The sequence below is a fragment of the Xanthobacter agilis genome, assembly GCF_021730435.1.
Lineage (GTDB): Bacteria > Pseudomonadota > Alphaproteobacteria > Rhizobiales > Xanthobacteraceae > Xanthobacter > Xanthobacter agilis.
On sequence record NZ_JABWGX010000018.1, the window covers coordinates 7,501 to 65,171 of the forward strand.

Here is a 57,671-nt window from a genome sequence, read left to right on the forward strand (position 1 = left end):
TCCGCGATCGGTCATCGCCGATCTCATCCGCGTCTATTCATTCGACGCGGACTTCCAGCGCCGCGTGCGCCCCGGCGACAATTTTGAAGTGCTGTACTCCGATGACCCCTCGGGCAACGACGAGGTGCTGTTCGCCACCCTCACCGTTGGCAATGAGATCAAGCGTTACTATCGTTTCCAGACCTCAGACGATGGTGTCGTCGATTATTATGACGAGGACGGCAAGAGCGCGAAAAAGTTCCTGGTGCGAAAGCCCATCAGCGGCGGCGTCATGCGCTCGCCGTTCGGCTATCGGCGCCACCCCATCCTCGGGTACTCGAAGCTGCACACAGGCGTGGACTGGGCCGGTCCGATCGGCACCCCCATCTATGCGGCCGGCAATGGCACGATCACCTACGCGAACTGGAAATCCGGTTACGGAAAGCACACCGAGATCCAGCACGCCAATGGCTATGTGACCACCTATTCCCACCAATCGGGCTTTGCGCGCGGCATCCGCGAAGGGATGACGGTGCGCCAGGGCCAACTGATCGGCTATCTCGGCTCCACGGGTCTGTCGACCGGCCCCCATGTGCACTACGAAGTGAAGATCAACGGCAACTTCGTGGACCCCATGCGCATCAAGCTGCCGCGCGGCCGCGCCCTCGCCGGCCGGTTCCTCTCGGATTTCAACAAGGAACGCGAGCGGATCGACGCGCTCATCAACCACGGCCCGGTGCCGCCGAAGGTGGCCACCTCCGCCCCGTCGAACAGCAAGCCGACCCGCGCCGCCAACAACTGACGCCGGCGCAACCGCCCGAGGCGCGGCGGCAGGCCGCGCCTCGGTTCAATCCCCAGAGGACCCGGGCCCTTAACTCTTTTCCCGGAGCGGCAATCACAATGCGCGGCTCCCCCTCTCTGATCCGAGCGCCCATGACCCGCATCGATCACCGCCTGCTCCGCGCCGCCGTGCTCGCCGCCGCCCTTCCGGCCGCGGCCGCGGCGGCCCCCGTGGATGATTACATGGCCTCCCGCGACAAGGCGGTCACCGCCGCTGTGGCCGCCGCCAAGGCGGGCAAGGCCGGCGACGACGCCGAGATCAAGGCGGAGGAAGTCGCGCGCAAGGACCTCGCCAAGCGCATGTCCGCGCTGGTCGGCCCGCTCAAGTTCAAGGGGCTCGGCACGCCGTCCTTCACCCTCGACATGTTCGTCTATGGCGACGACCTGCCGGCCACCCGACTCGACGGCATGGCCTTCGCCAACGCCGACGAAACCACGCGCGTGGTGGCGACCCCGGAAGCGGTGTTCCAGGCCTGGCTTGCCGCCCGCGCCAAGGACAAGGACGTGCCTGAGGCGGCGGCGGTGCGCGAAGGCGGGAGGGCCGCCGTGGACACCGGCTATCTGGTCAACAACGCCCTCGTCAACGTGGGCGGGGGGGTCGTGCCCTACACGGCATTGCCGGTGACGGCCGCGCCCGGCGAGACGGTTTATGCCAACCTCGGCCTCTTCACCGACGAGGCCCCCGCAAATGCCCTGCCGAACACCATCGTGCTACTGCGCGTGGCCGATGGACGGGCGGTGATGGGCATGACCGCCGTGGCGCTCAACATGAAGCCGGTGCTGGCCTGCGATCAGGCGTGGAAACCCTACAACACCAAGGTCCAGGCGTTGCTGAAGGCGACCGAGACGGTCAGCGACCTGGAAGACCCGCGCTGGGCCGAGCTCGCGAAGGTGGAGGAGGAGGGGTCCAACGTGTTCCGCACCTGCCTTGCCAAGGCGCCGGAAAGCCAGGCCGCCTTCGCCACCGCGACCAAGCGCGCCGAAGCCTTCCTGCAGACCCTGCGCGGCAATTGAGGCGCTGACGCATCCGCCCGAAAGGGTGCGGGCTTTTCAGGCTGATGCCAGCAGACCCAACGAGCGCGAGCAAAAGCCCGTCGTCGTTTCCCTTTCATCCCGACAGGGCCACAATGAGCGACAGCACGAAGCGATCGCCGGCCGCGCGCCAGCGGTTCCCGCGTGCGCCATGCCGGGGGACTTCGCCATGACCCAGTTCGCGCAACGCCACACGACCCGCCGCACCGGAAGCCGCATCGCCAGCCTTCTTCTGGCCGCGAGCCTCTCCGGCCTGTCCCTGGTGGCACTGGGCCTGCCCCTCGCCGTGAGCTTCCCCAGCACCGCCTGGTCCGCACCGATCGACGACTACATCGCCGCCCGCGACAGGCTGGCGGCGGAGGTCGCCGCGGCGGTGAAGGCCGGCGAGAAAGAGGATGCGGTGGACAAGCGCAATGCGAGCGCCATCAAGGATCTTCAAGCCCGCATGGCGGCACTGGTCGGACCCGTGCGGTTCCAGGGCACGCAGCCGGCGCCCATCTTCATGCCCACCACCCTCATTTCGGAATATCTGGAATCGAAGGAGCCGGACGGCCTTCTGTTCTCCAGCAGCGACTATCTCACCCGCTTCTTCATCTCGCCCGAGCCGGTGTTCCTCAACTGGCTGTCCGGCCGCGCCGCAGCAGCCGATGCGCCGCCTGTTTTTCGCGCGGGACTGGCGGCGGCGGCGGGATCGGCCCCGCTTTACAACGCGGTGCTCGGCACCGACGCCGCCTTCATCAAATACATGGACCTGCCCGTGCGCGAAGGCGCCGGCCCGACGGTGAACGCCGCCTTCGGCCTCTTCACCCAGACCGGCGCCCGCAACGATGTGCCGAACAGCATCGTGGTGACCCGCGTGGCCGATGGCCGCGTGGTGATCGGAGCAGCGGACGTGAAAGTGGAGATCCCGCCCCTACCAGCCTGCGACCAGATCTGGAGCGGCTACGAGGCGAAGGCCAAGGCCCTGATCGCCGCGGCCGAAAAGGCGAAGAACGACCAGGACCCGCGCTGGGATGAATCCGCGAAGGTGGAAGAAGAGGGCGCAGCCGCCTACCGGGCCTGCTTCGTGAAGGCGGCCCCCGCCCTGCCGTTCTACGCCGCCGCCACCAAGCAGGCGGAAGCCCTGCTCGCCGCCGCCCGCGGCGAGTGAGCCTCCCAGAGCCTCGCCTCACACGGCCCAAAAGCCCGCCGCCCCCTCCGGCAATGCGCCCAGAAGGCGGTCGAACGCCGCCTCATCCACGTGGCGGCGCAAGGACGCCGCCACGTCGCGGATGGCCGAGGCCGGAGCGAAATTGTGGTGTCGGCGCAAGCCCTGCGCCTCACAGGTCATCGTCGCCACATCGGTGAAGGGGCGGCGCGCCTCCTCCGGATCCCAATCGGACACGAAGATCGCCCGCACGACGGGCGGCAGCACGCCGGCAAAGCGGATGGCGTCTTCCAGCGACAAGCGCCGACGGAACGTCCGCAGCACGCCCTCCACCATGGTGAAGGCCTGGTTGCGGGTGGCAAGGCCGGCGGTGTCCCGCGCGTCGGCAAGGAAGCGTTCAAAATCCTCGGAAGCGTGCTGAAGGTCCATCGGGATCGGCATCGTCCGCTCCGCATTCGGCCCGGGCGAGCGTGGTCCCGGGAGCGATAAAAAAGGCCCTCCCACCGGGAGGGCCTGTTCGTTTTCAGCCTTGCGTCCGCGGAGCCGGCATCAAGCCGCCTCCTCCACCGGGGCGGCGGTGGACTGGAAGACAAGGTGGCCGCCCTCCAAGCCGATCTTGACCGTGGCGCCGTCCAGGATGTCCCCGGCAAGGATCTTCTCGGCGAGCGGATCCTGCACCAGCTTCTGGATGGTCCGCTTCAGCGGACGCGCGCCATAGGCCGGATCGTAGCCCTTCTCGGCCAGGAAGTGCCGCGCCTCCGGCGACAGCTCCAAGGTCACCTTGCGGTCTTCCAGGAGCTTCTTCAGGCGGCCCATCTGGATATCGACGATGGTATCCATCTGCTCCCGCTTGAGGCGATGGAACATCACGATCTCGTCGATCCGGTTGATGAACTCCGGGCGGAAGTGACGCCGCACCGCACCCATCACCAGATCATAGGCTTCCTCGTCGGACACCACCTTCTCGCCGTCATGGCTCGGCACCTTGAAGCCGATGGGCTGGCGCGGATCGGCCAGGAATTCGGCCCCGAGGTTGGAGGTCATGACGATGAGCACGTTGCGGAAGTCCACCGTGCGCCCCTGCCCGTCCGTCAGCCGCCCGTCGTCGAGCACCTGGAGCAGGACGTTGAAGACGTCCGGATGGGCCTTCTCCACCTCGTCGAACAGCACCACCTGATAGGGCCGGCGCCGCACGGCTTCGGTCAGCGCTCCACCCTCGTCATAACCCACATAGCCGGGAGGGGCGCCGATGAGCCGGCTCACGGAATGCTTCTCCATGTATTCCGACATGTCGATGCGCACCATCGCCGTCTCGTCGTCGAACAGGAACTCCGCCAAGGCCTTGGTCAGCTCGGTCTTGCCGACGCCGGTGGGGCCGAGGAACAGGAACGAGCCGATGGGCCGGTTCGGATCCTGAAGCCCGGCGCGGGCCCGGCGCACGGCGGTCGAGACGGCGGCTACCGCCTCCGACTGGCCGACCACGCGCTTGGCCAGTTCCAGCTCCATGCGCAAGAGCTTCTCGCGCTCGCCTTCCAGCATCTTGTCCACCGGCACGCCGGTCCAGCGGGAGACGACGCCGGCAATGTGGTTGGGCGTCACCGCCTCTTCCACCATGCCGCCGGCGGCGCCCGCCTTCTCCATCTCGGCTAAGCGCTTCTCAAGGTCCGGGATCACCGAATAGGTGAGCTCGCCGGCCTTTTGATATTCGCCCTGGCGCTGCGCGGTCTGAAGATCGGCACGGGCCTGATCCAGCTTGGCCTTGACCGTGGTGGCCTCGCCCAGCTTTTCCTTGTCGCTCTTCCACTTGGAGGTGAGGACGGATGCCTTCTCCTCCAGCTCCGCCAGCTCCCTTTCGAGCTTCTTGAGCCGGTCCTTGGAGGCGGTGTCGGTTTCCTTCTTCAAGGCCTCCTGCTCGATGCGCAGGCGCAGGATCTCGCGGTCGAGATTGTCCAGCTCCTCGGGCTTCGAATCCACCTGCATCCGCAGCCGCGACGCCGCCTCGTCCATGAGGTCGATGGCCTTGTCCGGAAGGAAGCGGTCGGTGATGTAACGGTTGGAGAGCACCGCCGCCGACACCAGGGCCGAGTCGGTGATGCGCACGCCGTGGTGCAGTTCGTACTTCTCCTTCAGGCCGCGCAGGATGGACACGGTGTCCTCCACCGTGGGCTCGGAAACGAAGACGGGCTGGAACCGGCGGGCAAGGGCGGCGTCCTTCTCCACATGCTTGCGGTACTCGTCGAGCGTGGTCGCGCCGACGCAGTGCAATTCGCCGCGAGCGAGGGCCGGCTTCAGCAGGTTGGAGGCGTCCATGGCGCCGTCGGTCTTGCCGGCGCCGACCAGGGTATGCATCTCGTCGATGAACAGGATGATGCCCCCTTCCGCCGACTGCACCTCGTTGAGCACGCTCTTGAGACGCTCCTCGAACTCGCCACGATATTTCGCGCCGGCGATGAGCGAGCCCATGTCAAGCGCGAGCAAGCTCTTGTTCTTCAGGCTCTCGGGCACGTCGCCATCGACGATGCGGCGGGCGAGGCCCTCCACGATCGCGGTCTTGCCGACGCCCGGCTCGCCGATGAGCACGGGATTGTTCTTGGTGCGGCGCGCCAGCACCTGGATGGTGCGGCGGATTTCCTCGTCGCGGCCAATGACCGGGTCAAGCTTGCCATCCCGCACCGCCTGGGTCAGGTCGCGGGCATATTTCTTGAGCGCGTCATAAGCGTTCTCGGCGGTGGCGGTGTCCGCGGTGCGGCCCTTGCGCAGCGCCTCGATGGCGGCGTTGAGGCTCTGCGGAGTCAGCCCGGCCTTGGCCAGGATCTTGCCCGCGTCGGTATCCTTCTCGACAGCGAGGGCGAGCAGCATCCGCTCCACGGTCACATAGCCGTCGCCGGCCTTCTTGGCGGCCTGCTCGGCCGCGTCGAACACCCGCGCGATGGGCTGGGAGAGGTACACCTGTCCCGATCCGCCCGACACCTTGGGCAGCTTGTTCAGCGCCGATTCCACATCGGCGCGCACCAGGGTGGGATTGCCGCCCGCACGCTGGATCAGGCCCGAACACAGGCCCTCGGGATCATCCATCAGGACCTTGAGCAGGTGCTCCGGCAGGAACTGCTGATGGCCTTCCCGCACCGCCAGCGACTGGGCGGACTGGACAAAGCCACGCGCGCGCTCGGTGTAGATATCGAAATTCATGGATCTCCTCCTTCTCGCGCCCGACACCTTCTGGCGAAGCATGCGGGGCGCGCTGGGGCACGGCCCCGGTATCCCCGGCGACCGCGGCGCGAGGGTCTGCCTGCGCCGAAGCTCATGTGGGTGTGACTTCGCGGCAACGGAAGAGGGTCCGACGACGAAAAAGAGCATAGGCCCCAAGGCCGCGCCCTGGCGTTGATCGAAGCCAAAGTCGAGCGCCATACCGGCCGGCGGCTTGACGACCGCGCCGGGGAATGAGACCCGCGCAGGCGCGCTTCCGCCCCGAGGCCCCACATGCCCAAGTCCAACATGCCCAAGTCCAACATGCCCAAGTCCACGATCGCAAAGCCAGCTCTCAGCGCTGCCGCCGCCCCCTCGGCGGTGGCATTCCCGTCGGCCACCGTCACCGCCATCTATCGCCATCCGGTCAAGGGCCTCTCGGCCGAGCCGATGGAGCAGGTCCGGCTTGAGGCCGGCGCCTTCTTCCCCGGCGACCGCCTCTACGCGGTGGAGAACGGCCCCAGCGGCTTCGACCCCGCCGCCCCCGCCTACCGGCAGAAAACCAGCTTCCTGATGCTGATGCGTGACGCCCGCCTCGCCGCCCTCAGGAGCTGCTATGAGGATGAAACCAGCCTCCTGACCCTCACCCTCGACGGCGTGGAGGTCGTGCAAGGCGACCTCTCGACCCCCGAGGGGCGGGCCGAAATCGTGGCCTTTCTCACCTTCTATATGGGCGAGGAGGCCCATGGCCCGCTCCAAGTGCTGACGGCGCCGGACGGATTCCGCTTCACCGACTCGCTGCGATCGGGCTTTATCTCGCTGCTGAATCTGGCAAGCGTGCGCGACCTGTCCCAGCACATGGGCGCGGATGTGGACCCGCTGCGGTTCCGCATGAACCTGCATCTCGACGGCTGGGACGCCGGCTCCGAGCTCACCCTGAGCGGGCGCGAGATCGAGATCGGCGGTGCGCGGCTCGCCATCCTGAAGCGCACCGAGCGCTGCGCGGCCGTGAACGTGAACCCGGCCGACGCCAGCCGCGACCTCAATGTGGTGAAGGCGCTGGTGAGGGTCTACGGCCATGCCGATTGCGGCGTCTATGCCAAGGTGGTGCGGGCGGGCGATGTCCGCCGCGGCGACCGCGTGACACTGCTGTCATGAACCTCGGCGACTGACACAAATACGTTGAATGTCGCCGCTATATGGAGCGAATGGGCGGTTTGCGCCGGTTGGGGCCAGACGGTCGAAACCCTGCCGGCGCACCGGAAACGTGGGGGAAGCAATGCCGGACACGGCAGCAGCAGGGCATATCTACAACGTTCTTTTCCTGTGCACCCGGAATGCCGCGCGCTCCATCATGGCGGAGGCCATCCTGAACAAGGACGGGGCCGGCCGGTTCCGTGCCTTTTCGGCCGGGACCCAACCCGGAAATGGGGTCCACCCCCTGGCCATCCTGACCCTGCACCGGTTCGGCTACCCCACCCAGGGCGTGCGGCCCAAGAGCTGGAACGAGTTTTCCGCTCCCGGCGCGCCGCACATGGATTTCATCATCACCGTCTGCGACGATGCCGCGGGGGAAGAATGCCCGCAGTGGCCGGGCCATCCCATCACCGCGCATTGGGGCATCGAGAACCCGGCCCTGGTGGAGGGTTCCAGCGTGGACAAGGAAGCCGCCTTCAATCGCGCCTTCCATTACCTGAAAACGCGCATTTCCGTATTCGACGCTCTGCCGGTGACGACCCTGGACCGCATGGCGCTGCAGAACCAGCTGGCCGAAATCGGGCATATGGACGGCGCGAGCGGTGGGGTGCCGACCCGCTGAACCAAGGCACGGTCGGGGCGCGGGCCGACCCGAGGCTTGACGTTCCGGCCCGTGCGGCGCACTAGGGGGCATGGAACCGGCAAGCCTCGCCCTTTTCGCAGCGGTGCTCACGCTGGGTGCCGCCAGCCCCGGTCCGGCGGTGGTGGCCCTGGTGGCGCGCACACTCGCGCGCGGGCGCGCCGGTTCGTTCGCCTTCATCCTCGGCCTCGCCACCGGCGACATCGCCTGGCTCGCGGCCGCGGCCCTCGGCCTAGCCGCGCTCGCGGCGGCCCTCGGCAGCCTGTTTGTCATCGTCCGCCTCGCGGGGGCCGGCTACCTAGCCTATATGGCCTACCGCCTGTGGACCGCACCGGCGGCGGCGCCCGAGGCCACCGCCCCGCCGGCGCGGCAATCGGCGTTCGGCCTCTATGGCGCCGGGCTGGCCCTGACCTTGAGCAACCCCAAGACCATGGCGTTCTACCTCGCCCTGCTGCCCACCCTGATGGACCTGGACACCCTGTCCATGGTGGGCTTTGGCGAGATGAGCGGCATCATCCTGGTGGTTCTGCCCCTCGTTTTCGCGGCTTATGTGCAGCTGGCGGACCGCGCGCGGCGCTTCATCGCCTCGCGCCGCGCCATGCGGGCCCTGAACCGCGTGTGTGGCGTGGCCTTGGCCGGGGCGGCGGTGAGCGTCGCCACCAAATAACCGCGTCCTTGCGCTAGATTCGCAAGTTGCCGCCAACCGATTCGAGACCCGAGATCGAGATCCCCATGGCCGAACCCGTGCCCGCCGCATCCCCCGACGACTACAGCGCCCAGTCGATCCAAGTGTTGAAGGGCCTGGACGCGGTGCGCAAGCGTCCGGGCATGTACATTGGCGACACGGACGACGGCTCCGGCCTGCACCACATGGTCTATGAGGTGGTGGACAACGCCATCGACGAGGCACTCGCCGGCTGGGCCAAGGAAGTCACGGTCACGCTCAACGCCGACGGATCGGTGACCGTCACCGACGACGGGCGCGGCATCCCCACCGATCTGCACCCGGAAGAGGGGGTCTCGGCGGCCGAGGTCATCATGACCCAGCTGCACGCGGGCGGTAAGTTCAACCAGAATTCCTACAAGGTTTCCGGCGGCCTGCACGGGGTGGGTGTCTCGGTGGTGAACGCATTGTCCACCACCCTCGACCTCACCATCTGGCGCGATGGCAAGGAGCACTACATGCGCTTCCGCCATGGCGACGCGGAAGCGCCGCTGAAGGTGGTGGGCGAGGTGCCGGCCGGCAAGCGCGGGACCAAGGTGACCTTCCTGCCCAGCCCCGAGACCTTCACCCACATCGCCTTCGACTACGCCACCCTGGAACACCGCCTGCGCGAGCTGGCCTTTCTCAATTCCGGCGTGCTGATCGTGCTCACCGACGCGCGCGGCCCCGAGCCGAAGCGCGAGGAGCTGCACTATGAGGGCGGCGTCGAGGCGTTCGTGAAATATCTCGACCGCTCCAAGACCGCGCTGATCCCCAAGCCCATCGTGATCCGCGCCGAGCGCGACGGCATCAGCGTGGAGGCCGCGCTGTCGTGGAATGACGGTTATCACGAAAATATTTTGTGTTTTACCAACAACATCCCGCAGCGCGATCGCGGCACCCATTTCACCGGTTTCGCGGCGGCCCTGACGCGGCAGGTGATCGGCTATGCCCAGGCCTCGGGCATCGCCAAGAAGGAAAAGGTGGACCCCACCGGCGAGGACTGCCGCGAAGGCCTCACCTGCGTGCTCTCGGTGAAGGTGCCGGACCCGAAATTTTCCTCCCAGACCAAGGACAAGCTGGTGTCCTCCGAGGTCCGCCCGGTGGTCGAGGCGCTGGTGGGCGACGCGCTCAGCAACTGGTTCGAGGAAACCCCCGCCGAAGCCAAGGCGGTCATCGGCAAGGTGGTGGAAGCGGCCGCCGCCCGCGAGGCCGCCCGCAAGGCGCGCGACCTGACCCGCCGCAAGAGCCCGCTCGACATCGCCTCCCTGCCTGGCAAGCTCGCCGACTGCCAGGAGCGCGACCCGGCCAAGTCCGAGCTGTTCCTGGTCGAGGGTGACTCGGCCGGCGGCTCCGCCAAGCAGGGACGCGACCGCGCCTTCCAGGCGGTGCTGCCGCTGCGCGGCAAGATCCTCAATGTGGAGCGCGCCCGCTTCGACAAAATGCTCTCCTCCGAGCAGATCGGCACGCTCATCACCGCGCTCGGCACCGGCATCGGCCGCGACGACTTCGACTTGTCGAAGCTGCGCTATCACAAGATCATCATCATGACCGACGCGGACGTGGACGGCGCCCACATCCGGACCCTGCTGCTCACTTTCTTCTTCCGCCAGATGCCGCAGGTGGTGGAGGCCGGGCACCTCTTCATCGCCCAGCCCCCCCTTTACAAGGTCACGCGCGGCAAGTCCGAGACCTATCTCAAGGATGAGAAGGCGCTTGAGGATTATCTGATTACGGCGGGCCTGGACGAAGCCTCCCTGCGCCTGTCCAGCGGGGAAGTCCGCACCGGGGCCGACCTCGCCCAAGTGGTGGAGGTGGCCCGCCACTTCCGTGGCACGCTCCACGCCCTGCATCCGCGCTACAATCGCGCGGTGGTCGAGCAGGCGGCGCTGGCCGGCGCCCTTTCGGCGGCGGTGGCCACGGACCTGGAACACGCGGGCCGCGCGGCGGCACAGGTGGCGCTGCGGCTCGACGCCCTGGCGGAGGAGACCGAGCGCGGCTGGATCGGCAGCGCCGACGAAACCGGCCTCACCTTCTCGCGCACGGTGCGCGGCGTGCAAGAGGTGGCGCGGCTGGACACCGCCTTCATCACCTCGCCCGAGGCGCGCCGGCTCGACACCCTGTCGCGGGAGCTCGAAGGCGTGTTCACGGAGGCGGCCGGCCTGAAGCGCAAGGGCGACGAGGAATTGCTGTACGGCGCCGTGGACCTGTTCGACGCGGTCACCGATGCCGGCCGCAAGGGCTTGGCGCTCCAGCGCTACAAAGGCCTCGGCGAGATGAACCCCGAGCAGCTCTGGGAAACCACCCTCGACCGGAACGCCCGCTCCCTGCTCCAGGTGAGGGTGAAGGAAGTGGACGCCGCCGACGACCTTTTCAACCGCCTGATGGGCGACGTGGTGGAACCGCGCCGCGAGTTCATCCAGGAAAACGCCCTGCGCGCCAGCGTGGACGTGTGAGGCATCCGCATCCGCGCCAGCCCACGGCTGCGGATGCGACCACGCCTTCCCATCAGCCGGCCGGGTCCAGGCCGAACACTTCGGGAATCCAGATGGCGGCGGTCTCGTCGCCAAAAGGGCGGGCCCGCCCTTCCAGCACTTCGATGCCGACCCACGCGCAGACCACCGCGTCGAGCCGGTCTTCATAAGTCTTCAGCGCCGCCCCCCGCTGTCCGGCATCCGGCAGCGGCATGGCCCGCGCCACCCCCTCGATCCGCGCGTCCAACGCCCCGACGATCCGGCTCCAAACCACCATCAGCCGGCTGCGCCGCTCCGCCGCCGACACGTCGGGCCAATAGCTGCGGATCTTGCCCACTTTGTAGGGCACGCGCTCCGGCGCCCCGGTCAAGGTCAGCAAGGCGGGGTGGGGATACACCTCGATCACGCACGGCGGACGAGCGGACAGCGTGCCCAGCTCGTACCCGTCCCGCGCCAGATCGTCCTGAAGCCGCCGGCCGACGCCGCCCGGCCGGACCGCGCTCGGAGTATGGGTGCCGCATTTGCGTGCGCCGAAGGCCCGCGACACCGCATTATCCGCCACCCGCCGCGCGGTAATCGGCAGACGGGACATCGGCATGTCCACCGCGACCACCGCCGGCTTGAGACCGGCAAGCCGCTCCGCCGCGCCGGTGAGGCCACGCTCTTGCCCCCGATCGAGAAAGGCTTGGTAGGAGCCGGCGACCTCGAGCAGACGCCATGCCCCGCGAAACCGCCCCACCAGCGCCACCCCGCTGGGATTCGCCTCGGTCCATGCCGCATCGATCCCCAGCACCGCCGCCTCGGCCTTTTTCAATGCTTGTCCCCTTCCGATGCGCGCCATCGCCGACCCCGGCAGAAGACCCCATGCGGCGCACGCGCCGAACATGCCGCCGCGCACCGCCGGCTTCGCTCCGGCTGTTGCCCGGCTCCCTCGGCTTTGCCAGAAAGGGGCGCCAGAGGGAACACCATGACCCAGCCCACGCTTTCGCTCCGCATCCTCGCCGTCGAGGACCTTTCCCCCGATCAGGCCGCCCGCGAGCACACCGCGCTCGCCGTGGAGATCGCCGGCCACGACGCGGCGTATTACCGTGAGGATGCGCCCCTCATTTCCGATGCGGACTATGACGCCCTGCGCCGCCGCTACGAGGCGATCGAGGCGCGCTTCCCCGGCCTGGTCGGCGCCGACAGCCTCTCGAAGACCGTGGGCGCGGCGCCGGTGGAAAAATTCGGCAAGGTCACCCACCAGGTGCCCATGCTGTCCCTGGCCAATGCCTTCACCGACACCGAGGTGGAAGAGTTCGTGGCGCGGGTGAAGCGCTTCCTGGGCCTCGACGAACAAGATGAGGTGGCCTTCACCTCCGAACCCAAGATCGACGGCCTGTCCTGCTCCCTGCGCTATGTGAACGGTCGCCTCACGGTCGCCGCCACCCGCGGTGACGGCAGCGAGGGCGAGGATGTGACCGCCAATGTGCGCACCATCGCCGAGATCCCCGACCTGATCACCGGCCCCGACGTGCCCGAGATCATCGACGTGCGCGGCGAGGTCTACATGGCGGTGGCCGACTTCGAGGCCCTCAACGCCCGCCAGGAGGCGGCGGGGGAAAAGGTGTTCGCCAATCCGCGCAACGCCGCCGCCGGCTCCCTGCGCCAGCTCGATTCCGCCGTCACCGCCGCCCGCCCCCTGAAATTCTTCGCTTATGCCTGGGGCGAGGCCACGACCCTGCCCGCCGACACGCAGATGGGCATGGTGGAGACGTTCGCGCGCTGGGGCTTTCCCACCAATCCCCTGACAGTGGTGGTGAGCTCCGCCCGCGCGCTGGTGGCTCATTACCATGGCATCGAGGCATGCCGGGCGACCCTCGGCTATGACATCGACGGCGTGGTCTACAAGGTGAACGCGCTCGATCTGCAGCGGCGGCTCGGCTTCGTGTCGCGCTCGCCGCGCTGGGCCATCGCCCACAAATTCCCGGCCCAGCAGGCCATGACCCTGCTGGAGGAGATCGAGATCCAGGTGGGCCGCACCGGAGCACTGACCCCGGTGGCGAAGCTCGCGCCCATCACGGTGGGCGGGGTGGTGGTGTCCTCGGCCACGCTCCACAACGAGGACGAGATCGCCCGCAAGGACATCCGCATCGGCGACACGGTGGTGGTCCAGCGCGCCGGCGACGTGATCCCCCAGGTGGTGCGGGTGGTGGAGGAGCGCCGGCCGGCGGGGGCCGTGCCCTATGTCTTCCCCACCCTGTGCCCGGCCTGCGGTTCCCACGCGGTGCGCGAGGTGGACACCAAGACCGGCAAGATGGACGCCGTGCGCCGCTGCACCGGCGGCCTCATCTGCCCGGCCCAGATGGTGGAGCGGCTGCGCCACTTCGTCTCCCGCAACGCCTTCGACATCGAGGGCCTGGGCGAAAAGCAGGTGCATGCGCTTTACGAATGGGGGCTCATCAAGTCCCCCGCCGACATCTTCACCCTGGAAGCGCGCAACGCCGCCTCGCTGCAGCGGCTGGAGAATCGCGACGGCTGGGGCAAGACCTCGGTCGCCAACCTGTTCACCGCCATCGAAGGGCGGCGCCGGGTGGCGGTGGACCGGTTCGTGTTCGCCCTCGGCATCCGCCATGTGGGCGAGACCAACGCCAAGCGGCTGATGCGCCATTTCGGCACCACCGCGGCGCTGGAGCAGGTCGCCCTGGCCGCGCAGGTGCCCGGCGAGGCGCATCCCAAGGGCAACGCCGCCTGGCAGGAACTGATCGCCATCGACGGCATCGGCGACGTGGTGGCGGAAGCGGTCATCGAATTCTTCGCCGAGCCGAACAATCGCGAGGTGGTCACCGCCCTGCTCACCCATGTGACGCCACAGCCCATGGAAACGGTCGCCGCCGCAAGCCCGGTCTCGGGCAAGACCGTGGTGTTCACCGGCGCGCTGGAGAAGATGACCCGCGACGAAGCCAAGGCCATGGCCGAGCGGCTGGGGGCGAAGGTGGCGGGCTCGGTCTCGGCCAAGACCGATCTGGTGGTGGCCGGGCCCGGTGCCGGCTCCAAGCTGGAGAAGGCGCAGAGCCTGGGCGTGAAGGTCATCACCGAGGACGAATGGTTCGAACTGGTCGGGTAGAGCATTTTCGGTGAACTCCGGTTCACCGAAAATGCTCTAAGTCCTTATTTTATCGCAATTTCAGACGCAAAACCGCTGCACACTTTTGCTGAAATTGCTCTGGAACCGCGCCCCGCCCGCCCGCATTCCACCCCGACGGGGGAAGTGATATAGGATCGTTCCAATGTGAGCGCTTGGCGCGTCCCGTCCGGACGCGCCTTCGCCCATAGCGGCCCTGCCGGGGCCGTCCGCGCGGCCGGGTGCCACGCTGCGACGGCTTCGGTTCCGAACTGACCGCCACCGCGCGAAGCCCTGTCCGCTTCGCCGGGGCGCCCGAGCGCCGAGCTGCCATGACCTCATCTTCAGCGCCCTCATCTTCCCCGTCCCATCGCCCGCCCCGGGTGGGCCTGTTCTGCACCTGCCTGGTGGACACCATCCGCCCCTCGGTGGGGTTCGCGGCGGCCAAGCTCCTGGCGGAGGCCGGCTGCGAGGTGGACGTGCCGCGCCAGACCTGTTGTGGCCAGCCGGCTTTCAATTCCGGCGACCGCGCCACCGCCCGCGTCTTTGCGGAGCAGACCATCGCCGCGTTCGAGAGCTTCGACTATGTGGTGGCGCCCTCCGGCTCCTGCGCCGGCATGATGAAGGCCCATTATCCGGAGCTGTTCGCCGGCGAGCCGGACGCCATGATCCGCGCCGAGCGGTTTTGCGCCAAGGTGTTCGAGCTGGTGTCGTTCCTGGTGGACGTGCTGGGCGTGACCCGGGTTTGCGCGCGCTACGACGGCGTCGTCACCTATCACGACAGTTGCTCGGGCCTGCGCGAGCTCAAGGTGAGGGATCAGCCGCGCGCGCTGCTCGCCTCGGTGGAGGGGCTTACCCTCAACGAGATGGCGGATGCCGACACCTGCTGCGGCTTCGGTGGCACCTTCTGCGTGAAGTATCCGGCCATTTCCGATGCCATCGTCGGCAAGAAGGCCTCCAACATCGCCGCCTCCGGCGCCGACACGCTGGTGGCGGGCGATCTCGGCTGCCTCATGAACATGGCGGGCAAGCTCCAGCGCGAGGGGCAGGACATCGCCGTGCGCCATGTGGCGGAAGTGCTGGCCGGCATGGGCGACCAGCCGGCCATCGGCGTCGCCAGGAAAGGCTGAAGGATCGGGCCATGACGGTTGCCATCACCTCGCCGCACCTGAAGGAAAACGCCGCCGAAGCGCTGAAGGACGCCCAGCTTCAGGAAGCGCTCGCCAAGGTGGGTCCCGGCTTCATCGGCAAGCGTCGCGCCGCCGCCGACAAGATGCCCGAATTCGAGGCCCTGCGCGACAGCGCGCGGGACATCAAGACCCACACCCTGGCCCATCTCGACCTCTATCTGGAGCAGTTCGAGGAGAAGGTGCGCGCAGCCGGGGGCCACGTCCACTTCGCGGTCGACGCGGCGGACGCCCGCGCCATCATCACCGACATCTGCAAGCGCCTCGGCGCGCGCACGGTGACCAAGGGCAAGAGCATGATCTCGGAAGAGATCGGCCTCAATGACCATCTGGAGGCGCAGGGCATCCTGCCGGTGGAGACCGACCTCGGCGAGTATCTCATCCAAATCCGGCACGAGACGCCGTCCCACATCATCGCCCCCGCCATCCACCTCAACAAACGGCAGGTGGAGGCGGACTTCCGCCGGGTGCACACCGACCTCCCGGCCGACCGCGACCTCACCGAGCCCACCGCGCTGCTGGCCGAGGCCCGCGGTGAACTGCGCCAGAAGTTCCTGATGGCGGATGTCGGCATCACCGGCGCCAATTTCCTGATCGCGGAAACCGGCACCTCGGTGCTGGTCACCAATGAGGGCAACGGCGACCTGACCCAGACCCTGCCGAAGGCGCACATCGTGCTTGCCTCCCTGGAAAAGCTGGTGCCGACGCTGGAGGACGCCACCCAGCTCCTGCGCGTGCTCGCCCGCTCGGCCACCGGCCAGGACATGAGCGTCTACACCTCGTTTTCCACCGGCCCGCGCCGCGCCGACGATCCGGACGGACCGGGCGAATATCATGTGGTGCTGCTGGACAACGGCCGCTCGGCCATGCTCCAGGGCGACCTGCGCGAGATGCTGCGGTGCATCCGCTGCGGCGCCTGCATGAACCATTGCCCGGTCTACCATGCCATCGGCGGCCACGCTTACGGCTGGGTCTATCCCGGCCCCATGGGCGCGGTGCTGACGCCCTCCCTCATCGGTGTGGAGAAGGGCGCCAATCTGCCCAATGCCTCCACCTTCTGCGGCCGGTGCGAGGAGGTGTGCCCGGTGCGCATTCCCCTGCCCAAGCTCATGCGCCACTGGCGGGAGAAGGAGTTCGAGCGGCACCTCACCCCGGCGCCCCAGCGCTACGGATTGAAGGTGTGGGGCTTCCTCGCCACCCGCGGCTGGCTCTACCGGCCGGCGACGCGGCTTGCCATGAAAGCCCTCGCCCTGCTCGGCGGCACCAGGGGACGCTTCTCCAGCCTGCCACTCGCGGGGGGCTGGACCAGGTATCGCGATTTCCCCGCCCCCGAGGGCGACACGTTCCAGGCCCAGTGGCGCGCCCGCAAGGCCTCCAACCGGAGCACCGCAGCATGACCGGCTCACGCGAGACCGTCCTCGCCTCCGTGCGCCGCGCCCTCGGCGTGACCTCGAGGGAAGCACCGCGCCGCCAGGAGGTGGCCGACCGCCTGAAGGGCCATCCCGCCGGCGTGATCCCCGCCCGTGGCCAGCTTCCGCCGTCCGAACGCATCGCCTTGTTCAAGGACATGGTGCTGGCGGCGGCGGCCAGCCTCGACCACCTGCCGTCCATGGACGAGGTGCCGGGCGCCATCGCCGCCTACCTGCGCGCCCGCAACCTGCCCTCCTCGCTGCTGCGCGGCACCGATCCGCGCCTGGCGGACCTGCCGTGGCACAAGGAACCTCAGCTCGACGTGTGGATCGGCGCCTCGGACGGGCACCAGCTGGTGGGCCTCTCCCACGCCTTCGCCGGCATCGCCGAATCGGGAACGGTGGTGCTGTTGTCCGGGCAGGACAATCCCACCACCCTCAACTTCCTGCCCGACCATCACCTGGTGGTGGTGGACGCGCGCGAGGTGGACGGGGACTACGAAACGGTCTGGACCCGCATCCGCGCCCGATTCGGCGAAGGGGCGCTGCCGCGCGCGGTGAACTGGGTCACCGGCCCCTCGCGCTCCGCCGACATCGAGCAAACGCTCCTGCTCGGCGCCCATGGCCCCCGCAGCCTGCATATCCTGCTGGTGGGCACCGCGGACTAAGGGCCGCCCGCACTCCCCTTAAGCCCCTGGGATGATGCCTCCACGCCACGGCCCCTGCGCAAAATGTCGCTCTCGCCGGACTGTTGCCGGCGTTAACCAAACTTGGGTTGCCGCCGGGCCAAATTGGCGGCAGAACTCGACCGTCACGATCCATGGTGTCCAAATGAAGTTGAGCTTGCGCTTCGCCATGGCGCTGTTTGCAGCGCTGTTCCTGATTGCCACCGGACGCCCGGCCGCCGCGCAAGGCACACCGCATGTCTATCTCATGCGCGGCCTCGCCAACGTCTTCTCCTATGGCATGGACGACCTGGCCGCCAAGCTCAACGCCCGGGGCATTCCCGCGACCGTCTATGAATACGGCCAGTGGGAGCAGGTGGCGGCCCAGGCCTCGGCCGTCAGCCGGGCCGACCGCAACTCCCCCATCATCATCATCGGACACTCCCTCGGCGCCGACGCCGCCGTCGAGGCGGGAGAGCGGCTGACCGCCCTCGGCACCCCGGCCAAGCTCGTGGTGACCTTCGACCCGGTGGGCGTCACCACCGTGGGAAGGGCGTCCGGCAGGTTCGTCAACTATTACCAGTCGAACAACGGCTACGGAAAGCGCCTCGCCAGCGGTCCGGGCTTCCGCGGCACGCTGGTCAACCGCAACCTGGACGCAGTGACCGCTCTCGACCACTTCAACATCGAGAAGTCGCCCATGCTGCACGCCGAGGTCGTGGCTTCCGTGCAGGCGCTGAAGGCGCGGCCGAAGCCCAAGCCGGCGCCCGCCGCGCCCGCCGTCACGCCCGCCTCCCAGGCCGGCGCCCCGGTCGCCGCGCCCACCCCCGCCGCCGGCGAGCGCGCGGCGACCAACACCAGCCAGAAGGCCATGTGAAGAAGGGCATGTGAAGACGGCCATGTGATCCGGGCGGAGTCGTTTCCGCCGGGAATGACAGCGGCGAGCGACAGAACGGAAAGACCAAGGGCCGCGGCCTCCCGACGGAGGCCGCGGCCCTTGGTCTTTGTCGGGGGTCTGAAGGCCGCGCCCGCCGTGTCCCACCGACAGCCTCACAGCCGCCCCCAGGTGCCGATTGCGGCGTCCGCTCAGGGCAGGAAGGCGCGGGTGGCGGCCGCCGCCGCCATGGCCGCAGCCACCGGAATGAGGTCGTTGCGCACCAGCTTGGCGGCCACCACGGCGGCGACGAGGCCGGCCATCATGCCCTTGTCGCCGTGCACCGCGCCCGGGGCCAGGAGCGCCACCAGCACCGCGCCGGGCAGGCAATCCAGCACCTTGCGCACCCGTGGCGTCACCGGAATGAGGCGCATCAGGAAGAAACCGGCGGTGCGGTTGAACACCGTCGCAAGGGCCATCACGCAGATGGCGAGGAGGGTGCCGGCATCAACGCTCATCGGTGAAGCCCCCGGCCACCGCCCCCGCCAGGGCGCCGATGACGATGAACCACCAGCCCGCCAGCACGAATGACGTGACAATGGCGACCGTGGCCGCCACGCCCCACCCCACCGCCTCGCGGCGCCCGCGCCAATTGGGCAGCAGCATGGCGATGAAGAAGGCCGGCACCACCAGATCCACCCCCACCGCCTTGGGATCGGGAATGCCGCCGCCCACCACATGCCCGGCCAAGGTGCCGATGACCCAGATCACCCAGGTGATGAACCCGGCGCCGATGAAATAGCCCGCGTCCCGGCCGCCCTGGGTGTGGTAGCGCATGGCCAGCGCCCAGTTGTTGTCGGCCAGCAGCACCAGCGCCGAATAGGACTGCCACGCCGGCAGCGGCGCGAACCAGGGCCGCAGCGCCGCCGCCATCAGCACATGGCGCATGTTCACGGTCATGGTGAGGAAACCCAGCGCCAGCAGCGAGGCGGCGGTCCAATGGGTGGACCAGCCTTCCAGCGCCACCATCTGGGCGAGCCCGGCGAAGACGAGGCCGCTGAACAGGCCGGCCTCGGTCAGGCTCAGCCCCTTCTGGGCCGCCGCCGCGCCGAACGCCATGGCGAACACGACCAGGCCGGGCATGAGTGGAAAGATGGTGCGCGCGCCGTCGAAAAAACCCGCGAGCGTGAGCGTGGTGGGGGGATGATCGGAGTGGGGCATGGGGACACGGTGAAATGGGAAGGCCTACTTATGGACCGGCCGCCCCGCCGGGCCAACCCGATTTCACACGCCCGCGCCGTCCGACGCAGGCCCCGCCGCAAGCAGATCCTCCAAGCCCTCGTCCCAGGACGGCACCGGGCCATAGAGCGCCGCGAGGTGGTCGATGAACAGGCGCACCTTGCGCGGCAGGAAGCGGCGCGAGGGATAGACCGCATACACCCCCACCCGGTGCGATGCGCGCCACTGGGGCAGCACCACCTTCAGCGCGCCGGACCGCAGCTCCGGCCCCACATCCCAGGTGGAGCGCAAGGCGATGCCCACCGAGGCGAGCACCGCCGCCCGCACCACCTCGTTGGAATTGGTGCGCAGCGGGGCGGCGATGCGCAGGGTCACCGGCCCCTCCGGTCCCTCCAGCCGCCAGGGGTCCTGGCTGTGGGTGGCGAGCAGCACATGGTTTGAAAGGTCGTCGATGGACCGGGGCTCGCCGGCGCCAGCGAGATAGTCCGGCGTCGCGCACAGCACCCGATGCACCGGCGCGAGGCGCCGCGCCACCAGGCTCGAATCGTCGAGATCGGCGATGCGGATGGCGAGGTCGAACCCCTCCCCCACGATATCCACGAACCCGTCGGTCAACTCGATATCGACGGTGAGGTCGCGATTGGCCTTCAGCAGCGGCCCCATGTGGGGAGCGATGTGCATGCGCCCGAACGATGTGGGCGCCGAGACCCGCAGCAGGCCGCGCGCCTCGGCCGAGCCGTGGGCGAGCTGGTTCTCGGCCTCCTCCACCGCCGCGAGAATGGCCACCACCCGCTCATAGAGTCCCTCCCCGGCCTCGGTGAGGGTCACCTTGCGGGTGGTGCGCTGGAACAGCCGGGTGCCCAGCCGTTCCTCCAGCCGCTGCACCCGCTTCGACACCACCGGCGGCGACAGCCCCAGCTCGCGCCCGGCGGCGGACAGGCTGCCGGCGGTGACGATGCGGGCGAAGATTTCAAGGTCGGCCAGATTGTCGATCATCGGCAGGCGCGGGCGGTGATTGTTCCGGTTGTCGCGCTCACTTTATCCGTAACGGCAACAATCAGCGACGGCTTTTTCCGCCGGACCGATTATAGTTGGTCCAAACAGACGGAAGAGGACGCGTCATCATGGGAGCAACGGCCCCCGTGCCGCCGGAGGCCCCCCGCCTCGCCATGCCTGAGCCCGACGCGCGGGTCCTTGCCGGCCGCGCCGGGATCGTCGCGGACCTGCGCCGCCTGGTCGGCGCGGGGGCGGTGATCGACCACCCGCGGGCCATGCGCCCCTATGAATCCGACGCCCTCACCGCCCATCGCCAATTGCCATTGGTCGTGGTGCTGCCCGCGACCACCGCGGACGTGGCGGCCGTGCTGAAATACTGCCACGCGCGCCGCATCCGCGTGGTGCCGCGCGGCGCCGGCACCTCCCTTTCCGGCGGGGCGCTGCCGCTGGCCGACGGGGTGCTCCTGGGGCTCGGCAAGTTCACGCGCATCCGCGAGATCGACATCGCCAACCGCTGCGCGGTGGTGGAACCGGGGGTGACCAACCTTGGCATCACCAAGGCGGTGGAACCGCACGGCTTCTATTACGCGCCCGATCCCTCCTCGCAGATCGCCTGCACCATCGGCGGCAATGTGGCGGAGAATTCCGGCGGCGTGCACTGCCTGAAATACGGGCTCACCACCCATAATGTGCTCGGGGCCGAGCTGGTGCTCATGACCGGCGAGATCGTGCGCCTCGGCGGCAAGCATCTCGACGCGGGCGGGCTCGACCTGCTGTCGGTGGTGATCGGCTCGGAAGGCCTGCTCGGGGTGGTAACGGAAGTCACCGTGCGGCTGTTGAAGAAGCCGCAGACCGCCCGCGCGGTGCTGGTGGGCTTCCCCTCCTCCGAAAGCGCGGGCGATTGCGTGGCCAGGATCATCGCCGCCGGCATCATCCCGGCCGGCATCGAGATGATGGACAAGGATGCCATCGCCGCCGCCGAGGCGTTCGTGAACGTCGGCTACCCGCTGGATGTGGAGGCCCTGCTCATCGTCGAGCTGGACGGGCCGGAGGCCGAATGCGCCCATCTGCTCGGCGCGGTGGAGGCGCTGGCGCGCGATTGCGGCGCCACCACCCTGCGCGTCTCGCAGAACGAAGAAGAACGGCTGGGCTTCTGGGCCGGACGCAAGGCGGCATTTCCAGCGGTGGGGCGCATCTCGCCCGATTACCTGTGCATGGACGGCACCATTCCCCGCCGCCAGCTACCGTTCGTCCTCGCCCGCATGCGGGAGCTGTCGCTGCGGTATGGCCTGCGGGTGGCCAATGTGTTCCATGCCGGCGACGGCAATCTGCACCCGCTCATCCTCTACAACGCCAACGCCCCCGGCGAGCTGGAAGCGGCGGAAGCCTTCGGCGCCGACATCCTGCGCCTGTGCGTGGCGGTGGGCGGCGTGCTCACCGGCGAGCACGGGGTGGGCATCGAGAAGCGGGACCTGATGCCCGAGATGTTCAACGCCACGGACCTCGCCCAGCAGCAACGCCTCAAGTGCGCCTTCGACGGCGAGAGCCTGCTGAACCCCGGCAAGGTGTTCCCCACCCTCCACCGCTGCGCCGAGATGGGCGCGATGCATGTGAGCGGCGGCGCCCTGCCCTTCCCCGATCTGCCGCGCTTCTGAGCCGCCGATGGACGTTATGCGCGAAACCCTTCTCCCCCGCGACGAGCAGGACGTGGCCGAAGCCGTCGCCACCGCCTTTGCCCGCCACCAGACCCTCGAAGTGATCGGTGCGGGCTCTAAACGCGCCTTCGGCCGGGCGACGGCGGCGGATGCAGTGCTGGATGTCTCGGCCCTCACCGGCGTGACCCTTTATGAGCCCGAGGAACTGGTGTTGTCCGCCCGCTGCGGCACGCCGGTCCGGGAGATCGAGGACCTGCTGGCGGCCAGGGGCCAGATGCTGGCGTTCGAGCCCATGGACCTTGGTCCCGTGCTCGGCGGCGCCCCCCGCGCCGGCACCCTCGGCGGACTTTTTGCCGTGAACATCGCCGGCCCGCGCCGCATCAGCGCCGGCGGCGTGCGCGACCATGCATTGGGACTGCGGGCGGTGTCGGGGCGGGGCGAACTGTTCAAGGCCGGCGGCCGGGTGGTGAAGAACGTCACCGGCTACGACCTGCCGCGCCTGTTCGCCGGCGCCTTCGGTACCCTGGGGGTGGCCACCGAAATCACCCTCAAGGTGCTGCCCCGGCCGGAAACGGAATGCACACTGCTGGTGCCGCACCTTTCGCCGCACCGCGCGGCCGAAGCGATGAGCGCGGCCATGGGCTCCCCCTGCGAGGTGTCCGGGGCCGCCTTTGCGCCGGCCGGCGTGGCAGGGCGCATGCCCGGCCTCAACGCGCGGGACACGGTGGCGTTGCGCCTGGAGGGCGTCGCCCCCTCGGTTCAGGCGCGGCGGGACCTGCTACGGCGGGTGCTCGCGCCCTTCGGCGGAGCCGAGATCCTGGACGCCGACGCCTCGGCCGCCCTGTGGCGGAGCGTGCGGGACGCGGCTCCGTTCGCGGCGCAGGATACGGGTGGGGACACGGGGGCGTTCACTGGAGCATTCATTGGGGCGCTGTGGCGCCTGTCCACGGCGCCCACGGCCGGACCGCCCCTCGCCGCCCGGCTCGCGGACACGCTCGGCGCCGAGACCTATTGCGACTGGGCCGGCGGCCTCGTCTGGCTGGCGCTGCCCGACGCGGACGCGGCGGCGGATCAGGTGCGGGCGGCGCTCGCCCCCCATGGTGGACACGCCACCCTGGTCCGCGCCACCGCCGCCGAACGGGCGCGGGTGGCGGTGTTCCAACCCCTCGACGGCGCCCTGGCCGCGCTGACGGAACGGGTGAAGGCCAGCTTCGACCCGGCCGGCGTGCTCAATCCCGGCCGGATGCATGACGGATGGTGACATGACCGCGCCATGCCCAGCCCCCCGCCCCAATCATCGGCACGGTCCTTCCACCGATCCTTCTCCCGATCCTGGGCCGCTGGGTCCCACATCCGGCCGCACCGCAGCCCCGCCACCGGCGCGGCCATGGAACCGGCTTCGACGTACCACCTTCCGCCCCGATCCACCCGCAGGCCGCTGATGCAGACCCATTTTTCCTCCGCCCAGCGCGCCGATCCCGCCATCGCCGAGGCCGATGCGATCCTGAGGACGTGCGTGCACTGCGGCTTCTGCACCGCCACCTGTCCCACCTACACGCTGCTGGGTGACGAGCGCGACAGCCCGCGCGGCCGCATCTACCTCATCAAGGACATGCTGGAGAGCGGCCGGCCCGCCACCACGGAGGAGGTGGAGCCCATCGACCGCTGCCTCTCCTGCCTGTCCTGCATGACCACCTGCCCTTCGGGCGTGCATTACATGCACCTGGTGGACCATGCCCGCGCCCATATCGAGACGACCTACACCCGCCCCCTGGCCGACCGGCTCATCCGCGCCGTCCTCGCCCGCGTGCTGCCCCACCCGGCTCGCTTCCGGCTGGCGCTGAAGGCCGCCGCGCTGGGGCGCCCGTTCGCGGGCCTGTTCGCGCGCGGGCCGCTGAAGCCCCTCGCCGCCATGCTGCGGCTCGCGCCACGCACGGTGGCGCCTGCCGCGAACGCCGCTCGCGTGAGCCCCGCCCAGGGGCCGCGGCGGGCGCGGGTGGCGCTGCTCGAGGGCTGCGCCCAGCAGGTGCTTCAGCCTGGGATCGACGTCGCCGCCATCCGCCTGCTGAACCGGCTGGGAGTGGAGGTGGTGCGCGTGACCGATCAGGGCTGCTGCGGCGCGCTGGTTCACCATATGGGCCGCGCCGCGGACGCCCAGGCCTTCGCTCGCGCCAATGTGGACGCCTTCACCCGCGAGATGGCGCGCGGCGGGCTCGACGCCATTCTCACCACCGCCTCCGGCTGCGGGACCACGCTGAAGGACTATGGCCACCTGCTCGGCCGCGACCCCGGCTATGCCCGAAAGGCCGCCACGCTTGCCGCCCAGGTGCGGGATATCACCGAATTCCTGGCCACCCTCGACTTTCCCGCCCAACCACCGCGCGGCGCGCGCGTGGCCTATCATTCGGCCTGCTCGCTCCAGCATGGGCAGAAGGTCAAGGCGCCGCCCCTCGATCTCCTGCGCCGGGCCGGCTTCGAAGTGGTGGAGCCGGCCGATCCGCACCTGTGCTGCGGCTCCGCCGGCACCTACAACATGCTCCAGAGCGACCTTGCCGAGGCCCTCCTGGCGCGCAAGGTTGCCACCCTGGAGGCCGTGAAGCCCGACATCGTGGCCGCCGGCAACATCGGCTGCCTCACCCAGATCGCCGCCGGCATGGGCGTGAGCGTGGTGCACACGGTGGAGCTTCTCGATTGGGCCACCGGCGGCCCCCGCCCCGCCGCTCTCCTCGAGCATTTTCAAGCGAAGTGAATTCCGGTTCGCGTGAAGAAAATGCGTGAATGCAGTAAGCTAGAGCGGCTGACATGAGCCAGCGCGACCGGAACACCCTCTCGAGGCCACCGCATCCCGGCAAGGGTCATCGGCAATAGTCCGGCCGAATGCGGGCGATATTTTTGCCTTATCGGCGAAAGTGCATTGCCGCAGCGCGGTTGGACATGGCCGATGGGGAGCGCTACCACAGGACGGACGGACGGGTCGCCGTCCTGCGCCCAACGGGTTCCTCACCATGGCGATGGCCTTTGATCTCTCGCTCTACCTCGTCACCGACCCGCGCCTGACCGCGGCGCGCGGGCTCGAAGCGACAGTGGCGGCGGCGGTGAAAGGCGGGGTGACCCTGGTGCAATTGCGCGACCCGCAGGCCCACGGTCGCGCCCTGGTGGAGCAGGCCCGCGCCCTGAAGACGCTGCTGGCGCCCCTGGGCATTCCCCTCGTCATCAACGACCGGGTGGATGTGGCGGTAGCCGCCGACGCCGACGGTGTCCACCTGGGCCAGGACGACATGACACCCGCCGACGCCCGCGCCCTCCTGGGGCCGGGCCGCATCCTGGGCCTCTCGGTGGGCAATCCGGCCGAACACGCGGCCTCCGATCTGTGCGGCGTCGATTATCTCGGCGTCGGCCCGGTGAAGGCCACCGGCACCAAGGTCGATGCGGGCGCGGCCATCGGCCCGTCGGGCGTCGCCGCGGTGCGGGCGCTGACGCGCCTGCCCCTGGTGGGCATCGGCGGCATCGATGCCGCCATGGCGCCGGAGGTGATCCGGGCCGGCGCGAACGGCATCGCCGTCGTCTCCGCCATCTGCGGGGCGGACGATCCCGAGGCGGCCGCAAAAACGCTCCGCGCCGCCGTCTCGGCCGCGCGCTGACGACGGGCGGCGCGCGCGCAACTGCGGGCCATCGCCCTAGACTTTTGATTTTACGCGTTTTTTGACGCGCACCGGCCGTTCTTTCGCGTGAAGATGCGTCAAGCGCGGCACCACCCATTCCCGCTCCCTCACCTGTGGCTCAAGGAGGCCGCACGCCATGACTTTGTCCGCCGCCAAGGCCCTTCCCGCCGCCGAGACCTCGCCCGGCATCGCCGTGACCGGCGCCCTCGCCCCCCGCTTCGAGGAGATTCTGACTCCCGAGGCGCTGGCCTTCGCGGCCGCGCTCCAGCGCCGGTTCAACCCCACCCGCAAGGCGTTGCTGGAACGCCGCGCCGCACGGCAGGCGGCGTTCGACGCGGGCCAACTGCCCGATTTCCTGCCCGAGACCGCCGCCGTCCGTGCCGCCGACTGGACCATTGCCGCGCTGCCGGCCGACCTGCTCGACCGCCGGGTGGAGATCACCGGCCCGGTGGATCGCAAGATGATCGTCAACGCCCTGAACTCGGGCGCCAAGGTGTTCATGGCGGATTTCGAGGACGCCTCTTCGCCCACCTGGGCCAACATGATCGAAGGCCAGATCAACCTGAAGGATCGCTGGGCCGGCGCCATCGACTTCACCGACGCCACCACCGGCAAGGCCTATGCGCTCGGCCCGAAGCCGGCCGTGCTCATCATCCGCCCGCGCGGCTGGCACCTGCCGGAAGCCCATGTGCGGATCGACGGCGAGGAGATGTCCGGCGCCCTGTTCGACTTCGCCCTGTACACGTTCCATAATGCCAAAGCGGCCCTGGCCCAGGGCTCCGGCCCCTATTTCTATCTGCCCAAGACCGAAAGCCACCTGGAAGCGCGGCTGTGGAACGACGTGTTCAGCTTCTCGGAGGACGCGCTCGGCCTTGCCCACGGCACCATCAAGGCCACCGTGCTCATCGAGACCCTGCCGGCCGTGTTCGAGATGGACGAGATCCTCTTTGAGCTGAAGGACCACATGGCCGGCCTCAATCTCGGCCGCTGGGACTACATCTTCTCCTTCATCAAGCGGCTCGGAAAGAACCCGCGCTTCCTCACCCCGGATCGTGGCCGCATGGTCATGAGCGAGGCCTTTCTGCGGGCCTATTGCCGGCTGCTGGTCGAAACCTGCCACCGCCGCAACGCCTTCGCCATGGGTGGCATGGCCGCCCAGATCCCGGTGAAGGGCGACCCGCAAGCCAACGCCGCCGCCTTCGCCAAGGTCCAGGCCGACAAGGAGCGCGAGGCCGGGCTCGGCTGCGACGGCACCTGGGTCGCCCATCCCGACCTGGTGCCGGTGGCGCGGGCGGTGTTCGACCGCCTCATGCCGAACGCCAACCAGCGCGACGCCGCGCGGGCGCCGGCCAACGTGACCCGCGACGACCTCCTGGAGATGCACCAGGGCGCCCGCACCGAGGCGGGTCTGCGCGAGAACATCCGGGTCGGCGTCCAATATATCGAGGCCTGGCTGCGCGGACGCGGCGCGGTGCCCCTCTATAACCTCATGGAGGACGCCGCCACCGCCGAGATCAGCCGCGCCCAGGTCTGGCAGTGGATCCACCTCAAGGCCGCGCTGGACGACGGCCGCACGGTGACCGGCGAGCTGTTCCAAGCCCTGCTCGACGACGAGATGGCGCAGTTGCGCGCGGTGCTGGGAGCCGCTGTCTATGACGCCGGCCGCTTCCCTGAGGCCATCGCCCTGTTCGCCGACATGTCGCTGGCGGACACGTTCGAAGAGTTCCTGACCCTTCCCGCCTACCGGCTCATCGCCTGAGCGCAGCGCCGCCGCGCCACACCATCCCGGTGGGACAAGGGTGCGGCGGCAGCGTCACCAAGTGATGTTTTAAACATTATAAGTTAGTGTTGAAATCGGATTAGGGGCGGTGTAGCTGTAAGAAACGATAGCTTCACTCGCCCGATGCGTGCCGTGATCACATCTGCTCAGCTCCGTGCCGCCCGTGCCCTGCTCGGCCTCGACCAAAAGGGGCTTGCGGCCCTCTCGACCCTGTCCGTCCCCACCATCCAGCGCATGGAGGGGAGCGAGGGGGTCATTCGCGGCAATGTGGATTCCCTCATGAAGCTGGTCGCGGCCCTGGAGACGGCCGGCGTCGAGCTGATCGGCGAGAATGCGGCCAGCGAAGCCGGCGGGCGCGGCGTGCGGCTCAGGGCTCCGGCCCGCCGTGTCCCCAGCGTGAACGCGGAGGGCTGAGGCGTGGGTGACAGCGCGACAACCGCGATGGCCATCGGCGACGGCAACGCCCTCACTGTGGCTTTGATCGTGATCCTCGCCTTCGCGGCGACCTCGGTGCTGGCGCTCGCCCTCGGACGCCGGCCGGCGGGACGCCCCCTCGTCTATGGTGCAAGCGCGGCGATCGCGGCGGCGGGCTTCGCCTGCGGCCTCGCCGCCCTGTTCGACGCCCCCGCCGCGCGGGTGCTGCCCCTCGGCCTACCCCTTATCGGCGCCCATGTGCGGCTCGACACGCTGTCCGCCTTCTTCATCCTGGTGGTGAATCTCGGCGGGGTGGCCGCGAGCCTCTATGCCATCGGCTACGGGCGGCACGAGCATTCGCCCGAGCGGGTGCAGCCCTTCTTCCCCGCCTTCCTCGGCGCCATGAACCTCGTGCTGGTGGCCGGCGACGCCTACACTTTCCTGTTCGGCTGGGAGCTGATGTCCCTGGCCTCGTGGGCCATGGTGGTGGCCCACGACAAGGCCGCGGACAATCTGCGCGCCGGCTTCATCTATATCGTCATGGCCACCTTCGGCACGCTGATGCTGATGCTGGCGTTCGCGCTGCTGGCGGGATCGTCCGGCGCCTATGCCTTCGCCGACATGGCCGGGCGCCCCCATGGCGCGCTCGTCCCGGCGGTGGTGCTGGCGCTGGCGCTGGTGGGCGCCGGCTCGAAGGCGGGCCTGGTGCCGCTGCATGTGTGGCTGCCGCTGGCGCACCCGGCGGCCCCCAGCCACGTGTCCGCCCTCATGAGCGGGGTGATGACCAAGGTGGCGGTGTACGGCTTCATCCGCATCGTGTTCGACCTCGCCGGCCCGCCGGCGTGGTGGTGGGGCATTCCGGTGCTGGCGGCGGGGGGCATCACCGCCACCCTGGGCGTGCTCCAGGCCATGCTCCAGGCGGACATCAAGCGCGTGCTGGCCTTCTCCACCATCGAGAACATCGGCATCATCTTCGTCGGGCTGGGCCTCGCCCTCGCCTTCAAGGGCAACGGGCTTGAGGCCGCCGGGGCGCTGGCGCTCACCGCCGGCCTGTTCCACGCGCTGAACCACGCTCTGTTCAAATCCCTTCTGTTCTTCGGGGCCGGCGCGGTGCTCGACGCCACCGGGACCGGGGACCTGGAAAAGCTCGGCGGCCTCATCCACCGCATGCCCACCACCAGCGTCGTGATGCTGGTGGGCGCGGCGGCGATCTCGGCGCTGCCGCCGCTCAATGGATTTGCCTCCGAGTGGCTGACCTTCCAGGCTATCCTGCTCAGCCCGGAGCTGGCGCCCTGGGGCCTCAAGCTGCTGGTGCCGGCGGTGGGCGCGCTGCTGGCGCTGGCCGCGGCGCTCGCCGCCGCCTGCTTCGTGCGACTCTACGGCATCGGCTTCCTCGGCCGCGCGCGCTCGGATGCGGCGGCCGGCGCCCATGAGGTGGACCGCTGGTCGCGCGGGGCCATGATCGGCCTCGCCACCCTGTGCGTGCTCGCCGGCATCCTGCCGGGACCGGTGATCGACACCTTACAACCGGTCGTGGCGCCGCTCATCGGCGCGCGCATGCCCATGCAAAGCGATGTGGCCTGGCTCTCCATCATCCCGGTGGGCGAAAGCCGTTCCAGCTATAACGGCCTCTTGGTGTTCATCTTCATCGTGATCTCGGCGGGTCTGGCGGCGCTGCTGATCCACCGCTTCGCCTCCCGCGCGCTGCGCCGGGCGCCAGCCTGGGACTGCGGCTTCCCCTCCAGCGACCCCGCCACCCAATATACCGCATCGAGCTTCGCCCAGCCCATCCGCCGGGTGTTCGCCACCGGCCTGTTCCGGGCCCGCGAGCAGGTGACCTTGCCGCCGCCCGGCGACCTCTCCCCCGCGCGCATCCGCCTGACCGAGGACGACCCGGCCTGGCGCCTCATCTACACCCCCATCGGGCAGGCGGTGGGCACCCTGTCCGAGCGCGCCAACGCGCTCCATCATCTCACCATCCGCCAATATCTGGGCATCGTCTTCGCGGCGCTCATCCTCCTGCTGCTGGTGCTGGCGATATGGCCATGATCGGCGATCTCCTCATCCAGGGCGGCCAGATGCTGGTGGTGCTCGCCCTGGCGCCGCTCGTCACCGGCGTGGTGCGCAAGCTCAAGGCGCGGCTCTACCGCAAGCGGGGCGCCAGCGTCATCCAGCCCTATCGCGATCTGGCCCGGCTGTTCCGCAAGGAAGCGGTGGTGGCCGAGGGCGCGTCGTGGCTGTTCCGCGCGGCGCCCTACCTCATCTTCGCCATGACCTGGGTGGCGGCGGCGCTGGTGCCCACTTTCGCCAGCGGGCTTCTGTTCTCCTGGTCGGCGGACCTCATCGCCATCACCGCGCTGCTGGGCAGCGCGCGCTTCTTCCTGGCCCTGGCCGGCATGGATGTGGGCACACCGTTCGGCGGCCTCGGTTCCAGCCGCGAGATGATGATCTCGTCGCTGGCCGAGCCGGCCATGATCATGCTGGTGTTCTGCCTCGCCCTGGTGGCCGGTTCCACCCAGCTCTCGACCGTGGCCGAGGTGATGCTGTCGGGGGTCGGCCTGCGGGTGTCGCTGGCGCTGGCGCTGATCGGGCTCATGATCGTCGCCGTCGCCGAGAATGCCCGCATCCCGGTGGACAATCCCTCGACCCACCTGGAGCTGACCATGGTGCACGAAGCCATGGTGCTTGAGTATTCGGGTCGCCACCTCGCCCTCATCGAGCTGTCGGCGCAGTTGAAGCTGCTGCTCTACATCTCCCTCATCGCCTGCGTGTTCGCGCCCTGGGGCATCGCGCCGGTGGGGGCGGGGCTCGCCCACATGCCGCTCGGCATCGCCGCCTATCTCGGCAAGCTCGCCATCGGCGCCGTGCTGCTCGCGGTGTTCGAGGCCTCGCTCGCCAAGATGCGCGTGTTCCGGGTGCCGGACTTCCTCGGCGCCGCGCTGATGCTGGGGCTGCTCGGCACGCTGCTGCTGTTCGTGTCACGGGGGCTCTGATCCATGCCGCAGCCCATTTTCCCCCATCTGGTCTTCGACGTCGCCCATCTCCTGGCCGGGGCGATGGTGCTCATCAGCCTGATGATGCTGTACCAGGGCCGGCTGAACGCCCTCATCAAGGTGTTCGCCCTCCAAGCGGTGGCGCTCGCCGCCTCGGTGGCCTGGCAGGCCCAGGCCCAGCACGCGCCGCATCTTTATGTGACGGCGGTCATCGCCATCGCCTTCAAGGGCGTCGTGATTCCGGTGGCGCTGCATCGCATGGTGGCGCGGCTCGGCATTCACCGGCAGGTGGAAACGGCGCTCGCCACCGGCCCCACCATGCTCGCCGGCATCGGCCTCGTCGCCCTCGCCCTGGTGGTGATGCTGCCGGTCACGGCCACCTCGGACCCGCTGGCGCGGGAGGATCTCGCCTTCGCCTTGTCGGTGGTGCTGCTGGGCCTGTTGATGATGGTGACCCGGCGCAATGCGGTCAGCCAGATCATCGGCTTCATGTCGCTGGAAAACGGCCTGATCCTCGCCGCCGCGGGGGCGCGGGGCATGCCGCTGGTGGTCGAGATCTCGGTGGCCTTCTCGGTGCTGATCGCCTTCATCGTCATCGGCGTGTTCCTGTTCCGCATCCGCGAACGCTTCGACACCGTGGACGTGGACGCCCTGGACCGGTTCCGGGGGGGCCGCGCATGAGCTTTGCCACCGGCCTTCCCTCCAGCATCGGGGTGCTGCTCGCGACCCCCGCGCTCGCCGCCGCCCTGCTTGCCCCCTGGTCGCACCCACGCTCCGGCGCCTGGATCAATGTGGCGGCCTGCGCCGTCTCCTTCCTGGCGGCGCTGGGGCTGCTGGTGCAGCGGCCGGAAGCCGGGCCCTACATCCTGGTGGATGATCTCAACATCGTGTTCGTGATCCTGAACACGTTCGTGGCCCTCACCACCGCCGTGTTCAGCGCCACCTACATCTCCCACGAGCTGGAGACGGGCCGGCTCACGCCCGCCAACCTGCGCATCTACCACGCCATGTATCAGGTGCTGCTGTTCGGCATGACGCTGGCGCTGGTGTCCAACAATCTCGGCGTGATGTGGGTGTCGATCGAGGTGGCGACCCTCTCCACGGTGCTCATGGTGGGGCTCTATCGCACGCCGGAGGCGATCGAGGCGGCATGGAAATATTTCATGCTCGGCTCGGTGGGCATCGCGCTGGCGCTGTTCGGCACCATCCTGATCTACATGGCCGCCCAGCCGGTGGTCGGCGAGGGGCAGGACGGCATGGTCTGGACCGTGCTCGTCACCCGGGTGCAGGAGTTCGACCCGGCGCTGCTCAACCTCGCCTTCGTGTTCCTGCTGTTGGGCTACGGCACCAAGGTGGGCCTCGCCCCCCTCAACGCATGGCTGCCGGACGCCCACGCCGAAGGACCGACCCCCATTTCCGCCGTTCTCTCCGGCCTGCTGCTGAACGTGGCGCTGTATGCGGTGCTGCGCTTCAAACTGCTGCTGGCGCTCAATCCCGGCGCGCTCGCGCCGGGGCCGCTGCTGATGGGCATGGGCCTCGCCTCGCTCCTCATCGCCGGCGCCATGCTCTACCGGCGGCGGGACATCAAGCGGCTGTTCGCCTATTCCTCCATCGAACATATGGGGCTGATCGCCTTCGCCTTCGGCATCGGCGGACCGATCGCCAATTTCGCCGGCCTGCTGCACATGGTGATGCATTCGCTCACCAAGTCCGCCATCTTCTTCGCGGTGGGCCATGCGGTGCAGGTGAAGGGCACGCAGAAGCTCTCCGACATCCGCGGGCTCACCACCTCCCACCCCCTGCTCGGCTGGTCGCTGGTGGTGGGCGTGCTTGCCATCGCCGGGCTGCCGCCGGGCGGGGTGTTCATGAGCGAATTCCTGCTCGTCACCTCCACCTTCGCCACGCCGTTTCCGCTGATGCTGCTGGCGGTGCCGCTGGTGGTGGGCTTGCTCATCGCGTTCGGAGCGCTGATGCTGAAGCTGTCCGGCATCGCCTTCGGCGCGCCCTCGCCGGGCACGGCGCCGGTGAAGGCCTCCTATGGGCCCATGCTGCTGCACCTCGCCCTGGTGCTGATCGCCGGCCTCTATCTGCCGGGACCGCTGGTGACGTGGTTCCAGCATGTGGCGAAACTCTTAGGATAGGAGCCTCGGGATGCAGAGCCTCTCCGCCCTCCTGTCCGCCGGCACCCGCCGGCAGGGCTGCCGTCCCTGGCCGCGCGCGATCCTTGAGGCCGGCGACTGGTCGGCGCTCGCCGCGCACCTGGCCCAGGGCCGCTTCACCCTAGTCTCGCTGTGGGGCGACGCGGATGCCGTGCACATGGCGCTGCTGGACGAGGCCACCGGCGAAGCCGGCATCGCCACCTGCCTGTGCCCGGACCGACGCTTTCCCTCGGTCGGGCGCATCCATCCCCCCGCCCAGCGCTTGGAACGCGCGGTGCAGGACCTCTACGGCCTGACGCCCGACCACGCGAGCGACCCGCGCCCGTGGCTCGATCATGGCCGCTGGGGCATCACCGCGCCCCTGGGGCGGGCGGCGCCCGCAGCGCCCGCCGCGCCCTATGCCTTCCTCGCCGCCGAAGGCGCGGCGCTGCACCAGATTCCAGTCGGCCCGGTCCATGCCGGCATCATCGAGCCTGGGCATTTCCGCTTCACCTGCCACGGCGAAACAGTGGTGCGCCTCGAAGAGCGGCTCGGCTATGTGCACCGGGGCATCGAGGGCCTGATGGGTGGCGCCTCCATCGAGGAAGCCGCGCGCCTCGCCGGCCGCATTTCCGGTGACAGCGCGGTGGCCTTCGCCCTCGCCTTCGCCCGCGCCGTGGAAGCCGCGCGCGGCATCGCCGCGCCCGCCCGGGCCATCTGGCTGCGCGCCCTGGCGGCGGAGCTGGAGCGGCTCGCCAATCATTTCGGCGACGTGGGGGCCATCTGCAACGATGCCGCCTTCGCGTTGATGCTCGCCCATTGCGGCGTGCTGCGCGAGCGCTGCCTGCGCGCGTGCGACATCGCGTTCGGCCATCGGCTGATGATGGATGTGGCCATTCCCGGCGGCGTCGCCATGGACCTCGGCCCCGAGGGCGTCTCCGCTTTGCGCGCGCTGGTGACAACCGCCCGCGCCGCGTTCCCGGAGCTGGTGCGGCTCTATGACGAGACCACCTCGATCCAGGACCGCACGGTCGGCACCGGCATCGTCAAGGAAGCCCTGGTCCGCCGCTTCGGCGCCGGCGGCTTCGTGGGCCGGGCCAGCGGACGGGCGTTTGACGCGCGCCGGGTCCAGCCTTATCCGCCCTACAATCAGATGCCTTTTTCCATCCCGGTGCGCACCGACGGCGATGTGAACGCCCGCATCTGGATCCGCATCCTGGAGATCGAGGAGAGCCTGTCCCTGGTCACGCGCCTGCTCGACACCCTGCCGGCGGGGCCGATACAGGTGCCCATGGAAGCCGGACCGGGCGAAGGGGTGGCGCTGGTGGAAGGCTTCCGCGGCGATGTGTTCGCCTATGTGCGGCTCGATGGCGAAGGGCGGGTGGCGCGCGCCCACCTGCGCGACCCGTCCTGGTTCCAATGGCCGCTGCTGGAAGCCGCCATCGAGGGCAACATCGTGGCGGATTTTCCCTTGTGCAACAAATCCTTCAACTGCTCCTACGCGGGCCACGACCTGTGAGGGACCGGCGATGCGTCATCTTCTGCTGAACAGCCTTCTGTCCGGCCCTCTCACCGAAGCCGCCCCCGCGGCCGACGAGATCGCCACCCTGGCCGCCAGCCTCGGCGTGGCCGCGCAGACGCGGCTCGGGCGGAGCCTTGCCATCCGCGAGGTGGACGCCGGCTCCTGCAACGCCTGCGAATTGGAAATCCACGCCTTGTCCAATGCCTTCTATGACGTGGAGCGCTTTGGCCTGAAATTCGTGGCCTCCCCCCGGCATGCGGACGTGCTGCTGGTGACCGGCCCCGTCGCCAAGAACATGGCGGAGGCCCTGAAGCGCACCTATGACGCGACGCCCGCCCCCAAATGGGTGGTCGCGGCCGGCGATTGCGCAATCAATGGCGGTGTGTTCGCCGGCAGCTATGCGGTGGCGGGCGGCGTGGAAGCCGTTTTGCCCGTGGACCTGCGGATTCCGGGCTGCCCGCCCTCACCGGTGGCGCTGCTCAAGGGACTGCTGGTCCTCCTGGACACCGCCAATTCGCCCGCGAGCCGCTCCGGGCGCTGAGGGCCACCCCTCGGCGCGGGACCGGCGCTCGAAACGACGCGCGCCGAAACCGATCCTCGTGGCGCCGCGGATGATCCCGACCTTCGGAAAAATCGTCTATTGCGGACCCGGACCGGCCGCACCGTCGGTCAATTCCTTCACCCGGTGCAGAATGGCGAGCCAGGTCTGCTGGTCGTCATGCTTGCCGCCGATCTCGAAGCTCTGCGCCATGCTGGCGGCGAAATCCACGCCCTCCGCGCCGTATTGCTCGGCGATGATCCAGGCTGTTCGCCACAGGTCTTGCTCGCTCGCCATTGTCCGAGCCCTCGATGGAGATCCGGCCCGGCGTCTCCCCAGAGGCGCCGATGCCCAAAATTTGGCCCGTCGTCGCGTGCATTTTCACCACGACCGGCCCCCTTCGGACGGTAACGAAAAACCAGAGGGCGGGAGGCATCTGCCCGTTGCCGGGACCAGCCGGCCTCCCCTTCCTTCCGATTGTCACATGTCCAACACCAGAAGGTCGCCTTTTCCACGCGACACGCAGGCCAGCATCCACCCCTCGTCGCGCTGGGCGGCGGTGAGGCGCTTGTCGCGGTGGTCCACCTCACCCTCCAGCACCTTCACCTTGCAGGTGCCGCAGGCGCCCTGCTCGCAGGAGGTGGGGATCTTCACGCCCTTCTCTTCCAGCGCCGCCGAAACCGACTTGTCGCCGGGGATCTGGTAGGTCTTGCCGGTGGAGGCGATCTTCACCTCAAACACCTTGTCGAGCAGCGGCGCGGGCGCCTTGCCGCCGAACCGCTCCATGTGGACGCGATTGGCACCGAAGCCCTTTTGCTGCGCGGTGTTGGCGATGGGATCCATCCACCAGTCCACGCCGCAGATGAAGAGCTGCGTGTCGTCCGGCCGGTCGGCCAGGATGGTGGCCGGGTTGAACGGGGGCTGCGCGCCTTCCAGGTAGAAGGTGGTGTTCTCCGCGAAGCTCGATGCCTCGATGGTGCCCTTGAACGACCCCGGCGAGCCGCCCGCGAACAGATAGTGCAGCTCGAACGGAATATCCTTGGATTTCAGATGGTCGGCGATGCTCAGAATGGGCGTGACGCCGATGCCCCGCGCGATCAGCACGGCGCGGGCGGTATCCTTCGGCACCTTGAAGCGGTTGCGCGGCGTGCTCACTTGGAGCGTGTCGCCGACATTCACCTTTTCATAGATGGCCACGGAACCGCCACGGCTGTTGGCGTCCTTCCAGACCCCGATGCGGTAATGGCTGCGCTCGCTGGCGCTGTTGAACAATGAATATTGGCGCACCAAGCCGCCGGGGATCGTCACGTCGATATGCGATCCGGGCGAGAAGGCCGGCAGTTCGGCACCGGCGGGGTCCACCAGTTCCAGGGAGACCATGTTGTTGGCCTCGACGGTCTTCTTCGCTACGACGACCGGGTGCAGGGCATCGTCTGACATTCGCAACTCTCCATGGACCTAAAGCCGGAATGGAGAGGAGCAAGGACAAGGCCAATTTTCGGGCTACGAAAACCCCTTGTCCACAGATGCCCACGAATGAGGCAGCGTCACGCCCAGCCAACCGGCGCGGCAGCCAAAGGCCGATGCCACGCCGGCGCCGATGGTGTTCCGCGCCCCGCCGGCACCCGGCGCGGCGCGCGGGTCTCAGTGCTCGAAGTCGAGCACGATCCGGCCCTGGATGTCGCCTTTGTGCATCCGGGCGAAGATGTCGTTGATGTTGTCCAGGCTGTCGGTGTGGATGGTCGCCCTCACCTTGCCCTCCGCAGCGAAGTTGATCGCCTCCTGCAGGTCGAGCCGGGTGCCGACGATGGAGCCGCGCACGGTGATGCCGTTCAGCACCGTGTCGAAGATGGACAGCGGGAAATCGCCGGGCGGCAGGCCGTTCAACGACACCGTGCCGCCACGCCCCACCATGCCGAGCGCCTGCTCGAACGCCTTGGGCGAAACCGCGGTGACGAGCACGCCCTGGGCCCCGCCCACTTCCTTCTTCACGAACGCCACCGGATCGGTGGTGCGCGCGTTGACGGTCAGCGCCGCGCCGAGGCTCCGCGCCAGGTCGAGCTTGGCATCGTCGATGTCCACGGCGATCACGTTGAGGCCCATGGCCTTGGCGTATTGCACGGCGAGATGGCCGAGGCCGCCGATGCCGGAGATCACCACCCAGTCGTCGGGCTTGGTGTCGGTCACCTTCAGTCCCTTGTAGACGGTGACGCCGGCGCACAGGATCGGGGCAATCTCGGTGAAGGAAATGTTGCCCGGCAGGTGGCCCACGAAATTTGGGTCGGCCAATACATATTCCGCGAAACCGCCGTTCACCGAATAGCCGGTGTTCTGCTGCTCCTCGCACAGGGTCTCCCAGCCGCCCAGGCAATGCTTGCAATGGCCGCACGCATTGTAGAGCCACGGCACGCCGACCCGGTCGCCCGCCTTCACATGCCGCACGCCCGCGCCCACGGCGGCCACATATCCCACGCCCTCGTGGCCGGGAATGAAGGGCGGCTTGGGCTTCACCGGCCAGTCGCCCTCGGCGGCGTGCAGGTCGGTATGGCACACGCCACTGGCCGCGATCTTGACCAGGATCTGCCCGGCGCCAGGCGTCGGCACCGGCACCTCCTCGATCGACAGGGGCTTTCCGAATGCGTGGACGACAGCGGCCTTCATGGTCTTCGTCATGCTTTTCCCTTTCGATCCCTTCTCGCGGCGGCACGGCAACAGGCCGCTTGGCCGCCGGTCCTCGATGCATCGCGGCACGGATCCCGGTGGCGGCGACGCACGATCCCTGGGGTCGCTCCAATGCGCCGCGGGTTGGCGACAGGCGCGCCGCCAACCATGGGGCAGAACGGAACGACACCGTGACGATGGCGCGGGGGCAGGACGCGCGGGCTTCAAGAAACGCAGGCAGGATTGGGAATTGGGCGTGACGGCGCCGGGCACGCCAACGGCCGCCGGAAACCAGGGGGAAACTGGTCTCCGGCCTCAGTCATGGCCGTCAGATCCTCCTTGAGCGCGGGTGGTCCAGGGACTTTGGAGACGCCGCCGGCGACGGGATGGAGTCCACTGCCGGACCAACGACGCCCCAAACCCTTTGTTCCCCGGCGGCGGGACGGATTGAGATGAGGATGCCGGGCATCCCCGCCCCGCCGCCGGCCGGTATCGGGCCGCGGCGCGATCACGCCGCGGCGGTCGGAACGATCAGAAGAAACCGAGCTTCTTCGGGCTGTAGCTCACCAGCAGGTTCTTGGTTTGCTGGTAGTGGTCCAGCATCATCTTGTGGGTCTCGCGACCGATGCCGGACTGCTTGTAGCCGCCGAACGCCGCATGGGCGGGATAGGCGTGGTAGCAATTGGTCCACACGCGCCCGGCCTGGATGCTGCGGCCGAACCGATAGGCCCGGGAGCCATCGCGGGTCCACACGCCGGCGCCGAGGCCGAACAGCGTGTCATTGGCGATGTGGAGGGCTTCCGCTTCATCCTTGAAGGTGGTCACCGACACCACCGGGCCGAAGATCTCTTCCTGGAAGATGCGCATGGAATTGTTGCCGAGGAACACGGTGGGCTTCACATAGAAGCCGTCCGCGAGGTCGCCCTCGAGCACGTTGCGCTCGCCGCCGGCCAGCACCTTGGCTCCCTCGGCCCGGCCGATGTCGATATAGGACAGGATCTTGTGCATCTGCTCGCTGGAGGCCTGCGCACCGATCATGGTGGCGGGATCGAGCGGCGAGCCCTGCGTGATGGCGGCCACGCGCTTCAGCGCCCGCTCCATGAAGCGGTCGTAGACGCTCTCCTGGATCAGGGCGCGGCTGGGGCAGGTGCACACTTCGCCCTGGTTGAGGGCGAACATCACGAAGCCTTCGATGGCCTTGTCGAAGAAGTCGTCGTCTTCCGCCGCCACGTCGGAGAAAAAGATGTTCGGCGACTTGCCGCCCAGCTCCAGGGTCACCGGAATGAGGTTCTGGCTGGCATAGCCCATGATGAGCCGGCCGGTGCCGGTCTCGCCGGTGAAGGCGATCTTGGCGATGCGCGTCGAGGATGCGAGCGGCTTGCCGGCCTCCAGGCCGAAGCCGTTCACCACGTTGAGCACGCCGGGAGGCAGGATGTCGGCGATCAGCTCGGCCAGCACCAGCATCGAGGCCGGGGTCTGCTCGGCCGGCTTCAGCACCACGCAATTGCCGGCTGCGATCGCGGGGGCGAGCTTCCAGGCGCCCATCAGGATCGGGAAGTTCCAGGGAATGATCTGGCCCACCACGCCGAGGGGCTCATGGAAATGGTAGGCGATGGTGTCGTGGTCGATCTCCGACAGCGCGCCTTCCTGGGACCGCACGCAGGCCGCGAAATAGCGGAAGTGGTCGATGGCGAGCGGAATGTCGGCCGCCATGGTCTCGCGGATCGGCTTGCCGTTGTCCCAGGTCTCCGCCAGCGCCAGCAGGTCGAGGTTCTCCTCGAGCCGGTCGGCGATGCGGTTGAGGATGAGGGCGCGCTCGGCGGCCGGGGTGCGGCCCCAGGATTCGCGGGCGGCATGCGCGGCGTCGAGCGCCTTTTCGATGTCGTGCTCGTCGGAGCGGGCCACCTCGCAGATCACCTTGCCGTTGATCGGCGAGATGTTCTCAAAATAGCGGCCGTTCACCGGCTCCACGAAGGTGCCGCCGATGAAATTGCCGTAGCGCGCCTTGAAGGGCGATGTCTTTTCCGGGCTGAGGAATTCGGGCTTGTTCATGGTTTCCTCCCTTTTTAGGGTCCGCGCAGCGTATCGCACCCGGCGTGCCAGTTGCGCGCGGGGCCGCAAATTTTTATTCTTGCAGTGCGGTAAGTTATTGCCCCGCACCAGCTCGCACCAAGACTTGAACGGTTCCATCCCGCCCGCGCTGGACGACACCGGAATAGTCGTGCGAAACTGTCGCGGATAAGAACAAAAATCTGCGACAGGTGTTGCAAGTTGCGACAGGTGTCGCAGGGGAGTGAAACCAGCCCGAGGTGCCGATGCTGCAGACCATCCCGTCCTGCGATGCCCAGCTGTTCTCGGCTCAGGCCGTGGCCGAGGCGCGCCAACGCTTCTTCTCCGGCGAGACCGCGCCACAGGGGATCGCGGCGCCGATCCTCCGCTCCTGGACCCGCTGCGTGGCGCATGGGCTGCCGGCCGGCGGGCGGCTACCGGCCGAGCCCCTGGGCGCCGGCGAACTGCGTCAGCGCCGCGAAAAGGCGGAATCCCTGCGCCGCCGTTGCCGGCCCGAACTGGAGGCGCTGCACGCCGACGCCGCCGTCACCGGCTCCCTCGTCATCCTCACCGATCCCACCGGCCTGGTGCTCGACACCGTGGGCTCGGCCGATTTCGCCGACCGCGCCGCCAAGGTCGCGCTGCTGCCCGGCGTGAGCTGGAGCGAGAGCGTGCTCGGCACCAATGCCATCGGCACCGCTTTGGTGGAGCGCCGGCCGCTGGAGGTGCGCGGCGGCGAGCATTATGCGGAAGCGCACGGCATCCTGAGCTGCGCCGCCGCCCCCATTCTCGACCCCTACGGCGACGTGATCGGCCTGCTCGACCTGTCCGGCCCCGCGGCGGTCGCCCATTTGCACGCCATGGGGCTGGTGCAGCTCGCCGTGAGCCAGGTGGAACATCGCCTGTTCGAGGGCGCCTTCCCCGGCCTCGACGTGGTGCGGTTCCACGCCGACGCGAGCTTCCTCGGCACCAGCCGCGAGGGCATCCTCGTGTTCGAGGACTATCGGCTGGTCGCGGCAAACCGGCCCGGCCTCGCCCAGCTGGGCCTGGGCTGGGATGCCCTGAAAAGCCGCCGCTACAGCGATCTGTTCGACGGCAGCCTGGGCCGCCCCGGCGAGGACCGCCGGGTGCGCAGCACCACCGGCGACACCCTCCATGCCCGTGTCGAGCGGCAACCCGCGCGCGCGCCGGCTCCCCCGTCCACACCGCGCGCCGCACCGGCTGCCGGACCGCGACCGGTCGCGGCGCCCGAGCCCTGCTTCGATGCGGCGACCGAGCAGGCCCTCGGCCGTGCCGTCCGCCTGCTGGAAGCCGGCGTGCCGGTACTGATCCAGGGCGAAACCGGTTCCGGCAAGGATATCTTCAGCCGCCAGATGCACGGGCGCTCCAGCCGCGCCGGGCGCCCGTTCGCCGCCGTGAATTGCGCGGCGCTGCCGGAGGGCCTGATCGAATCCGAACTGTTCGGCTATGAAGACGGCGCCTTCACCGGCGCCCGGCGGGCCGGCTTCAAGGGCCTCCTGCGCGAGGCCGACGGCGGCATCCTGTTCCTCGACGAGATCGGCGACATGCCGCTCGCGCTCCAGACCCGCCTGCTGCGCGTGCTTCAGGAGCGAGAGGTCACCCCGCTCGGCGGCGGCAAGCCGGTCCCGGTGGATTTCAGCCTCGTCTGCGCCACCCACCGCGATTTGAAGCAATTGGTGGATGCCGGCGCCTTCCGCGCCGATCTCTATTTCCGCATCGCGCAATATACCGTGGCGCTGCCGGCGCTGCGCCACCTGCCCGACCGCGAGGCTTTGGTGCACCGCTTCTGGCGCGAGCTGGCGGGCGGCGCGCCGGCACCCGCCCTGTCGGCCGCGTGCGTGGAGGCGCTGGCGCGCTACTCCTGGCCGGGCAATTTCCGGCAGTTCGTGGGCACGCTGAAGGTGCTGCACGCGCTGGCCGACCCCGGCGGCAGTCTTGGGCCGGAGGCGCTGCCCGCAGAGCTGCGCGACAGCGCCTTGCAGCAACCCCAGGCGGGCACGCGACCCAGCGCGCCGGACGAGGCGCCCCACGCGCCCGGCGGCGCGTGCATGGGGGACGACCTCCAGGCGGTCACGCGGGCGACCATCCAGGCCGCTCTTGCCGCCTGCAACGGCAACATCTCCATGGCGGCGCGCCGGCTCGGCATCCACCGCTCGACGCTGCATCGCCACCTTGCCGCCACGCCCGGCCACCGCAAGCCATCCTGACGCTTGGGCAGCGGGTCTCGACGACTGTTCATGCGCCGCCCCGGCCCCGGCCGGCGCCGCAGTCACGCATGTTCGGCCCCTCGGCGGTCATGTTTTCGGCCGGATGTTGCAGTCCACTGGCCTTTGAAAAGACGCCCCAGGCGGCGGCATCGAGGCATTGGCATGAGCACTTCCAACCCGTGGTCGGTTGCCACCGCGCGGTTCGGCCTCGGCCCGGATCCGTCCGGCGCGGCGCCGACCGGGGATGCGCGGGCGTGGGTGGAAAGCCAGATCGGCGTCTCGGCGACGGCCGGGCTCGATCCCGACCTGCCGCCGGGCGCGGAGAATGCGCGCCGCTGGCGCATCGAGCGGAACATCAAGGTGGCGCGGAAGAAGCAGCTCGCCGAAGCCGCCCGCCTCACCCAAGCCGGTCTCACCGTGCCGCCCGTGGCCCCGGCCGCCCCCGGCGGACCCCAACCCGCCCGATGGATGCGGCCGGGCGAGGAATTGCGGTCCCGCTTGCAGCGCACCCTCACGCAGAAGGAAACCCTGCCGGAGCGCCTGACTCTGTTCTGGGCCGATTATTTCACGGTATCGGTGAGCAAGAGCACGGTCTTGCCACTGGCCGGCCCCTTCGAGCGCGAGGCGCTTCGCCCCTACATTTTTGCGCCGTTCCGGGTCTTGCTCGGCCATGCGGTGACCCACCCGGCCATGTTGTTCTATCTCGACAACGATCAGTCGATGGGTCCGCAGTCCCCCGCCGGACGGCAGAAGAAGCGAGGGCTCAACGAAAACCTCGCGCGCGAAATCCTGGAGCTCCACACCCTCGGCAGCACCGGTGGATACACCCAGAAGGATGTGACCAGCTTCGCCGCCGTCCTCAGCGGCTGGAGCGTGATGAACAATCCGGCCGCCGAGACCTGCGGCCAGAGTCAGTTCCTCCGCGCCCGCCACGAGCCTGGCGCGAAAGTCCTTCTCGGCAAGACCTATCCGGACGTGGGCGCGGAACAACTCGCCCTGGTGCTGGACGATCTGGCCCGTCACCCCGCGACCGCGCAACATGTCGCAACCCGCATGTGCCGCGCCTTCATCTGCGAGACCCCGCCCCCGCAGCTCGTCGCGCGCATGGCCGAGACCTTCCGGCGGACCGACGGCGACCTGGGCGCGATGGTGCGGGTGATGGTGCGCGCCGATGAAGCCTGGACCGTCCCGCCCCGCAAGCTGCGCTCACCCACGGAACTGCTCCATGTGGTCACCCGGCTGCTGGGCGCGGCGCCTGAGCCGCCGGCGGTGGCTGAAGCCCTTGTGGCCATGGGGCAGCCCTATTTCAACGCCCCATCGCCCAAGGGCTGGCCCGACGAGGACAATGCCTGGACCACCGCCGATGGCATCAAGACCCGGCTCGACTGGGCGCGCGGCGTCGGCGCCCGGTTTCAGCACCGGGTCGATGCCCGCCGCCTGATGGAGGGACCCCTCCACGGGCTTCTCAGTGATGAAACGCGCACCACGGTACTGCAGGCCGAAAGTCAGGAACAGGCTCTGGCACTGCTCATCATGAGCCCGGAGCTGCAGAGGAGATGAGAATGCCCGCTGGAGGTCTGACCCGCCGCGCCTTCATGGCCGCTGCCGGCGCCACGGCCCTGTCCGCGCCGCTGGTGTCGTGGCCCTATGTGCCGCGCGCCTGGGGGGCATCCGGGCGTGATCCCCGGCTATTGGTGGTCGTGCTGCGCGGCGGCCTCGACGGCCTGGCCACGGTGATGCCCGTCGGCGACCCCGACTTCGCGGCGCTGCGGAACGACTTCCGCAATCCGAAGCTGGCCGAGGCACCATCGCTCGATTCCCTGTTCGTCCTCAATCCGGCGTTGCGGCACCTGTCGGCGCTCTACACCCGCAAGGAGCTGCTGCTGTTCCAGGCGGTCGCCACGCCCTATCGGGCCCGGTCCCATTTCGACGCCCAGGCGATGCTGGAAAGCGGATTGCCCGACTATGGCATCACCGCCGAATCGGGCTGGCTCAACCGCGCCTTGCAGAAAACGGAAGCCGGGCCCCGCCTGAAAAAGGCGCCGGGACTGGTGGTGGCGCCCACCGCGCCACTCATCATGCGCGGCGCCGCCCCGGTGGAAAGCTGGCAGCCGCAGGCTTTCTCTTATGTGGACGACGACACCCTGCAACGCCTGATGCAGCTCTACGAAGCCCGGGACCCCGAGCTGGCCCGCGCCCTTTCGGAAGGGGCTGACGTGGATATGAAACTCCACGGCGTGCAGAAGGTGGGGAACAAGGCCCAGGCGGCGGACAGTGTCCAGGGCTTCCCCGAGGCCATGAAGACCACCGGATTGCTGATGGCCGCGGCGGATGGCCCACGAATCGGGGCCATCAACTTCAACGGCTGGGACACCCACGCCCTGGAGGGGGCCTATGACGGCCGGCTCGCCAAGACGCTGCAGGCGTTGGACCATGGGTTCGCGGCCCTTGAGACGAGCCTCGGCCCGGTGTGGTCCGACACCGCCGTGCTGGTCATCACCGAATTCGGCCGCACCGCACGGGTAAACGGTTCCCTCGGCACCGATCACGGCACGGGCACCATCGCCATGCTGCTCGGCGGCGCGGTGTCCGGCGGGCGCGTGATCGCCGATTGGCCGGGCTTGTCCCAGAAGGTTCTGTTCGAGGGACGCGACCTGGCGCCAACCCTCGACATCCGCGCCGTCATGAAGGGCCTTCTTCGGGAACACCTCGACCTGAGCCCCGCCGTGCTGGCGACTGAGGTGTTTCCGGACAGCAGCGCGATCGTCCCCCTGCGCGGCCTGGTGCGGACCTGACGCCGCGCCGGCGGACCCAGCTTCGAGCCCGCGCGGCGCCGTTCGCGGCCGCGGCCGAAGCGCTCAGGTCCGCGTCAATTCATTGACAAGCTTGCGATCGAGATAGTGGGGCGCCTCGAACACGAAAGTGTCGAGGCCGCGATAGGCTGCGATCTGGGGGCGGATCTCGGCCGCCGTGGCGGGGCGCAGCTGATCGTTGCCGGCCGGGCGGAACGCCTCCAGGATCATGCGGAAGCGCTCGCGCCCGAGCTTGGCGATGAGCACGTCGCCATAGTGGCGGGCGGATTCCGGGGTCCGCATGTAAAGGCCGACGCCATCCTGGAAGAACAGCCCCACATCCTTGGGCAACCAGCTATCGACCCAATCGGCGAATGGGGCGGCGCCGATGTTGGAATTGTCGTAGGCGCTCACCCACAACGGTCGCGGCAGCGCCGAAAGCAGGGCCCCCATCTTGGGCGCATCCGCCCAGGTGGGGTCTGCCTCCACCGGGAAATAATAGCCCGAGGGGCGAAACGGCAGCGGTTTGCGCGCGATCCGCGCCGACAGGTCCACCAGCGCCGCCACGTTGCGGCGCGCATCGGGCTCGCTGGACAGGCTGGCGAGGCCGACGATGATGGAGCGCGCCCACGGCTCCTTGGAGATGCGCGCCCAATTGGGCGGGTCGGCGATGGTCTCGATGCCGAGGCCCGGCACGAACGCGATGCCGTTCAGGACGATCCATTGCAGCAGCAGCGCCTGCGCCCCCAGCCGCTCCCATTCCCCATAGGGATCGAGGGAACCCGCATGGATCTGCCAGACGATGCCGTCCACCATCCCCTCGGGAGCCGGGGGGCGGCGGTTGAGAAGCTGATCGAGGCCGATGAAGGCAAGCGCGCCCGCCGCTCCCGCGAGCAGCGCCGTACGTCGATTGATCATGAGTGTCGCTCACCTCTCCGGCCGCAGCGGGGCACCATATCTCTATCCGGAACCGGGGGCACGTCGGCGTATCGCGGCACCGCGCGGCACGCGGTGCAGGAGCATCGACACGACCGGTGTTGACAGAAACCTGCGCGCCACGACACCGGCGGCCGGAGAACCGGCCGCCGGTGTCGTGGTTCGAGAATGCAGGCGGGCGGCCCGACGCCGCCCGCCTGAGTTCAGGCGGGCAGAAGCATGAGGCGGCGTTGCTGCTCCTTCATGGTCTCCGTCAACGCTTCGGACGTCACGATTCCGCAGCGCACCAGATATTCGCCGATGCGGCCGTCCACGTCCGGGCGGTAATGCTCCATGGCCGCCTCGAACGCCTCGCGCCGCATGAGGCCCTTCTCGAGCAGCAGGTCGCCCAGCAGGGGCGGCGACTGCGCCCCCTCGAACGCCCGACCGGTGCCACGGATGAGGCGCAGGCCGTCGTTGATCTCGCTTTCGCGGGCGATCTGCTGCACCGGCAGGTCGCCCACCGACACCCGCAGCTCTTCGAGGGCCTTGTCGCTGAGCGGGGACGCCACCGCCACCACCAGGCGCCCGGTGGCATCGCGGCCAACGGGGACCACGCGCCGACGCACCATGAGATCCACCGGCAGCAGGTCGTGGAACGCCTTGACCATTTGCTCGGTGACATGGGTACGCGGCAGGTTGGACTGATAGGCGATGGCTTCCGCCAGCGTCTCGTCGTCCAGCCAGCCCTTGGAGACCAGGATCCGGCCAAGCGGTTGCTGCTGCCGGCTCTGCAGGGCCAGCGCCTCTTCCAGATGCTCCGGCAGCACCGCCTGCCACGTCACCAGCAGCTCGCCGAGGCGCTGGCGGCGATGGGCGAAGGCGTCGTTTTCCGGGAAGTCGTGCATGGTCTTGTCCCAGACGATGCGTCGACCAAGGAAGATATGCCCGAGGAATAGCTTCCAGGCCCGGAGGGTGGCCGCGAAGTTCACGAAATTACCCATCACCACCCGCGGCACGGACATGAGCCCCTGCTCCCAGCCATAGATGGCCGAGACGAAGTGGAAGCGCTGCACCAGCCGCAGCGCGAACGCGACGGCGTTGGCGGCCAGCACCGCGAGCAGCCAGCCTTCGGTCGCGAAGATGGAGGGGTAGCGCTCGGGGATGATGCCGATCTCGTTGCCGAAATAGATCACCAGGAACATGGCCGCGAGCACGTAGGCCACCACCGTGATGATGGAGGTCACCACGCCCTTGCGGTCACGCATCAGGAAGTATTTGGACGCAAGGCTGCCCTGCCAGCCCATGTGCTGCCAGCCCTGGAAGGCGATGCCCAGCGCCCAGCGCGCCTTCTGCCGGTAGGAGGTGCGGAAGGTGTCGGGGAAGAACTCGCGCACGCACAGGGGCATGGAGAGCTGGATCTCCTTGTCCCGGCCGAAACCGAAGAAGGTCTCGCGCTTCACGCGGTATTCCACCGGGAAGCGGGCGATGATGGCCTGCATGTGCGCGTCCTTCAGGCGCGCACTGATGTCATAGTCCTCGGTGAGGCTCGCGGTGTTGAACACCTCGCCCTGGTCCTGGGCCCGCAGATGCAGAACCGCCCGCCGCGAGAAGCAGGTGCCCACCCCCGCCGACGGCACCTCGCCCGCCACGCTCTCGCGGACCACGAGATCCTTGGCGTGCCATTCTGCGAACTCGTCCATGTAGATGCCGGCCACCATTTCCGACCAGTGGCGTTCCAGCGACACCACCGGCACTTGAATCATGTCCTTGCGCGGCAAGAGATAATTGAAGAAGCGCAGCTCCAGGGGATGCAGCACGTCCTCGCTATCGTGCAGGATGAGGCCGGCGAACTCGACGCCGGTCATCTGCTCGTGCTGGAAGATGGCGCGGACCACCGCATTCAGGCAGTCGGCCTTGTTGGTGGGGCCGGGACTGCGCGTTTCCACGCGCACCAGCTGTTTGTAGCGCCGCCGCATGCGCTCCACCTCGGCGATGGTGGCGGGGTCGTTGGGATAGGTTCCAACGAACACCATGTAGCGGCGGTAATCGAGAACACTCACCATGTTCTCGATCATGGCGGCGATCACGTCCGATTCCTGCCAGGCCGGAATCATGATGGCGAGCGGCTGCTCGTCCTTCTGATACAGGGCCTGGACCGACAGCGGGCGAATGAACGGCTCGATCGCGAACCGCCGATACACCCGCCGCGTCCAGTACCACGCATCGACGAACAGGTCGTCGATGGAGGACAGGAGGATCAGCACCGCCACCACCGCCGACATATATTCGACGACGCGAATAAAGTCGGCGAGCAGGTAGGGCCAATAGAGAGACATCGCGGCAATCCCCCGATGTCTCAGTTGCCCCGGCGACGCACGTAGGACGCGCGCATCAGCAGCAGGAAGAACAGCGCCGCCGCCCCCACGCCCAGGGGAAGACCCCATTCGGCGGAGTTCTGCCACAGACGCTGCAGGGTGGCGACCGGACCTTCGGTCTCGGTCACGCGGATCGTACCGGCCTCGGCGCCCGAGGCGGACAATTCGATCAGGGTGCCGTCCACGCCGACGAGGGCCACGTCGCCACGGGCGAGGCGCACCGGCTTCTGCGGCGTCACCGGCGTCGGGCCGATGGACTGCCACAGGATGCCGCGGCTGCCCTCGGCCCGCACCGCCTGCACCAGCGCCACGTTCTTGAGGCCGGTGATGTCGAGGATACGGGCGCTTTCGTTGCCGCCGACGATGACCCGGTCACCTTCCACCTTGGCCTTCAGGTCGGCGCCCTGGGCGGGCACGTCGAGGGCGAGGAACGAACCGGTGACGTGGAACGGCACGCCGGTGGGGTTCACCTCCAAGGTACTGCTGGAGCCGGCCGGAACGCCGGCCGCCGCCGCCGCGCGCACCACCCGCACCACGCTCGAACGGGCCGTGGCGAGATAGCTGTCGGGCACCACCACGCGGCCACCGCCGGACATGGCGGAGATCACGCCCAGGAAGTCCGCGCCAGACACCGAACCACCCAGCTCCAGGTTGGACGAAGGCAGCACCTGCACCGGAAAGGCCTGGGGCGTCTCGCGACAGCGGTCGCTGACCGGCTGGCGCTGGAAGCTCACGCGCAGCACGTTGCGGGCACCGAGGGCATAGACCGGGATCGCCGCCGACAAATGCTCCGGCTGGCCGTCGGCGTCGAGACGCTTGGCCGCGAGCAGCACATCGTTGAGGAACACGGCCACCACCGGCTCGGTGGTGGCAGCCCCGGGGGCCGCCGCCACGTCGAGATTCAACCGACTCGGCAGCGACGCTCCGGCGGTCGCCGCCGCGAGGTCGAAGTTCACGGCCCAGTCGCCACGGGCGAGCACGTCGAGATTGCCGGCCGCGTTGCCGAAGGTGGACAGCGGGATGGTGTCACGCACCATCGGCTGGGAATCCACCGACCGCACGATCACGTTGCCGGCCGAGATGGAGCCGCGCCAGAAGCTGTCGAACAGCTGCGCCGCCTTGGCGCCGGCGCCCGGCCCCACCGCGATCACCGGCCGGCCGGCGAGGGTCTGCAGGCTCAGCTCGTCGACGGCCACCACCGCGCCGCCAAGGCTCGCGGCCTTGCTGCGCCACTCGTTGAACAGGGCCGCATTGGGTCCGCCGAGCCGGGCCGAAAGCGCCTCCAGGGCGCTGCGCACCTGGCTGAGGAGCGTCGGATCGGCCACGATCATGTCCGCGCCCACCGGCGATGACGGCAGCAGCAGCAGCGCGCCCACCTCGGCCAGGTCGCGGATGCGATAGGTGTTGGCGCCGACAAAATTGGAGAAGGGCGCGACCACCCGAAGGGACGCCGGCACATCCAGCCCGGACACGTCCACCTCGTCGCCCACGTTGGGCAGGGTCTTCACCGTGATGCGCTTGCCGGCGGTCTCCACCGCGAGGCCGAGCCGCCAGGCGGTGTCGAAGCTCTCCTTGGCAAGGGGGCCGCCCGCCACCAGCACCGAGCCGGTGCCCGGCATGGCGCTCCAGGCGGTGGACAGGTCGCGCACATGGCTCGCGTCATAGGAATAGATGAAGCGGCTCGAGGGCATCAGCTTCAGCACATTGCCGATGGCCCGCTCGTCGGCGCACAGATCCTCGCTGATGACCGACGACCAGGCGACGCCGAAGCGCAGAAAGCCGGTCGGCCGCGGCGCGCCGGACACGTCGATGGTGCTGTTGAGCGCGCCCTTGTCCCCCTCCAGGCGGCGCGACATGATGGGATTGCCGTCCACCGAAACGACCATGGTGGTACGACCCCCGTCGCCACGCAGGTAATCGGTATTGACCACAAGTTGCGGATTGGAGAGCGGAACGCCCGCCGGCACCGGGATATAGAGATCTCGCCGCGCATCCATGCCCTGGAACACCACCGGCGCGTCCACGCCAAGGTCCCTCAGGGTCACCTCACGGGTGATAAGGCGGTCCTGGATACGCTCCTGGAGCGCCGAGGCTAATGGATCCGCGGATTGTGCAAATACCGGCATACCGAGCAAGGTCAAGGCGACCAAGCCGGCTGGGATTGCGCAAGCCGCGCGACGTGCAGGATGAGGTGTCATGTCATTCTCTCACGATGGCGGTTGGGTGCATGCGCGGCCCCCGCGAGGGAGCGTTGCAGCGGTGACGAAATCTCGGGCGCGAAAGCCGTGACCGGTCGCCCGCAGATGCGGTCCACGATGCGGCGGCAGGCCATGCCGTCGCCGTAGGGATTGATGCGGTTGGCAAACCGCGCATAGGCGGCGGTGTCGTCCAGCAGTGTGGCGACCGCCCCCACGATGGCCTCGCGGCGCGTGCCCACGAGTTGCACGGTGCCGGCGTCCACCGCCTCCGGCCGCTCGGTGACGTCTCGCATCACCAGCACCGGCTTGCCGAGGGCGGGCGCCTCTTCCTGCACGCCCCCGGAATCGGTGAGCACCAGATGGGCGCGCTGCATCAGGCGCTGAAACGGCAGGTAGTCCAGGGGCGCCACCAGATGCACGTTGGCACGGCCCGTCAGGGCCTCATGCACCGGACCGCGCACATTGGGGTTGAGGTGGACCGGATAGACGATCTCCACGTCCGCCCGCTGCGACAGGTCGGCGAGCGCCCGGCAGATATTCTCGAACCCGGCGCCGAAATTCTCCCGCCGGTGGCCGGTGACGAGAATGATGCGCTTACGCGGATCGAGGCCGGCAAACGGCCGGTCCAGCTCGGCGGCGAGCACCGGGTCGGCGGCAATGCGGGCCTGGGTGACCTGAAGCGCATCGATCACCGTATTGCCGGTAACCAGGATTTCCCCCTCGAGCTGCTCGCTTTCCAGGTTCGCGCGCGAGCGGGCGGTGGGCGCGAACAGAAGATCGCTGACCACATCCACCACCCGGCGGTTCATCTCCTCGGGGAACGGCTGGTCCAGATGGTAGGTGCGCAGGCCCGCCTCCACATGCCCCACCGGAATGCGCCGGTGAAAGGCGGCCAGCGCCGCGGCCATGGCGGTGGTGGTATCGCCATGCACCAGCACCCGGTCGGGACACACCTCCGCCAGCACCGGATCGAGGGCGGCGAGGGCGGCGGAGGCCAGGGCGTTCAGCCCCTGGTTCTGCGCCATCAGGCGCAGGTCGAAATCGGGACGGATGTCGAACAGGCGCAGCACCTGGTCCAGCATTTCCCGATGCTGGCCGGTGACGCAGACGAGCGAACTCAGCCCCGGCTCGGCCGCCAGGGCCCGCACCAGAGGCGCCATCTTGATCGCTTCGGGCCGTGTGCCGAAGATGGACAGAATTCTCACAGGATCCGCCACACTGATTCGAGGAGACCTTGCCACTGCCCTAGGGTGTCAAGGTCTGGAAACCCATCTTCTTGTGTGTCGCCAAATTCCCGGCGGCGCAAGGGAAGGCTGAATCTATGACTAATTTTTTGCTATAAAATGATACCATTTCCCTTAAGGCACATCAGGGTCGCACGACAGGTGCTCTCGAAACCTTAAGGCGCGAGCACCTGCCACCCCAACGGCATATTAAGGTTTCTCAGGGGTTTACCGCCTGCCGGCAACGGCCACTCCAGGGCCGGGATAGTCGCGGGAGCAGGCTGCCCGCCGTCTTTCACAATCTAAGGACGCATCATCCGCGCGGGACCACGGTGGCTGCCGCGGGCGCCTGCAACCGGGTGTGGTCCGCCCCGATGGCGGCCTTCACCAAAGCCTGTGCATCGGCGCCGCCCCAGGCCGCAGGCCCTGCCAGGAAGCCGAGTTCGCAGCCCTCGCCGTCCACCAGCAAGGTGGTGGGCAGGCCGAAGCCGCGCCCCACGGCGCGCAACGCCTGGAAGCTCTGGCCCTTCGGATCGGCAAACGGACGCAGGTGCGACACGCCGATGTCCCGCAGAAAGGCGCGGGGCTTGTCCAGGTCCCGCGTGTCGAGATTGATGGTCACCACCTCGAAGCCCGGACCGCCGAGGGCCGCTTCCAGATGATCGAGCTCCGGCATTTCCTTGCGGCAGGGCACGCACCATGTGGCCCACAAATTCACCAGGAGCACCCGCCCCCTGAAATCGGCAAGGCGCACCGGAGTGCCGTCGTCGGCCAGAAATTCGAGATTCGGCAGCGCCTTCGGGGTTGTTGTGAGCTTCAGGGCGGCGAGATCCCCCTTGGCGAACGGTTCCAGCGCCCGCGCCCGGGCGGGGGCGGCGGCGCAAGCCCCTTCGCCGGAAACAGGAGCGGACTGGGGGGATTGCGCCGTTTCCTGCGGTGGCACATTGCCCGGAAGGCGGTTCATCCCGTATAGGGCGAGCGCGCCCACCGTCGCGCCGAGCACCACGCCCAGGGCGACCTGGGCAATGGTGGGGTTCAAAGACACGCGCCGCGCGCCGCCACCCTGGCCGTCCCGTGGGCCATCCCCGTCCGTCGTCCGACGTTCGGGATCGGTCTTGGGGCGCGCCTGTTCGGAATTGGTCATCACCGGAGGTCCGTCATGAGCAACAAGATGTGGGGCGGGCGCTTTACCTCTGCTCCCGACGCCATCATGGAGGAAATCAACACCTCCATCGGCTTCGATCAGCGTCTTTACGCGCAGGACATTGCCGGCTCCAAGGCCCATGCGGCCATGCTGGCCGCCCAGGGGATTATCGCCGGCGAAGATGCGCAGAAGATCCAGGAGGGTCTAGACACGATCCTGTCAGAGATCGAGGCCGGCACCTTCACCTTCCGCCGCGAGCTCGAAGACATCCACATGAACGTGGAATCCCGCCTCGCCGAGCTCATCGGCGCGTCCGCCGGGCGCCTGCACACCGCCCGCTCGCGCAACGACCAGGTGGCCACCGACTTCCGCCTCTATATGCGCGACACCATCGACGCCCTCGACGCCCAGCTCGCCGACCTGCAGAAGGCGCTCGCCGAAAAGGCAATCGCCCATGCCGACACGGTGATGCCCGGCTTTACCCATTTGCAGACCGCCCAGCCCGTCACCTTCGGCCACCACCTCATGGCCTATGTGGAGATGACCGCCCGCGACCGCTCTCGCTTCAAGGACGCCCGCGCCCGCCTCAACGAGTGCCCGCTGGGTTCGGCGGCGCTCGCCGGCACCTCCTTCCCCATCAATCGCGAAGCCACCGCCGCCGCCTTGGGCTTTGCCCGGCCGACCGCCAATTCGCTCGACGCCGTCTCCGACCGCGACTTCGTGATGGAGACCCTCGCTTCCGCCTCCATCTGCGCGGTCCACCTGTCGCGCTTCGCCGAAGAGGTGGTGATCTGGACCTCGCCGTCGTTCGCGCTGGTGAAGCTGTCCGACGCCTTCACCACCGGCTCCTCCATCATGCCCCAGAAGCGCAATCCGGATGCGGCCGAATTGGTGCGCGCCAAGGCCGGTCGCATCATCGGCGCCCTCACCGGCATTCTGGTGGTGATGAAGGGCCTGCCCCTGGCCTATGCCAAGGACATGCAGGAGGACAAGGAAGGCGCCTTCGACGCGCTCTCGGCGCTGTCGCTGGTCATCGCCGCCAGCGCCGGCATGGTGCGCGACCTCACGCCCGACGCCGGGCGCATGAAGGCCGCCGCCGGCCAAGGCTATTCCACCGCGACCGATCTCGCCGACTGGCTGGTGCGCGCCCTCAACATCCCGTTCCGCGAGGCGCACCACATCACCGGGCGCATCGTCGGCATCGCCGCCGACAAGGGCATTGCCCTGGATGAGGTGCCGCTGTCGGAGATGAAGAGCGTGGACCCGCGCATCACCGACGACGTCTATTCGGTGCTGTCGGTGGAATGCTCGGTCACCAGCCGCACCAGCTACGGCGGCACCGCCCCCGAGCGGGTGCGCGCCCAGGCGGAGCGCTGGCTGAAGCTCCTCAATGGCGAGTGACGCAGCGACTGTTTCACATGAAACAATCACTGAATCATTGAAAGCGGCAGGACTGCCGCGACCAACGATCCATCAAAGACAGGGCGGCGAAACCACGGTTTCGCCGCCCTTGTTGTCTGGTGGCATGCCATGCCGCATGTGCACGTCCCGCAACCGACACCCGGTCATTGCGCCGGCCAAAGTCGTCACGCACTGGCGGCAAGCCGCCCGAAAACGCGGGAACCAGGGCTATTTCTTGGTTCCATCGGCGTCGAACTGCGACAGGAAGGCGATCAGATCGGCGCGCTCCTGGGCGTTCTTCACACCCGCGAAGGCCATCTTGGTCTTGGGCGCGAGATCCTTCGGATTGGTGATCCACGCTTCCAGGTTCGCCGGCTCCCAGGCCTTTCCGGCGGCTGCGCCGACCTTGATCTCATCCGAATAGGGATAGCCCTCGAAGTGCGCCCAATGGGCACCAACGATGCCGTTCAGCGGCGGCCCGACCTTGGTCTTGGCATTGGGGCCGACCGCATGGCAGGCCATGCACTTCTTGAACACGATCTCGCCCTTGGCCGGGTCGCCGGCGGCCACGCCGCTCGCCGCATCCGCCGGCGCCGCCGCGCTCGGTGTCACGGCGTCTTCGGCGGCGACCGCCCCGGACAGCGCAAAAAAGGTCAAGGCGCTCGCAAACAGCACTCTCATCAGGCTTCCTCCCTGGAACACGCGCCGATCCGCCCGCGCCGCAGGTTGATCGGTTCACGCGTTCTCTTTTTTGAAATCTTGTTCCAAGTCATGGAGCCGGCTTCCGCCGGCTTACTGAGAGCATTGTTCGCAAGTCCGGACGCAGAACCGATCCGCACTTGCGCTGGAATTGCTCTCGGCGTCTGCCGCAGCCTCACTGCAGCAGCAGAATCTCGCCTTCCCCGCCCGCCAGCCGGTTGCCGGCGAGCCGCTGCGCGCGCCCGGACAGGCCACCGCCGAACAGCGCCGCCAGTTCCGGCACCCGCCGCGCCAGCAGCAGCAGGGCGATGAAGTCGTGACTCCCGGTATCGACGAAGCCGGGCGCGGGCGTTTCCGGCGCCTGCGCGAGCAGCAAGCTGCCGCGCCGCATGCCACGCCCCGCGTCGGGTCCGATCCGACCGGCCACGGCAATGGTGCCGGCGACAAGGTCCAGCGCCGCCCCCGCACCGGCATCGCCGGACACCAGAACAAGACCGCCGCGCAGCCGTTCGCCAAGGCCGGGCCCGGCATCACCCGACACCAGCACCAGGCCGCCGCGCATGCCCAGGCGCTCCCCCGGCAAGGCACAGCCAAGGCGTGGGCCGGCATGGCCGGACACCTCGATGCGCCCGCCCAGGAGACCGGCCGCGAGGCTCTCGCCCGCATCGCCGCGCACCACCAGCCGTCCGCCGGCCATGCGCGCGCCGGCCAGGGCACCCACCGGCCCCTCCACCAGGATCTCGCCCTGTTCGAGGGCGGTGCCCACGCCGTCAAGCCGCGGATCACCGCTCACCACCAGGGCCGCGGATGCGACCGCGCTCACCTCGAACACGTCGCCCAGCGCCACGCGCCGGTTGCCCAGGAACACGGGCTTGCGCGCCACCTCGTCCGGACCAAGCCCGGCGAGGGCGGCCGGCGTGATGCCGGAGAAATCGAGCCGCGCCTCCAGCGGGGCGGTCAGCTTCAGACGATAGCCGCTCATGCCTTGCCTCCCGCGTTCGCCATCAGCTCGCGGAGCTTGAAATGGAAGGGGCCGAGATTGCCGCCGTAATTGCCGGCATCGATGGCCACCACGCCCGCTTCGGCGCCAAGCTCGCACACCGCCGCGATCCCCACCCGCATGCTTTCGGCCACTTCCTTTTCGCCCAGCCCGTCGATGACGATTTCCATCACGCTGCCCACATCGTCAGGCAGCGCCGAAGGCACCACGCCGCGCAGGGTGGGGCAGTAGGCATCATTGGTGGAGGCAATCAGCCCCGCATATTTCGACCCGACCTTCGAGCCCGAGCGGACCACCCCGCCGGGGAAGGGCAGCACCGCGCCTTCCACCGTGCCCATGGCGTCCACCGCCGCCTCGGCGGCGGAAAGGGCCGCCGCCCGGCTGCGGGCCAGGATGAGGAAATTGCCTCCGCCCACCGCCGAGGTGACGGAGCCCGAAATCTCGTCACAGACGAACTCGCCCTCCATCACGGGGATGCGCCAGATGCGATCCTCCCCGATCTTCTTCGACATCTGATGGCCATCCGCGAAATAGCGCAGCGCCCGGCCGAGCGGGATCGCCGGCCCGCCCTTCACCCCCGCATAACAGGCCGAGGTGGGCGAGGTGAGCACGCATTGCCCGACCCGCAGCGGCACCACCTTCTTCAGGTCCTTCAAGGACATGGCGAAGATGAGCACGGCTACGCCCGGACGCCCGTCCGGGGTTTCGCTCGCCGGCAGCTCGCGCTCGATCGCGGCCTCGCAGCCGCAGCCGATGACCGAGGTGGCAAAGCCGGTCATGGTCGCCGCGGCGGTCCGCGCCCAGCGCGGCGTATCGGCGGTGATGACAAGGCGGGTGCCCGCCATGGGAAAGGCTTCCGCGAAGCTCTCGCGGATCTCGACGCCATTGATGATCATCGGGCGCTCTCCGGCGCGGTCGCCACCAGCTCGGGGCCTTCGCCACCGCGAATTTCATGGTCGGCGATCTGGTAGTGCTTGGATTTCAGGCCCACCGCCTCGTCGAACCAGCGCTCCATGCGCTTGTCCATGAGCGGGTCGGACGGGGGATGCACCGCGAAAGTACGGCCCTTCTTCAGCGCCACCACGGCGCCGTCGCGCACCACGATGTCACCGTCCTTCAACACCAGGCGCGGCGCCGCGAACATGGCCTCGCGGTCGGCCTCCTCCCGGTAGAGCACCACATCCGCCCGCGCGCCCGCGCCGAGGTGGCCGCGGTCCTTCAGGCCGAGGGTGCGGGCCGGAGCGGCGCGGGTCATGATGGCGATCTCCTCCAGCGTGTATTCGCGGGAGATCTCGGCAAGCCGCGTATGGGCACGGGCCGCCTTGTGGATGCGCGCGAGCTGCGCGTCCCGGAACGGCTTATCCATTAGCAGCCGGATGAGGTGCGGATAGGAGGTGAACGGCCCGCCGTTGGGATGATCGGTGGTGAGGTAGACCCGCCACGGGTCTTCCACCAGCAGGAACAGCTCCAGGCCGATGGCCCATTGCAGCGCGTTCACGAACGAGCTGTCACGGTAGTTGAACGGCACCACGCCGCAGCCGGCATCCATCTCGATGTCCATGCCGATCCACTTCTTGGGATCAGCGATGCCATGGTTGCGGTACTGGGAC

The 57,671-nt window shown here is 68.7% G+C and carries 47 protein-coding genes (2 of these 47 only partly in view); 28 read left to right on the forward strand and 19 right to left on the reverse strand.

Annotation, left to right across the window (positions count from 1 at the left end; all coding sequences use genetic code 11):
• The 3 genes from HUW53_RS13720 to HUW53_RS13730 all read left to right on the forward strand — a co-directional run.
• Positions 1–781, forward strand: partial view of a M23 family metallopeptidase gene (locus HUW53_RS13720; RefSeq protein WP_237346331.1) — the 3' end only. Its footprint begins 1,214 nt before the window's first position; the window shows 781 of its 1,995 coding nt (coding positions 1,215–1,995); its start codon lies beyond the left edge, outside the window; the stop codon is at positions 779–781.
• Between the two features lie 131 nt (positions 782–912).
• Complete coding sequence (locus HUW53_RS13725; protein ID WP_237346332.1) at positions 913–1,833, forward strand: hypothetical protein; 921 nt, start codon at positions 913–915, stop codon at positions 1,831–1,833.
• Between the two features lie 187 nt (positions 1,834–2,020).
• Positions 2,021–3,001 carry a hypothetical protein gene (locus tag HUW53_RS13730; protein ID WP_237346333.1) on the forward strand — a complete coding sequence of 327 codons (981 nt, stop codon included), beginning with the start codon at positions 2,021–2,023 and terminating at the stop codon, positions 2,999–3,001.
• Between the two features lie 18 nt (positions 3,002–3,019).
• On the opposite strand, the gene HUW53_RS13735 is transcribed toward HUW53_RS13730, so the two are convergent.
• Complete coding sequence (locus HUW53_RS13735) at positions 3,020–3,439, reverse strand: DUF2267 domain-containing protein (RefSeq protein WP_237346334.1); 420 nt, start codon at positions 3,437–3,439, stop codon at positions 3,020–3,022.
• A 108-nt stretch (positions 3,440–3,547) separates the two neighbouring features.
• On the reverse strand, positions 3,548–6,187 hold the full coding sequence (gene clpB, locus HUW53_RS13740; protein WP_237346335.1) for an ATP-dependent chaperone ClpB: 2,640 nt from the start codon (positions 6,185–6,187) through the stop codon (positions 3,548–3,550).
• Positions 6,188–6,478: 291 nt separating this feature from the next.
• On the opposite strand from clpB, the gene HUW53_RS13745 reads away from it, so the two are divergent.
• From HUW53_RS13745 to gyrB, 4 genes are all read left to right on the forward strand, one after another.
• Positions 6,479–7,342 (forward strand): MOSC domain-containing protein, encoded by an 864-nt coding sequence (locus HUW53_RS13745; protein ID WP_237346336.1) that lies wholly within the window; start codon positions 6,479–6,481, stop codon positions 7,340–7,342.
• Between the two features lie 121 nt (positions 7,343–7,463).
• Entirely contained in the window at positions 7,464–8,003 is a 540-nt protein-coding gene (locus tag HUW53_RS13750; RefSeq protein WP_237346337.1) for an arsenate reductase ArsC, read from the forward strand.
• 70 nt (positions 8,004–8,073) lie between these two features.
• The gene (locus HUW53_RS13755; RefSeq protein ID WP_237346338.1) at positions 8,074–8,688 is read left to right on the forward strand and encodes a LysE family translocator; all 615 of its coding nucleotides are present in this window, start codon (positions 8,074–8,076) and stop codon (positions 8,686–8,688) included.
• Positions 8,689–8,753: 65 nt separating this feature from the next.
• On the forward strand, positions 8,754–11,180 hold the full coding sequence (gene gyrB / locus HUW53_RS13760; protein WP_237346339.1) for a DNA topoisomerase (ATP-hydrolyzing) subunit B: 2,427 nt from the start codon (positions 8,754–8,756) through the stop codon (positions 11,178–11,180).
• A gap of 52 nt (positions 11,181–11,232) precedes the next feature.
• Here the strand turns inward: gyrB and HUW53_RS13765 are convergent, their stop codons facing one another.
• Entirely contained in the window at positions 11,233–12,012 is a 780-nt protein-coding gene (locus tag HUW53_RS13765; protein ID WP_237346340.1) for a DUF429 domain-containing protein, read from the reverse strand.
• A 153-nt stretch (positions 12,013–12,165) separates the two neighbouring features.
• Here HUW53_RS13765 and ligA point away from each other — a divergent pair, with 153 nt between their 5' ends.
• The 5 genes from ligA to HUW53_RS13790 all read left to right on the forward strand — a co-directional run bounded on the left by ligA (position 12,166) and on the right by HUW53_RS13790 (position 18,439).
• Positions 12,166–14,304 carry an NAD-dependent DNA ligase LigA gene (gene ligA / locus HUW53_RS13770; protein WP_237346341.1) on the forward strand — a complete coding sequence of 713 codons (2,139 nt, stop codon included), beginning with the start codon at positions 12,166–12,168 and terminating at the stop codon, positions 14,302–14,304.
• Positions 14,305–14,633: 329 nt separating this feature from the next.
• Positions 14,634–15,431, forward strand: a complete 798-nt coding sequence (locus HUW53_RS13775) for a (Fe-S)-binding protein (RefSeq protein ID WP_237346342.1) — start codon at positions 14,634–14,636, stop codon at positions 15,429–15,431.
• A gap of 11 nt (positions 15,432–15,442) precedes the next feature.
• A complete protein-coding gene (locus tag HUW53_RS13780) occupies positions 15,443–16,885 on the forward strand; it encodes a LutB/LldF family L-lactate oxidation iron-sulfur protein (protein ID WP_237346343.1) in 1,443 nt (480 codons plus the stop codon).
• On the forward strand, positions 16,882–17,565 hold the full coding sequence (locus tag HUW53_RS13785) for a LutC/YkgG family protein (protein ID WP_237346344.1): 684 nt from the start codon (positions 16,882–16,884) through the stop codon (positions 17,563–17,565). Before HUW53_RS13780 ends, HUW53_RS13785 begins: the two co-directional genes overlap by 4 nt.
• A gap of 163 nt (positions 17,566–17,728) precedes the next feature.
• The gene (locus HUW53_RS13790) at positions 17,729–18,439 is read left to right on the forward strand and encodes an alpha/beta hydrolase family protein (protein ID WP_237346345.1); all 711 of its coding nucleotides are present in this window, start codon (positions 17,729–17,731) and stop codon (positions 18,437–18,439) included.
• Positions 18,440–18,648: 209 nt separating this feature from the next.
• Here the strand turns inward: HUW53_RS13790 and HUW53_RS13795 are convergent, their stop codons facing one another.
• The 3 genes from HUW53_RS13795 to HUW53_RS13805 form a co-directional block, all read right to left on the reverse strand.
• Positions 18,649–18,954, reverse strand: coding sequence for an AzlD family protein (locus HUW53_RS13795; RefSeq protein ID WP_237346346.1), 306 nt, complete (start codon positions 18,952–18,954; stop codon positions 18,649–18,651).
• Positions 18,944–19,657 carry an AzlC family ABC transporter permease gene (locus HUW53_RS13800; protein WP_237346347.1) on the reverse strand — a complete coding sequence of 238 codons (714 nt, stop codon included), beginning with the start codon at positions 19,655–19,657 and terminating at the stop codon, positions 18,944–18,946. Before HUW53_RS13800 ends, HUW53_RS13795 begins: the two co-directional genes overlap by 11 nt.
• A gap of 63 nt (positions 19,658–19,720) precedes the next feature.
• Positions 19,721–20,671 carry a LysR family transcriptional regulator gene (locus HUW53_RS13805; protein ID WP_237346348.1) on the reverse strand — a complete coding sequence of 317 codons (951 nt, stop codon included), beginning with the start codon at positions 20,669–20,671 and terminating at the stop codon, positions 19,721–19,723.
• A gap of 128 nt (positions 20,672–20,799) precedes the next feature.
• Here HUW53_RS13805 and HUW53_RS13810 point away from each other — a divergent pair, with 128 nt between their 5' ends.
• From HUW53_RS13810 to HUW53_RS13865, 12 genes are all read left to right on the forward strand, one after another.
• Positions 20,800–22,326 carry an FAD-linked oxidase C-terminal domain-containing protein gene (locus HUW53_RS13810; RefSeq protein ID WP_237346349.1) on the forward strand — a complete coding sequence of 509 codons (1,527 nt, stop codon included), beginning with the start codon at positions 20,800–20,802 and terminating at the stop codon, positions 22,324–22,326.
• Positions 22,327–22,333: 7 nt separating this feature from the next.
• Entirely contained in the window at positions 22,334–23,587 is a 1,254-nt protein-coding gene (glcE, locus tag HUW53_RS13815) for a glycolate oxidase subunit GlcE (protein WP_307500712.1), read from the forward strand.
• Between the two features lie 180 nt (positions 23,588–23,767).
• Positions 23,768–25,075, forward strand: coding sequence for a glycolate oxidase subunit GlcF (gene glcF, locus HUW53_RS13820; RefSeq protein WP_237346350.1), 1,308 nt, complete (start codon positions 23,768–23,770; stop codon positions 25,073–25,075).
• A gap of 256 nt (positions 25,076–25,331) precedes the next feature.
• Entirely contained in the window at positions 25,332–25,967 is a 636-nt protein-coding gene (gene thiE, locus HUW53_RS13825; protein WP_237346351.1) for a thiamine phosphate synthase, read from the forward strand.
• Between the two features lie 157 nt (positions 25,968–26,124).
• On the forward strand, positions 26,125–27,747 hold the full coding sequence (gene aceB, locus HUW53_RS13830; RefSeq protein ID WP_237346352.1) for a malate synthase A: 1,623 nt from the start codon (positions 26,125–26,127) through the stop codon (positions 27,745–27,747).
• 144 nt (positions 27,748–27,891) lie between these two features.
• A complete protein-coding gene (locus HUW53_RS13835) occupies positions 27,892–28,182 on the forward strand; it encodes a helix-turn-helix domain-containing protein (protein ID WP_272904240.1) in 291 nt (96 codons plus the stop codon).
• Between the two features lie 27 nt (positions 28,183–28,209).
• Entirely contained in the window at positions 28,210–30,231 is a 2,022-nt protein-coding gene (gene hyfB / locus HUW53_RS13840; protein ID WP_237346412.1) for a hydrogenase 4 subunit B, read from the forward strand.
• The gene (locus HUW53_RS13845) at positions 30,222–31,175 is read left to right on the forward strand and encodes a respiratory chain complex I subunit 1 family protein (RefSeq protein WP_237346354.1); all 954 of its coding nucleotides are present in this window, start codon (positions 30,222–30,224) and stop codon (positions 31,173–31,175) included. Before hyfB ends, HUW53_RS13845 begins: the two co-directional genes overlap by 10 nt.
• 3 nt (positions 31,176–31,178) lie before the next feature.
• Positions 31,179–31,856 (forward strand): hydrogenase-4 component E, encoded by a 678-nt coding sequence (locus HUW53_RS13850; RefSeq protein WP_237346355.1) that lies wholly within the window; start codon positions 31,179–31,181, stop codon positions 31,854–31,856.
• Positions 31,853–33,316 carry a hydrogenase 4 subunit F gene (locus tag HUW53_RS13855; protein WP_237346356.1) on the forward strand — a complete coding sequence of 488 codons (1,464 nt, stop codon included), beginning with the start codon at positions 31,853–31,855 and terminating at the stop codon, positions 33,314–33,316. Before HUW53_RS13850 ends, HUW53_RS13855 begins: the two co-directional genes overlap by 4 nt.
• Positions 33,317–33,326: 10 nt before the next feature.
• Positions 33,327–34,832: a hydrogenase large subunit gene (locus HUW53_RS13860; protein ID WP_237346357.1), complete on the forward strand. Its 1,506-nt coding sequence runs from the start codon at positions 33,327–33,329 to the stop codon at positions 34,830–34,832.
• 10 nt (positions 34,833–34,842) lie between these two features.
• On the forward strand, positions 34,843–35,376 hold the full coding sequence (locus tag HUW53_RS13865) for an NADH-quinone oxidoreductase subunit B family protein (RefSeq protein WP_237346358.1): 534 nt from the start codon (positions 34,843–34,845) through the stop codon (positions 35,374–35,376).
• 96 nt (positions 35,377–35,472) lie between these two features.
• Here HUW53_RS13865 and HUW53_RS13870 read toward each other — a convergent pair whose 3' ends face one another.
• The 4 genes from HUW53_RS13870 to adh form a co-directional block, all read right to left on the reverse strand.
• Positions 35,473–35,670, reverse strand: coding sequence for a hypothetical protein (locus HUW53_RS13870; RefSeq protein ID WP_237346359.1), 198 nt, complete (start codon positions 35,668–35,670; stop codon positions 35,473–35,475).
• A gap of 183 nt (positions 35,671–35,853) precedes the next feature.
• On the reverse strand, positions 35,854–36,813 hold the full coding sequence (locus HUW53_RS13875) for a PDR/VanB family oxidoreductase (protein ID WP_237346360.1): 960 nt from the start codon (positions 36,811–36,813) through the stop codon (positions 35,854–35,856).
• A gap of 204 nt (positions 36,814–37,017) precedes the next feature.
• Positions 37,018–38,046 carry an alcohol dehydrogenase AdhP gene (adhP, locus tag HUW53_RS13880; protein WP_237346361.1) on the reverse strand — a complete coding sequence of 343 codons (1,029 nt, stop codon included), beginning with the start codon at positions 38,044–38,046 and terminating at the stop codon, positions 37,018–37,020.
• Positions 38,047–38,565: 519 nt separating this feature from the next.
• The gene (adh, locus tag HUW53_RS13885) at positions 38,566–40,086 is read right to left on the reverse strand and encodes an aldehyde dehydrogenase (protein ID WP_237346362.1); all 1,521 of its coding nucleotides are present in this window, start codon (positions 40,084–40,086) and stop codon (positions 38,566–38,568) included.
• Positions 40,087–40,349: 263 nt separating this feature from the next.
• On the opposite strand from adh, the gene HUW53_RS13890 reads away from it, so the two are divergent.
• The 3 genes from HUW53_RS13890 to HUW53_RS13900 all read left to right on the forward strand — a co-directional run bounded on the left by HUW53_RS13890 (position 40,350) and on the right by HUW53_RS13900 (position 45,106).
• Entirely contained in the window at positions 40,350–42,311 is a 1,962-nt protein-coding gene (locus HUW53_RS13890) for a sigma-54-dependent Fis family transcriptional regulator (protein ID WP_237346363.1), read from the forward strand.
• A 162-nt stretch (positions 42,312–42,473) separates the two neighbouring features.
• The gene (locus tag HUW53_RS13895; protein WP_237346364.1) at positions 42,474–43,871 is read left to right on the forward strand and encodes a DUF1800 domain-containing protein; all 1,398 of its coding nucleotides are present in this window, start codon (positions 42,474–42,476) and stop codon (positions 43,869–43,871) included.
• A 2-nt stretch (positions 43,872–43,873) separates the two neighbouring features.
• Positions 43,874–45,106, forward strand: a complete 1,233-nt coding sequence (locus HUW53_RS13900) for a DUF1501 domain-containing protein (protein WP_237346365.1) — start codon at positions 43,874–43,876, stop codon at positions 45,104–45,106.
• 63 nt (positions 45,107–45,169) lie between these two features.
• Here HUW53_RS13900 and HUW53_RS13905 read toward each other — a convergent pair whose 3' ends face one another.
• From HUW53_RS13905 to tlpA, 5 genes are all read right to left on the reverse strand, one after another.
• Positions 45,170–46,021, reverse strand: coding sequence for an alpha-amylase family protein (locus HUW53_RS13905; RefSeq protein ID WP_237346366.1), 852 nt, complete (start codon positions 46,019–46,021; stop codon positions 45,170–45,172).
• Between the two features lie 221 nt (positions 46,022–46,242).
• Positions 46,243–48,357 carry a glycosyl transferase family protein gene (locus tag HUW53_RS13910; protein ID WP_237346367.1) on the reverse strand — a complete coding sequence of 705 codons (2,115 nt, stop codon included), beginning with the start codon at positions 48,355–48,357 and terminating at the stop codon, positions 46,243–46,245.
• Between the two features lie 20 nt (positions 48,358–48,377).
• Entirely contained in the window at positions 48,378–50,420 is a 2,043-nt protein-coding gene (locus HUW53_RS21985; protein WP_237346368.1) for a cellulose biosynthesis cyclic di-GMP-binding regulatory protein BcsB, read from the reverse strand.
• Between the two features lie 170 nt (positions 50,421–50,590).
• Entirely contained in the window at positions 50,591–51,799 is a 1,209-nt protein-coding gene (wecB, locus tag HUW53_RS13920) for a non-hydrolyzing UDP-N-acetylglucosamine 2-epimerase (protein WP_237346369.1), read from the reverse strand.
• 331 nt (positions 51,800–52,130) lie between these two features.
• Positions 52,131–52,961 (reverse strand): thiol:disulfide interchange protein TlpA, encoded by an 831-nt coding sequence (gene tlpA, locus HUW53_RS13925; RefSeq protein WP_237346370.1) that lies wholly within the window; start codon positions 52,959–52,961, stop codon positions 52,131–52,133.
• A gap of 15 nt (positions 52,962–52,976) precedes the next feature.
• Here tlpA and argH point away from each other — a divergent pair, with 15 nt between their 5' ends.
• Positions 52,977–54,362 carry an argininosuccinate lyase gene (argH, locus tag HUW53_RS13930; RefSeq protein ID WP_237346371.1) on the forward strand — a complete coding sequence of 462 codons (1,386 nt, stop codon included), beginning with the start codon at positions 52,977–52,979 and terminating at the stop codon, positions 54,360–54,362.
• Positions 54,363–54,590: 228 nt separating this feature from the next.
• On the opposite strand, the gene HUW53_RS13935 is transcribed toward argH, so the two are convergent.
• The 4 genes from HUW53_RS13935 to HUW53_RS13950 all read right to left on the reverse strand — a co-directional run.
• Positions 54,591–55,043, reverse strand: a complete 453-nt coding sequence (locus HUW53_RS13935) for a c-type cytochrome (RefSeq protein WP_237346372.1) — start codon at positions 55,041–55,043, stop codon at positions 54,591–54,593.
• Positions 55,044–55,236: 193 nt separating this feature from the next.
• Positions 55,237–56,043 carry a formylmethanofuran dehydrogenase subunit C gene (locus HUW53_RS13940; protein ID WP_237346373.1) on the reverse strand — a complete coding sequence of 269 codons (807 nt, stop codon included), beginning with the start codon at positions 56,041–56,043 and terminating at the stop codon, positions 55,237–55,239.
• Positions 56,040–56,957 (reverse strand): formylmethanofuran--tetrahydromethanopterin N-formyltransferase, encoded by a 918-nt coding sequence (gene fhcD / locus HUW53_RS13945; RefSeq protein WP_237346374.1) that lies wholly within the window; start codon positions 56,955–56,957, stop codon positions 56,040–56,042. Before fhcD ends, HUW53_RS13940 begins: the two co-directional genes overlap by 4 nt.
• A protein-coding gene (locus HUW53_RS13950; RefSeq protein ID WP_237346375.1) for a formylmethanofuran dehydrogenase subunit A crosses the window boundary here: on the reverse strand, positions 56,954–57,671 show its final stretch. The gene runs 950 nt beyond the window's last position; only the last 718 of its 1,668 coding nucleotides appear in the window; its start codon lies off the right edge, out of view; it ends in the stop codon at positions 56,954–56,956. Before HUW53_RS13950 ends, fhcD begins: the two co-directional genes overlap by 4 nt.

Bases quoted from the DNA above. Each gene is read 5' to 3' on its own strand.
- HUW53_RS13910 (WP_237346367.1), bottom strand. From the start codon at position 48,357: ATGTCTCTCTATTGGCCCTACCTGCTCGCCGACTTTATTCGCGTCGTC.
- HUW53_RS13865 (WP_237346358.1), top strand. From the start codon at position 34,843: ATGCGTCATCTTCTGCTGAACAGCCTTCTGTCCGGCCCTCTCACCGAA.
- HUW53_RS13800 (WP_237346347.1), bottom strand. From the start codon at position 19,657: ATGCCCCACTCCGATCATCCCCCCACCACGCTCACGCTCGCGGGTTTT.
- HUW53_RS13725 (WP_237346332.1), top strand. From the start codon at position 913: ATGACCCGCATCGATCACCGCCTGCTCCGCGCCGCCGTGCTCGCCGCC.
- hyfB (WP_237346412.1), top strand. From the start codon at position 28,210: ATGGCCATCGGCGACGGCAACGCCCTCACTGTGGCTTTGATCGTGATC.
- HUW53_RS13850 (WP_237346355.1), top strand. From the start codon at position 31,179: ATGCCGCAGCCCATTTTCCCCCATCTGGTCTTCGACGTCGCCCATCTC.
- glcE (WP_307500712.1), top strand. From the start codon at position 22,334: ATGGACGTTATGCGCGAAACCCTTCTCCCCCGCGACGAGCAGGACGTG.
- ligA (WP_237346341.1), top strand. From the start codon at position 12,166: ATGACCCAGCCCACGCTTTCGCTCCGCATCCTCGCCGTCGAGGACCTT.
- HUW53_RS13790 (WP_237346345.1), top strand. From the start codon at position 17,729: ATGAAGTTGAGCTTGCGCTTCGCCATGGCGCTGTTTGCAGCGCTGTTC.
- HUW53_RS13855 (WP_237346356.1), top strand. From the start codon at position 31,853: ATGAGCTTTGCCACCGGCCTTCCCTCCAGCATCGGGGTGCTGCTCGCG.
- HUW53_RS13780 (WP_237346343.1), top strand. From the start codon at position 15,443: ATGACGGTTGCCATCACCTCGCCGCACCTGAAGGAAAACGCCGCCGAA.
- gyrB (WP_237346339.1), top strand. From the start codon at position 8,754: ATGGCCGAACCCGTGCCCGCCGCATCCCCCGACGACTACAGCGCCCAG.
- fhcD (WP_237346374.1), bottom strand. From the start codon at position 56,957: ATGATCATCAATGGCGTCGAGATCCGCGAGAGCTTCGCGGAAGCCTTT.
- HUW53_RS13745 (WP_237346336.1), top strand. From the start codon at position 6,479: ATGCCCAAGTCCAACATGCCCAAGTCCAACATGCCCAAGTCCACGATC.
- HUW53_RS13895 (WP_237346364.1), top strand. From the start codon at position 42,474: ATGAGCACTTCCAACCCGTGGTCGGTTGCCACCGCGCGGTTCGGCCTC.
- HUW53_RS13875 (WP_237346360.1), bottom strand. From the start codon at position 36,813: ATGTCAGACGATGCCCTGCACCCGGTCGTCGTAGCGAAGAAGACCGTC.
- HUW53_RS13935 (WP_237346372.1), bottom strand. From the start codon at position 55,043: ATGAGAGTGCTGTTTGCGAGCGCCTTGACCTTTTTTGCGCTGTCCGGG.
- HUW53_RS13750 (WP_237346337.1), top strand. From the start codon at position 7,464: ATGCCGGACACGGCAGCAGCAGGGCATATCTACAACGTTCTTTTCCTG.
- aceB (WP_237346352.1), top strand. From the start codon at position 26,125: ATGACTTTGTCCGCCGCCAAGGCCCTTCCCGCCGCCGAGACCTCGCCC.
- HUW53_RS13905 (WP_237346366.1), bottom strand. From the start codon at position 46,021: ATGATCAATCGACGTACGGCGCTGCTCGCGGGAGCGGCGGGCGCGCTT.
- glcF (WP_237346350.1), top strand. From the start codon at position 23,768: ATGCAGACCCATTTTTCCTCCGCCCAGCGCGCCGATCCCGCCATCGCC.
- HUW53_RS13775 (WP_237346342.1), top strand. From the start codon at position 14,634: ATGACCTCATCTTCAGCGCCCTCATCTTCCCCGTCCCATCGCCCGCCC.
- clpB (WP_237346335.1), bottom strand. From the start codon at position 6,187: ATGAATTTCGATATCTACACCGAGCGCGCGCGTGGCTTTGTCCAGTCC.
- HUW53_RS13940 (WP_237346373.1), bottom strand. From the start codon at position 56,043: ATGAGCGGCTATCGTCTGAAGCTGACCGCCCCGCTGGAGGCGCGGCTC.
- argH (WP_237346371.1), top strand. From the start codon at position 52,977: ATGAGCAACAAGATGTGGGGCGGGCGCTTTACCTCTGCTCCCGACGCC.
- tlpA (WP_237346370.1), bottom strand. From the start codon at position 52,961: ATGACCAATTCCGAACAGGCGCGCCCCAAGACCGATCCCGAACGTCGG.
- HUW53_RS13785 (WP_237346344.1), top strand. From the start codon at position 16,882: ATGACCGGCTCACGCGAGACCGTCCTCGCCTCCGTGCGCCGCGCCCTC.
- HUW53_RS13730 (WP_237346333.1), top strand. From the start codon at position 2,021: ATGACCCAGTTCGCGCAACGCCACACGACCCGCCGCACCGGAAGCCGC.
- thiE (WP_237346351.1), top strand. From the start codon at position 25,332: ATGGCGATGGCCTTTGATCTCTCGCTCTACCTCGTCACCGACCCGCGC.
- HUW53_RS13810 (WP_237346349.1), top strand. From the start codon at position 20,800: ATGGGAGCAACGGCCCCCGTGCCGCCGGAGGCCCCCCGCCTCGCCATG.
- HUW53_RS13755 (WP_237346338.1), top strand. From the start codon at position 8,074: ATGGAACCGGCAAGCCTCGCCCTTTTCGCAGCGGTGCTCACGCTGGGT.
- HUW53_RS13845 (WP_237346354.1), top strand. From the start codon at position 30,222: ATGGCCATGATCGGCGATCTCCTCATCCAGGGCGGCCAGATGCTGGTG.
- HUW53_RS13735 (WP_237346334.1), bottom strand. From the start codon at position 3,439: ATGCCGATCCCGATGGACCTTCAGCACGCTTCCGAGGATTTTGAACGC.
- HUW53_RS13835 (WP_272904240.1), top strand. From the start codon at position 27,892: ATGCGTGCCGTGATCACATCTGCTCAGCTCCGTGCCGCCCGTGCCCTG.
- HUW53_RS13805 (WP_237346348.1), bottom strand. From the start codon at position 20,671: ATGATCGACAATCTGGCCGACCTTGAAATCTTCGCCCGCATCGTCACC.
- HUW53_RS13900 (WP_237346365.1), top strand. From the start codon at position 43,874: ATGCCCGCTGGAGGTCTGACCCGCCGCGCCTTCATGGCCGCTGCCGGC.
- HUW53_RS13795 (WP_237346346.1), bottom strand. From the start codon at position 18,954: ATGAGCGTTGATGCCGGCACCCTCCTCGCCATCTGCGTGATGGCCCTT.
- adh (WP_237346362.1), bottom strand. From the start codon at position 40,086: ATGAACAAGCCCGAATTCCTCAGCCCGGAAAAGACATCGCCCTTCAAG.
- HUW53_RS13870 (WP_237346359.1), bottom strand. From the start codon at position 35,670: ATGGCGAGCGAGCAAGACCTGTGGCGAACAGCCTGGATCATCGCCGAG.
- HUW53_RS13860 (WP_237346357.1), top strand. From the start codon at position 33,327: ATGCAGAGCCTCTCCGCCCTCCTGTCCGCCGGCACCCGCCGGCAGGGC.
- HUW53_RS13890 (WP_237346363.1), top strand. From the start codon at position 40,350: ATGCTGCAGACCATCCCGTCCTGCGATGCCCAGCTGTTCTCGGCTCAG.
- adhP (WP_237346361.1), bottom strand. From the start codon at position 38,046: ATGACGAAGACCATGAAGGCCGCTGTCGTCCACGCATTCGGAAAGCCC.